At 62.9% G+C, this 57,671-nt stretch carries 51 protein-coding genes and 1 tRNA gene (1 of these 52 running past the window's edge); 45 read left to right on the top strand and 7 right to left on the bottom strand.

Features of this window, described 5'->3' with window-relative positions; translation table 11 throughout:
* The 7 genes from tssF to E4O92_RS14950 all read left to right on the top strand — a co-directional run.
* Window positions 1-1,599, top strand: partial view of a type VI secretion system baseplate subunit TssF gene (tssF, locus tag E4O92_RS14980; RefSeq protein ID WP_135190539.1) — the 3' portion only. 243 nt of this gene lie to the left of the window's left edge; the window shows 1,599 of its 1,842 coding nt (coding positions 244-1,842); the start codon falls outside the window, past its left edge; its stop codon occupies window positions 1,597-1,599.
* Window positions 1,563-2,648: a type VI secretion system baseplate subunit TssG gene (gene tssG / locus E4O92_RS14975; protein WP_135190538.1), complete on the top strand. Its 1,086-nt coding sequence runs from the start codon at window positions 1,563-1,565 to the stop codon at window positions 2,646-2,648. Before tssF ends, tssG begins: the two co-directional genes overlap by 37 nt.
* Window positions 2,649-2,850: 202 nt before the next feature.
* Window positions 2,851-5,601 (top strand): type VI secretion system Vgr family protein, encoded by a 2,751-nt coding sequence (locus E4O92_RS14970; RefSeq protein WP_135190537.1) that lies wholly within the window; start codon window positions 2,851-2,853, stop codon window positions 5,599-5,601.
* A gap of 37 nt (window positions 5,602-5,638) precedes the next feature.
* Window positions 5,639-7,390: an esterase/lipase family protein gene (locus tag E4O92_RS14965; RefSeq protein WP_135190536.1), complete on the top strand. Its 1,752-nt coding sequence runs from the start codon at window positions 5,639-5,641 to the stop codon at window positions 7,388-7,390.
* Window positions 7,378-8,844 carry a T6SS immunity protein Tli4 family protein gene (locus E4O92_RS14960; protein WP_135190535.1) on the top strand — a complete coding sequence of 489 codons (1,467 nt, stop codon included), beginning with the start codon at window positions 7,378-7,380 and terminating at the stop codon, window positions 8,842-8,844. Before E4O92_RS14965 ends, E4O92_RS14960 begins: the two co-directional genes overlap by 13 nt.
* 3 nt (window positions 8,845-8,847) lie before the next feature.
* The gene (locus E4O92_RS14955; RefSeq protein ID WP_135190534.1) at window positions 8,848-9,114 is read left to right on the top strand and encodes a PAAR domain-containing protein; all 267 of its coding nucleotides are present in this window, start codon (window positions 8,848-8,850) and stop codon (window positions 9,112-9,114) included.
* A gap of 112 nt (window positions 9,115-9,226) precedes the next feature.
* A tRNA-Leu gene (locus E4O92_RS14950) sits at window positions 9,227-9,313 on the top strand.
* 4 nt (window positions 9,314-9,317) lie between these two features.
* Here E4O92_RS14950 and E4O92_RS14945 read toward each other — a convergent pair.
* Window positions 9,318-10,094: a CPBP family intramembrane glutamic endopeptidase gene (locus tag E4O92_RS14945; RefSeq protein ID WP_135190533.1), complete on the bottom strand. Its 777-nt coding sequence runs from the start codon at window positions 10,092-10,094 to the stop codon at window positions 9,318-9,320.
* Window positions 10,095-10,238: 144 nt separating this feature from the next.
* Here E4O92_RS14945 and E4O92_RS14940 point away from each other — a divergent pair, with 144 nt between their 5' ends.
* The 11 genes from E4O92_RS14940 to E4O92_RS14890 all read left to right on the top strand — a co-directional run bounded on the left by E4O92_RS14940 (window position 10,239) and on the right by E4O92_RS14890 (window position 22,073).
* The gene (locus E4O92_RS14940; RefSeq protein WP_135190532.1) at window positions 10,239-11,030 is read left to right on the top strand and encodes a hypothetical protein; all 792 of its coding nucleotides are present in this window, start codon (window positions 10,239-10,241) and stop codon (window positions 11,028-11,030) included.
* A 27-nt stretch (window positions 11,031-11,057) separates the two neighbouring features.
* The gene (locus tag E4O92_RS14935) at window positions 11,058-13,319 is read left to right on the top strand and encodes an acylase (RefSeq protein WP_135190531.1); all 2,262 of its coding nucleotides are present in this window, start codon (window positions 11,058-11,060) and stop codon (window positions 13,317-13,319) included.
* A gap of 168 nt (window positions 13,320-13,487) precedes the next feature.
* Window positions 13,488-14,144 carry a PEP-CTERM sorting domain-containing protein gene (locus E4O92_RS14930; protein WP_135190530.1) on the top strand — a complete coding sequence of 219 codons (657 nt, stop codon included), beginning with the start codon at window positions 13,488-13,490 and terminating at the stop codon, window positions 14,142-14,144.
* Between the two features lie 192 nt (window positions 14,145-14,336).
* The gene (locus tag E4O92_RS14925; protein WP_135190529.1) at window positions 14,337-14,966 is read left to right on the top strand and encodes a PEP-CTERM sorting domain-containing protein; all 630 of its coding nucleotides are present in this window, start codon (window positions 14,337-14,339) and stop codon (window positions 14,964-14,966) included.
* 114 nt (window positions 14,967-15,080) lie between these two features.
* On the top strand, window positions 15,081-15,632 hold the full coding sequence (locus tag E4O92_RS14920) for a thymidine kinase (protein WP_135190528.1): 552 nt from the start codon (window positions 15,081-15,083) through the stop codon (window positions 15,630-15,632).
* 15 nt (window positions 15,633-15,647) lie between these two features.
* Window positions 15,648-16,208: a hypothetical protein gene (locus E4O92_RS14915; RefSeq protein WP_135190527.1), complete on the top strand. Its 561-nt coding sequence runs from the start codon at window positions 15,648-15,650 to the stop codon at window positions 16,206-16,208.
* Between the two features lie 140 nt (window positions 16,209-16,348).
* The gene (locus E4O92_RS14910; RefSeq protein WP_135190526.1) at window positions 16,349-18,601 is read left to right on the top strand and encodes a carboxy terminal-processing peptidase; all 2,253 of its coding nucleotides are present in this window, start codon (window positions 16,349-16,351) and stop codon (window positions 18,599-18,601) included.
* A gap of 234 nt (window positions 18,602-18,835) precedes the next feature.
* Window positions 18,836-20,026 (top strand): acyl-CoA dehydrogenase family protein, encoded by a 1,191-nt coding sequence (locus E4O92_RS14905; protein WP_135190525.1) that lies wholly within the window; start codon window positions 18,836-18,838, stop codon window positions 20,024-20,026.
* Window positions 20,027-20,036: 10 nt separating this feature from the next.
* Window positions 20,037-21,164, top strand: a complete 1,128-nt coding sequence (locus tag E4O92_RS14900) for an acyl-CoA dehydrogenase family protein (RefSeq protein WP_135190524.1) — start codon at window positions 20,037-20,039, stop codon at window positions 21,162-21,164.
* On the top strand, window positions 21,161-21,628 hold the full coding sequence (locus E4O92_RS14895) for a MaoC family dehydratase (protein ID WP_135190523.1): 468 nt from the start codon (window positions 21,161-21,163) through the stop codon (window positions 21,626-21,628). The genes E4O92_RS14900 and E4O92_RS14895 overlap by 4 nt, the downstream gene beginning before the upstream one ends.
* Window positions 21,621-22,073 carry a MaoC family dehydratase gene (locus E4O92_RS14890; protein ID WP_135190522.1) on the top strand — a complete coding sequence of 151 codons (453 nt, stop codon included), beginning with the start codon at window positions 21,621-21,623 and terminating at the stop codon, window positions 22,071-22,073. Before E4O92_RS14895 ends, E4O92_RS14890 begins: the two co-directional genes overlap by 8 nt.
* 7 nt (window positions 22,074-22,080) lie before the next feature.
* Here E4O92_RS14890 and E4O92_RS14885 read toward each other — a convergent pair whose 3' ends face one another.
* Window positions 22,081-23,004, bottom strand: a complete 924-nt coding sequence (locus tag E4O92_RS14885) for a diguanylate cyclase domain-containing protein (protein WP_135190521.1) — start codon at window positions 23,002-23,004, stop codon at window positions 22,081-22,083.
* Window positions 23,001-27,059: a response regulator gene (locus E4O92_RS14880; protein WP_229483381.1), complete on the bottom strand. Its 4,059-nt coding sequence runs from the start codon at window positions 27,057-27,059 to the stop codon at window positions 23,001-23,003. The genes E4O92_RS14885 and E4O92_RS14880 overlap by 4 nt, the downstream gene beginning before the upstream one ends.
* A gap of 209 nt (window positions 27,060-27,268) precedes the next feature.
* Here E4O92_RS14880 and E4O92_RS14875 point away from each other — a divergent pair, with 209 nt between their 5' ends.
* The 20 genes from E4O92_RS14875 to E4O92_RS24870 all read left to right on the top strand — a co-directional run bounded on the left by E4O92_RS14875 (window position 27,269) and on the right by E4O92_RS24870 (window position 46,631).
* The gene (locus E4O92_RS14875; RefSeq protein ID WP_135190520.1) at window positions 27,269-28,972 is read left to right on the top strand and encodes a GspE/PulE family protein; all 1,704 of its coding nucleotides are present in this window, start codon (window positions 27,269-27,271) and stop codon (window positions 28,970-28,972) included.
* Window position 28,973: 1 nt separating this feature from the next.
* Window positions 28,974-30,203 carry a type II secretion system F family protein gene (locus E4O92_RS14870; RefSeq protein ID WP_135190519.1) on the top strand — a complete coding sequence of 410 codons (1,230 nt, stop codon included), beginning with the start codon at window positions 28,974-28,976 and terminating at the stop codon, window positions 30,201-30,203.
* On the top strand, window positions 30,200-30,718 hold the full coding sequence (locus E4O92_RS14865; RefSeq protein WP_135190518.1) for a hypothetical protein: 519 nt from the start codon (window positions 30,200-30,202) through the stop codon (window positions 30,716-30,718). The genes E4O92_RS14870 and E4O92_RS14865 overlap by 4 nt, the downstream gene beginning before the upstream one ends.
* Window positions 30,719-30,757: 39 nt before the next feature.
* A complete protein-coding gene (locus tag E4O92_RS25380) occupies window positions 30,758-31,252 on the top strand; it encodes a type II secretion system protein (protein ID WP_135190517.1) in 495 nt (164 codons plus the stop codon).
* 21 nt (window positions 31,253-31,273) lie between these two features.
* Window positions 31,274-31,840 carry a pilus assembly FimT family protein gene (locus E4O92_RS14855; protein WP_307721750.1) on the top strand — a complete coding sequence of 189 codons (567 nt, stop codon included), beginning with the start codon at window positions 31,274-31,276 and terminating at the stop codon, window positions 31,838-31,840.
* The gene (locus E4O92_RS14850; RefSeq protein ID WP_135190516.1) at window positions 31,830-32,420 is read left to right on the top strand and encodes a type IV pilus modification PilV family protein; all 591 of its coding nucleotides are present in this window, start codon (window positions 31,830-31,832) and stop codon (window positions 32,418-32,420) included. Before E4O92_RS14855 ends, E4O92_RS14850 begins: the two co-directional genes overlap by 11 nt.
* Entirely contained in the window at window positions 32,417-33,328 is a 912-nt protein-coding gene (locus E4O92_RS14845; protein WP_135190515.1) for a PulJ/GspJ family protein, read from the top strand. The genes E4O92_RS14850 and E4O92_RS14845 overlap by 4 nt, the downstream gene beginning before the upstream one ends.
* Window positions 33,325-33,762 (top strand): agglutinin biogenesis protein MshP, encoded by a 438-nt coding sequence (locus E4O92_RS14840; protein ID WP_135190514.1) that lies wholly within the window; start codon window positions 33,325-33,327, stop codon window positions 33,760-33,762. The genes E4O92_RS14845 and E4O92_RS14840 overlap by 4 nt, the downstream gene beginning before the upstream one ends.
* Window positions 33,762-37,106, top strand: a complete 3,345-nt coding sequence (locus E4O92_RS14835; RefSeq protein ID WP_135190513.1) for a DUF6701 domain-containing protein — start codon at window positions 33,762-33,764, stop codon at window positions 37,104-37,106. The genes E4O92_RS14840 and E4O92_RS14835 overlap by 1 nt, the downstream gene beginning before the upstream one ends.
* Before the next feature lie 190 nt (window positions 37,107-37,296).
* Window positions 37,297-38,238, top strand: a complete 942-nt coding sequence (gene pilM / locus E4O92_RS14830) for a type IV pilus biogenesis protein PilM (RefSeq protein ID WP_135190512.1) — start codon at window positions 37,297-37,299, stop codon at window positions 38,236-38,238.
* Window positions 38,235-38,870 carry a PilN family protein gene (locus E4O92_RS14825; protein WP_135190511.1) on the top strand — a complete coding sequence of 212 codons (636 nt, stop codon included), beginning with the start codon at window positions 38,235-38,237 and terminating at the stop codon, window positions 38,868-38,870. The genes pilM and E4O92_RS14825 overlap by 4 nt, the downstream gene beginning before the upstream one ends.
* The gene (locus E4O92_RS14820; protein WP_135190510.1) at window positions 38,867-39,559 is read left to right on the top strand and encodes a hypothetical protein; all 693 of its coding nucleotides are present in this window, start codon (window positions 38,867-38,869) and stop codon (window positions 39,557-39,559) included. Before E4O92_RS14825 ends, E4O92_RS14820 begins: the two co-directional genes overlap by 4 nt.
* The gene (locus E4O92_RS14815; RefSeq protein ID WP_135190509.1) at window positions 39,544-39,924 is read left to right on the top strand and encodes a hypothetical protein; all 381 of its coding nucleotides are present in this window, start codon (window positions 39,544-39,546) and stop codon (window positions 39,922-39,924) included. Before E4O92_RS14820 ends, E4O92_RS14815 begins: the two co-directional genes overlap by 16 nt.
* Window position 39,925: 1 nt before the next feature.
* Window positions 39,926-41,728, top strand: a complete 1,803-nt coding sequence (locus E4O92_RS14810) for a secretin GspD/PilQ domain-containing protein (protein WP_135190508.1) — start codon at window positions 39,926-39,928, stop codon at window positions 41,726-41,728.
* Window positions 41,728-42,651, top strand: coding sequence for an ExeA family protein (locus E4O92_RS14805; RefSeq protein ID WP_135190507.1), 924 nt, complete (start codon window positions 41,728-41,730; stop codon window positions 42,649-42,651). The genes E4O92_RS14810 and E4O92_RS14805 overlap by 1 nt, the downstream gene beginning before the upstream one ends.
* Window positions 42,648-43,814 (top strand): tetratricopeptide repeat protein, encoded by a 1,167-nt coding sequence (locus E4O92_RS14800; protein WP_135190506.1) that lies wholly within the window; start codon window positions 42,648-42,650, stop codon window positions 43,812-43,814. Before E4O92_RS14805 ends, E4O92_RS14800 begins: the two co-directional genes overlap by 4 nt.
* A 28-nt stretch (window positions 43,815-43,842) precedes the next feature.
* Window positions 43,843-45,108: a dicarboxylate/amino acid:cation symporter gene (locus tag E4O92_RS14795; RefSeq protein WP_206076885.1), complete on the top strand. Its 1,266-nt coding sequence runs from the start codon at window positions 43,843-43,845 to the stop codon at window positions 45,106-45,108.
* A gap of 11 nt (window positions 45,109-45,119) precedes the next feature.
* A complete protein-coding gene (locus tag E4O92_RS14790; RefSeq protein WP_135190505.1) occupies window positions 45,120-45,824 on the top strand; it encodes a YjjG family noncanonical pyrimidine nucleotidase in 705 nt (234 codons plus the stop codon).
* Window positions 45,821-46,183 carry a translation initiation factor Sui1 gene (locus tag E4O92_RS14785; protein WP_135190504.1) on the top strand — a complete coding sequence of 121 codons (363 nt, stop codon included), beginning with the start codon at window positions 45,821-45,823 and terminating at the stop codon, window positions 46,181-46,183. Before E4O92_RS14790 ends, E4O92_RS14785 begins: the two co-directional genes overlap by 4 nt.
* Window positions 46,184-46,346: 163 nt before the next feature.
* On the top strand, window positions 46,347-46,631 hold the full coding sequence (locus E4O92_RS24870) for an alpha/beta fold hydrolase (RefSeq protein WP_167759801.1): 285 nt from the start codon (window positions 46,347-46,349) through the stop codon (window positions 46,629-46,631).
* 14 nt (window positions 46,632-46,645) lie between these two features.
* Here the strand turns inward: E4O92_RS24870 and E4O92_RS14775 are convergent, their stop codons facing one another.
* A complete protein-coding gene (locus tag E4O92_RS14775) occupies window positions 46,646-47,803 on the bottom strand; it encodes a pyridoxal phosphate-dependent aminotransferase (RefSeq protein ID WP_135190502.1) in 1,158 nt (385 codons plus the stop codon).
* Window positions 47,804-47,823: 20 nt separating this feature from the next.
* On the bottom strand, window positions 47,824-48,285 hold the full coding sequence (locus E4O92_RS14770; protein WP_135190501.1) for a putative toxin-antitoxin system toxin component, PIN family: 462 nt from the start codon (window positions 48,283-48,285) through the stop codon (window positions 47,824-47,826).
* A 38-nt stretch (window positions 48,286-48,323) separates the two neighbouring features.
* Here E4O92_RS14770 and yaaA point away from each other — a divergent pair, with 38 nt between their 5' ends.
* On the top strand, window positions 48,324-49,094 hold the full coding sequence (yaaA, locus tag E4O92_RS14765) for a peroxide stress protein YaaA (protein WP_135190500.1): 771 nt from the start codon (window positions 48,324-48,326) through the stop codon (window positions 49,092-49,094).
* Window positions 49,095-49,235: 141 nt separating this feature from the next.
* Here yaaA and E4O92_RS14760 read toward each other — a convergent pair whose 3' ends face one another.
* Window positions 49,236-50,081, bottom strand: a complete 846-nt coding sequence (locus tag E4O92_RS14760; RefSeq protein ID WP_135190499.1) for an outer membrane protein assembly factor BamD — start codon at window positions 50,079-50,081, stop codon at window positions 49,236-49,238.
* 64 nt (window positions 50,082-50,145) lie between these two features.
* Between E4O92_RS14760 and E4O92_RS14755 the strand changes: the two genes are divergently transcribed.
* A complete protein-coding gene (locus E4O92_RS14755) occupies window positions 50,146-51,177 on the top strand; it encodes an RluA family pseudouridine synthase (protein WP_135190498.1) in 1,032 nt (343 codons plus the stop codon).
* Complete coding sequence (pgeF, locus tag E4O92_RS14750) at window positions 51,177-51,953, top strand: peptidoglycan editing factor PgeF (protein ID WP_135190497.1); 777 nt, start codon at window positions 51,177-51,179, stop codon at window positions 51,951-51,953. The genes E4O92_RS14755 and pgeF overlap by 1 nt, the downstream gene beginning before the upstream one ends.
* A 25-nt stretch (window positions 51,954-51,978) precedes the next feature.
* On the opposite strand, the gene E4O92_RS14745 is transcribed toward pgeF, so the two are convergent.
* Entirely contained in the window at window positions 51,979-52,221 is a 243-nt protein-coding gene (locus E4O92_RS14745; RefSeq protein WP_206076884.1) for a hypothetical protein, read from the bottom strand.
* A 43-nt stretch (window positions 52,222-52,264) separates the two neighbouring features.
* On the opposite strand from E4O92_RS14745, the gene phaC reads away from it, so the two are divergent.
* From phaC to E4O92_RS14725, 4 genes are all read left to right on the top strand, one after another.
* Entirely contained in the window at window positions 52,265-54,007 is a 1,743-nt protein-coding gene (gene phaC, locus E4O92_RS14740; protein ID WP_135190496.1) for a class I poly(R)-hydroxyalkanoic acid synthase, read from the top strand.
* A gap of 208 nt (window positions 54,008-54,215) precedes the next feature.
* Window positions 54,216-54,764 (top strand): polyhydroxyalkanoate synthesis repressor PhaR, encoded by a 549-nt coding sequence (gene phaR, locus E4O92_RS14735; protein ID WP_135190495.1) that lies wholly within the window; start codon window positions 54,216-54,218, stop codon window positions 54,762-54,764.
* 212 nt (window positions 54,765-54,976) lie between these two features.
* The gene (gene rimO, locus E4O92_RS14730; RefSeq protein WP_135190494.1) at window positions 54,977-56,401 is read left to right on the top strand and encodes a 30S ribosomal protein S12 methylthiotransferase RimO; all 1,425 of its coding nucleotides are present in this window, start codon (window positions 54,977-54,979) and stop codon (window positions 56,399-56,401) included.
* Window positions 56,402-56,419: 18 nt separating this feature from the next.
* Entirely contained in the window at window positions 56,420-57,583 is a 1,164-nt protein-coding gene (locus E4O92_RS14725) for a cystathionine beta-lyase (RefSeq protein WP_135190493.1), read from the top strand.
* The last annotated feature ends 88 nt before the right edge of the window (window positions 57,584-57,671 follow it).

Below are 57,671 nucleotides of genomic sequence, written 5' to 3'. Positions count from 1 at the left end.
TACCTGCGGCCATTTCCCTCATGTTCGATTGCGCGCCTGGAGACAAATAGCGAGGACGCCCAGAAGACCGGCGTGAGCGTCATCGCGCGTGGCACAAAACTGACTACGCGTCCGGTGCGCGGGACGGATTGCATTTTTCGTACAGCCTACCCGGTGACCGTGGCGCCACTGGCGCTTACCAGTGCGTCGTTCGCCGCAATCATGGATACTCCGGCGTCAATTCGGCCACCGGTGGGCGCGACGTCAAGCCTGGACCTGACGATCTCGAGCACCGCCGGGCAAGGCTCGGTAGGGCAACTGGGCTTGTCGAAACTGCGCGTCTTTATCGACGGCGAACCGTCATTCTGCGCCGCGTTGCGCGACGCGCTGTTCATGCGTACCGTGGCCGCCTATGTAGAGGCGGAAGGCAGCCGGCGTTGGCTCGAACTGTCCGCCAATCCGGTCAGCCCCGTGGGTTTCAATGAAGACGAATCGCTGATCGATTTTCCGGACCGTTCACATGCCGCCTACCGTCTGCTGACAGAATATTTCTGCTTTCCTGAGAAATTCAATTTCTTCGATATAGACCTTGCGGCGCTTTGCAGCGCGCTACCCGGCGCGAAGTCGGTGACACTGCACCTGGCAATGTCGGGAATGCGGACCGATTCGAACATCGCGCGCATGCTCGGCACGCTGTCGACCAATAATCTGCTGCTGGCATGTACGCCCGTTGTCAACTTGTTCCGCCAGCGTGGCGAGCCGATCCGGCTAACGTACACTACCGCCAGCTATCCTGTGCTGGCTGATGCACGCCGCGCCTTTGCCTACGAAGTCCACTCGATCGATTCGGTCACACTCGTACGGCAAACGCCGCAAGGTGAATCAGTCACCCAGTTCCGGCCATTCTATTCCCTCAAGCACGCCCAGACGCCGGAGCAGAGCGGGCACTACTGGGCCATGCGGCGCTACCAAAGCCTGGCCGAGAAGAGTCCTGGTTTCGAGACGCAGATTTCAATCGTTGATATCGATTTCGACCCGGCCGAGGTCGAGGCGTGCACGCTCAGCCTGGAGCTGACGTGCACGAATCGCGATTTGCCGACGGTGCTGCCCTACGGTCAGCGCGGCGGCGACCTGTTCCTCGCAGGAAGCTCCGGAGTGAGTTCGATCAGCTTTCTGCGCAAGCCGACCGCGGCGCATCGCTTTGAACAAGGGCACGGCGCGCATTGGCGCCTGATTTCCCAACTGTCGCTGAACCACCTGTCATTGACGGGCGGCGGGGTGGATGCCTTCCGCGAGATGCTGGCCTTATATGATTTGCCGCGCTCACCCGCGTCGCAGCGCCAAATCAGCGGCATTGCGGCCATCGCTCAAATCCCAGCCACCGCCTGGCTGCCCGGGAACCCGTTTGCCTGCCTGGTTCGTGGTGTCGAAGTGCGCCTGACCATCGAGGAGGAAGCCTTCGTGGGTAGCGGCATTCATGCTTTCGCCTACGTCATCGAACAGTTCCTGGCATTGTACGTGCACGCCAACAGCTTTACCCAACTGGTGCTCGTGTCGAGTAAAACCGGAGAAGAGATATTGAAATGCGCGCCAAAAAGCGGCAATTTGAGCCTGCTGTAATTGAGCGACTGTTCAGGGAACCGTACCGCTTCGAATTCTTTCAAGCCGTGCGTCTGCTCGAACTCTGGCTCAAGCGTCATGGCGTGCCCGAACAGGCCGTGGTGCATAATTTTTTGCGCTTCCGGAATTCGACGTCGCTCACTTTCCCGGCCAGCCAGATCGAGGCCATCCACACCGAGCCAGACGGCATTCACGTCGATCCAGGTTCGCTCGACGCGGCGATGAAATCGGCCACGTTCAAATACACTCGCATTACGCCTGCCTTCATGGGATTGTTGGGCGGCATCGGCGTACTGCCGGCACATTACACAGAGCGGATTGCTGAATACGAGCAGTACCAAAGGGACGAAGGTCCGCGGGCGTTTCTGGATACGTTTTCGAACCGTTCGCTGGCGCTGTTTTACGAAGCCTGGCGAAAGTACCGGCTGGCGTTCAAGTACCAGGTCGATGGCAAGGATGCCTTCCTGCCGCTGCTGCTCGCGCTCGGCGGTCTTGGCAACGAGTCGTTGCGCAAGCGTCTCGCGGACCCGCAGGAAGGCATGCTGCTGGACGAATCAATGGGCTACTTTGCTGCTTCGATCCGGCACCGGCCGGCATCCGCGGTACAGATCGCGCGAATGCTGTCCGACTATTTTGGCCAGCCGGTGAAGGCCGAGCAATTCATCGGTTGCTGGTACGACGTGCCGCCCGAGCAGCAGACGATACTCGGCGGCACAAATGCCACGCTGGGCGGCGCGGCGCTGGCAGGCGCGCGCGTATGGCAGCGTGACCTTCGCTTGCGCCTGGTGATCGGGCCGCTCGACTACGCCAGCTTCGATGCCTTCCTGCCAGTCGGGCTGGCTGCGCGCGCATTAAAGAGCATGCTGACGATGTTTACCGGCGTGTCGCTTGAATATGAGGTGGAACTGGTGCTGCGCGCGGCAGATGTGCATGGAGTGTCGTTTACGGACGATGGCACAGTCGGCCGTTTGGGATGGGATACCTACCTGGTCACAGGGCCACAGACGCAGGACCGCAATGATGTGCGGTATGACATTCATGCGATGTAAATATGGATGAAATCAAGATGTACGCACGGTGAAAGACTTGATCGGTATCAAACAGAGTGATGCTTTAGGTTCGTACCATTGATCTTTGGAAAGCGCCACCAGAACAGGTATCTCCAGACATGCTATCGGAGGGCCGAATGCTCACAAATGCCGTGCAGCGTAATGCAACAAAATCGCTTGCCGACCAGAAAGGCAAGTTTGCATGAACCTGCATGATTTGACAGGGAGATTCGCCGGTTTGTCCGAGGCAAACCGGCCGATTCGTTTGCGGCTGTCGCAAGAACAGCGGGTGCTGGACGATGTTTTGCTCGTCAAACGTGTTACGGGAAGTGAAGCGATATGCGGCGGGCTGGAATACCGGATTCTCTGCGTATCGACACAGGCCGATCTTTCCTTGAAGGAATTCATCGCACTGCCGGCTGAACTCCAGTTCGTAACGGATTGCGGCGACATACGCGCGGTTTGCGGCATTGTGGCGCAAGTGGCCGCCGGCCAGAGCGATGGCGGCCTGGCGACTTACGAACTGGTGGTGCGCGATGCGTTAGCCCTGATGGAGCACCGCATCAACACTCGAGTCTTCCGCAAGCTGAATGAACTGGATATCACCCAGGTCATTCTGGATGAGTGGCGCCAAAACAACCCGGTGTTGGCGAAAGCCCTCGACGTGGACTGGTCGCATGTAACCGGCACCTATCCCGCGCGTGAATTCACCATGCAACATAATGAGTCCGACGCCGACTTTCTGCGCCGTTTATGGAAACGGCGCGGCGTCGCATGGTTCATGCGGCCCGGGCAAGCCAGCCAGAGACAAAGCCAGGACACGCCGGCCCACGCCCTGGTACTGTTCGACGACGCATTCACGCTCCCGCGAAATGCCGCGGGCACCGTGCGGTATCACCAGGATGGCAGCACGGAGGAACAGGACACCATTATGACGTGGAGTCCAGTCCGCACGCTCAAACCGGGCAGTGTTGGCCGCCAAAGCTGGGATTACATGCAAACTCGTCCAATGACCAGCACGAGCTCGTCCTGCGTTGATCAGGGGACAATGGGCAACCAGTTCGCAGTGAGTCTCGATGACTACTTGATCGACATGCCGCATGCGGGCGAGGACGGCGACGATTACCGGAAACTTGGCGAATTGCGCATGAAGCGCCATGAATACGAATCCAAGTGTTTTTACGGCGAAGGCAGCGTGCGCACTTTGTGTGTCGGGCAGTGGATAGCCTTGAGTGGTCATAGTGAAATCGACACCCATCCCGCGAACGAACGAGAATTCATCGTCACCCGCCTGGAGGTTGATGCAGAAAACAACCTGCCCAAGGCCATTAACGACCAGGTACTACGTCTGTTTGCACTTAACCGGTGGGATGACCGGCAGTCGACTAACGGTCTACAGCAAGCCAGCGAGGAGCGCGGCATGCGCTACACCAATCGCTTTTGTTGCGTGCGTCGCGGCATTCCGATTGTTCCCGCTTTCGATCCCCGCACCGATTTGCCGCGCCCACAACTGCAAAGCGCGCTTGTGGTCGGCCCCGCCGGTGAAGAAGTGCATTGCGACAAACTTGGCCGGGTCAAGGTACGTTTTCCCGGCACCAGGACGGAAGACCACAGCCATGCGCAAGATGCGGGCGCCAGCGACAGCGACCGGGACTCCGCATGGGTACGTGTAGCCAGTACATGGGCCAGCAATCAGTGGGGGACGATTACTCTTCCCCGTGTCGGTGATGAAGTGATCGTCGATTTCTTGGGCGGGGACCCGGACAAGCCGATTATTGTGTCGCGGGTCTATGGTGGAACAGCCCAGCCTCCTTCGTTCAGCCATACCGGAGCGCTGCCAGGGAACAAGTACCTGGCCGGTATCAAGAGCAAAGAAGTGCACGGCACTCGCTACAACCAGCTGCGCCTGGACGACACGCCGGGGCAGATTAATGCGCAATTGTCTTCCCAGCACGGCCATAGCGAATTGAACTTGGGATGGCTTACCCATCCCCGCAGGAATGGCAGAGGGGAGGCGCGCGGTGAAGGGGCGGAATTGCGCAGTGACCATGCCGTTGCGGTACGCGGCGCGAAAGGCGTGCTGATCAGCGCCGTTGCGCGCCAGCAAGCCAGCGGCAAACAGCTGGATCGCAACGAACTGATTGGTTTGATCGAGGCGCTCCAGGGCGTCCAGCAACACCTATCCGAGCTGTCAACGACGCATCATGCAGACGACACCGACGATAAGGAACTCAAACAACTGATCGGCTACCTGAAACAGTGGGAATCCGGTAGCAATACCGAAAACGACAGCACGGGCTCCGGTGGCGCACCCGTCGTGGCGCTGTCGGCGCCTGCAGGCGTGGCAATGACAAGCCAGGACAACATTGCAATAGGCGCGCAAACCCATGTCGATATGGTCAGTATCGGCAATACCCAGCTTTCGGTTGGCAAAAAACTACTTGTGCGCGTATCGGACAGTATCAGCCTGTTCGCCCATCGGCTCGGCATCAAACTGATCGCCGCCAGTGGAAAGCTCGAAATGCAAACACATGGTGGCGACATCGAGGCCACCTCCGCCAAGCGCATCGTACTGACCGCCGCCGACGAAATCGTGCTGCAGGCGCCCAAGGTGCGCTTCGTCACGCAAGGCGCACAAGTGGATATTGGTGGTGGCACCATCATCCAGCAAAGTAGCGGCGCGCACACCATCAAATCGTCGGACTTTGCTCATATTCGACCAGGGAGCGCCACCCCGCCAGGTCTGGTGCTGCCTACAAGCGGGGCACCGCACAATCAGCAAACCATCCTGCGTTGGCTGGGAACCGACGAACCGATGAAGAATCAGCGGTATCGCATCACCACTGAAGATGGGCGCACATTCGAGGGACGTACCGACGCTACTGGATTAACTGAGCGTTTTACCAGCACCATCCCTTTCGGGCGCTATACGGTTGAAGCGCTTGACGACTGATACCGGGCGTCGAACTCAAAACAGAAAGAACTGTCGGATGGCAAAAATTGAATACCCGTTACCGGCGCAACAAAACTACGGTGCCGCTCTCAAGGCCGAAGGTTTTGCGACACCGCTGCAGGACATAGGCGTGCAAGCCGCCAGATTTCTACCCAAAACGGTCTTGCCGGTCATTTTTCTGCCCGGCATTATGGGATCGAATCTGCGCATGAGCGCGCAACGGCAACAGGAACTGGGTCGAAGCGATAACATCGCGTGGCGCCCGGATGATCTCAGCGCACTCAACGTAGACATCCATGCCAACAGTCCGTCACGTGAACGTCAACTGCGGCTGGATCCGTTACAAACAACAGTGGACATTTACGATCCCTCGGGACCACCCGACGTTAGCGGTGATAAAAGGCATGCCAATGTCGAACTCGACAGCAGCCTCCGGTTTCCAATGTTGTCGGACGATCCTCCTACCGCAACGAGCCCGCGTACGGCCGTACAAAAGGTGCGAGCGCGAGGGTGGGGTGAAGTCTATTTCAAAAGCTATGGGAAGTTGTTACAGCATCTTGAATCGCGGCTTAACAACACCTTTTTCGTGGGTGTACTCCGGGAGGAGTGGCGCGATGTCGTAGGCGTTGACCCGCAAAGCTGGGGAGCGCATCCAACCCCACTGCAAAAGGCATTGACCGAGGACGAACTTAAAGAGGCCGTCACTGGCGTTTGGTTTCCCGTTTATGCATTTGGCTACAATTGGCTGCAGTCGAATGGTGACAGTGCAATAGTTATTGCCAAGCGAATTAACAAGCTCATGGACGAGTTTATCAAGCTCGGCTATAAGTGCCCCAGAGTGATCATCGTCACTCATTCCATGGGTGGACTGGTCGGACGGGCGCTGGTTCACCCGGATTACGGCAACATGCAGGGGAAGGTGCTGGGTATCGTGCATGGCGTGATGCCCGCCATCGGTGCCCCGGCCGCCTACAAGCGGATGAGAGCGGGATTCGAGGATTCCGGCATTTTGCATGGTCCGGAAGCGAGCATTGGCGCCAAGGTGGCTGGCAACTTCGGCGACGAGGTAACAGCGGTACTGGCGAATGCACCCGGGGCGCTGGAGTTATTGCCTAGCGAGGCGTATGGCAATGGCTGGCTCCGAGTGATGTACAAGGGATGTGAGCTGGATTCCTGGCCGAAAAAGGGTGACCCATACAACGAAATCTACAAATTGCGAGGTAAGTGGTATGCGTTGCTCCGCGAGGAATGGATTAATCCGTCTGGGTTAGCTCGGAAACGCGGGGGAGGGACATTTAAACGAACGTGCGATTATCTCGATGGGGCCCAGAACTTTCACCGCAAGATTGCCAACACGTTTGACCTCAACAGTTATGCTCATTACGGCGCCGACCTGGCGCGCCGCAGCTTCGGTGAAGTCGTATGGAAAATCGACGAGCACTGTGTCGATCCCACCGGCTGGCAGGACTGGCCAATCCTCGATGAAAACCGGCAAGGTACGCTGGAACTTGTTCGTTGGGTCCCCCGTGGTGAAAACAGGGCGTTCAGGTACATCGCTGGGGTTCCCAAGCCGATACATGCCACCATCCTCCCGGCTGCAGAGCCAGGCGATCAAACCGTGCCTATGAAATCCGCAGATCACCAATTGAATAGTGGCATTTTCAAGGGGGTGTTCCGGCAGGTTGGGTACGAACACCAGGACAGTTACAAAGACCCTCGGGCTATTGCATCAACATTGTACAGCATCGTGCGCATTGCACAGGAAGCGAGGTTCAAATGTTTCATATGACAACAATACCGCGCTTTTGCCTTGTTTGCCTCGCCGCTGCCACGCTGATGCTTGTCGCATGCGACCGGAATCCAAAAGAATGGAAGACGCCGAACATGACTGAACTTACGCCACGCCTGAAACCCTTATTCGATAAAACAAAAACCGTTTGCTTCGGGCGGTTTTTAGTCGATGTGCCGGAATCCGCAACAGTCGTGTGGGGAAATGCTGACGTTTCACTTGGCGTACGCATCTATCCTAAAGGTGTGGATCAAGTGAAAGAGTTTGCGCAAAAGTTCATTGATGAACTAAAGGGCGAGAAGGCGATATACCACAATTATATTCCTCTGTTTATCTCAGAGGATAATGTGGTGCAGCCGCAAGGAAAAATCGTTACTGGATACGAAGGTTTTACTGCTGTTAATGGGCTCAAAATAAATGGATACTTTCGATTGAACGATGATGGTGTTGTCATCGAATCCCGTCCTTTGAGTGACGAAAAAGATGAAACTATAGCTGAAATTATTAGCATCGCTCGGCGTCTTCGGCAACACAGTGAAACTGAAATACCCACGGAACCAGGAAATTGCGTTGAATACGCTTTCCTGTCCGACAAGTCGGAGCCCGATAAGGAGCTTCCTATGGAACACATTCGCATCGGCTTCCGTTTGAAGGAATTTCCTGACACGCATCTTTCGATTTATGTCGCCCCCGCAAACCCCTACAACCCAGAAGACGACTCTCTTGAGAGACAGTTCAATCGTGTGAGAGCCGGTGCGAAAAGTCCAGAATCGAAGAAGGCGCTTGCCGATACCAAATTCTTGCGCGAAAGCCCGCGCCAGATACATGATTGGCAGACTGGATACGAGGTGCTTATGCGTTCACCGGATGAAGAGCGCTCACGTGCCCATCACGACTTCCGCATGAAATTTGTCGGTGTCCCGCGAGACCTGTACAAGCCCTACGCAGATATCCAGTTTCAGACTGGCGTAGCCGACAACGCAGCTGGCGCGGCCAAAGCCAGCCTTACCGACGAAGAGGCTATCGCGGTATGGGACAAAATCACCAGCTCCATCCGCGTGCGCCCAACAGTTGCCACCCCGGCAAAGACCAGCCAAGCTGACTCGCCGCCGCATCGCCCACTTGGGGAACTTGCTGCAACCGGACGCATTTGCCCACAGACAGGCTGGTGGCAGGCCAGTGAATCGGAAGGTGACCAGCGCCAGCATTTCAAGGCCGGCGAGCGGATGCCGCATGTGATATCGCATGGCGAACCGTCCGTGTGGCAAAAGCTCAAGGGGGAACGGCCCTCTTACCGGACGGCGACGGTGTGGAAGCTGGTTGAATACGGTGATCCGCCCGCTGCTGACGCGGTGACACAGACATCAAAAATCGCACAAGCTTCTCAAGGTGTCTCAGGCGGCGCGACCGAAGGCAAACCCGGCGAAGATACCTCGTCAGGAACAAAAGGATGACCGATGCGCAATGTGATTCGTCTCGGCGACTCCACGTCGCATGGTGGCCAGGTCGTGAGCGTGAGTGCAAAACACTTTACGATCGACGGTATCCCTGTCGCTCGCGTCGGGGACCCATGCAGTTGTCCCATCAAGGGACATGACAACTGCAAGATTGCCGAAGGCGATCGACACCATACCATCGACGGCATTGCCGTTGCTTATGAAGGGCATAAGACGACTTGCGGCGCCGTTTTGATCGCTACTTCGGAAAACTTTGGCGGGCAATAGTTATGGCTGCCTTTGTGGCTTACCTGTCTGCCTCATCCGCTGGAATCCGTTCAGGCGCAATATTGCAAGGCTGACCCTACAGTACCCCGCTCTGTGCTAGAATCTCGCGGCTGCCCGGATGGTGAAACTGGTAGACACCCGGGACTTAAAATCCCGTGCCAGCAATGGCGTGCCGGTTCGATTCCGGCTCCGGGCACCAGCGTTTATGCGCGGCGCGCGCGTGCCACGAGCACGACTACACCCAGCATCAACAGGTGCGCCGCAATCGACACGAGCGGCCCCTGCGTCGGTGCGATGAGATCGTTCGAGATCACGCTGTCGCTGAACTGCCCCGCGAAGTTCCAGCCCCAGTGCAGTCCGATCGCGGCCCACAATGAGCGGCTGTAGTAAATCCCGGCGCCATATGCCAGGCCGAACGCGAACAGCCTGGCCAATTCGAGCGGCCCGTCCGCATACCGATAGATATGGTTCGCCACATACAACGCGCTTGATGCCAAGACGAACAGCCAGCGCTGTCCCAGCCGTGGAAACGCGCGTAGCAGGAACCCCCGCGTGACGATGTCCTCAGCCACCGATGGAATGAACGTATATGGCAGCATCATAAGAGCCGCCATCAACACCTGCTCCGCACCGAGCCCGCTTGATGCGACGCGATAAATCCCCAGTCCCGATCCCAGCCCGAGCGCCACTGCCTTGGCTGCGCACGCAAGCGCGAACGTAGCCGCGAGCAGCCCGACCCAGCCGGGCCTGAGGCCCATGTACCAGGCATCGAATCCGCGAAACCCGAGCGCGCGTCCGCAGAGCCAGGCGACCGGAAAGAACGCCAGCATCAGCGCTGCATTGACCGGGGCGCTGTGCAGCAGCCGCAGGCCCAGCCCTTCGGGCAATTGGTACGCGATGAACAATACCGCGAACACGAGGGCAAGGCGCAGGGGCGGTATGGCGGCAGGCGGTACGGTGACAGTTTTTGCTGCGTTCATGGGCACGGCGCGAGATTCAAAGATTCCCAGCCTAATTTAATGTGGTTAAATCGTCAACTTACTGCTTTGGCTGGGGCCGTGAATGGTGTAGCATTCGGTGCGATGCGCCGGAGCCTGGCGCAACAGGAAGTGCAAGGACAAGAATTGAACATCACGATTAACGAGGAACTGCGGGACTTCATCGATGCGCTGACGCCTGCCGAACATGAGGCGCTCGAGCGCAGTTTGCTGGCCGAAGGCTGCCGCGAAGCGCTGATTCTCTGGGGCGACGTGCTGATCGACGGTCATAACCGATACGCGATTTGCAAACAGCACGGCATCGAATTCCGAACGGTGCAGAACAACAGCTTTAATTCGATTGAAGACGTGAAGCTGTGGATGATCGATAACCAGCTGGCGCGGCGCAGCGTGACGGATTTCCAGCGCGGGATGATGGCCCTGCGTAAGAAGGAAATCATGTCGGCGCGCGTCGTCCAGAAAAAAGACGCCGAATTGCAGACCGAGGACGATCAGTCGGCCCCCTTCGCGCCGCCGTGGAATACGCGCGAAGACGTGGCGCGCGCCGCGCGGGTTTCGACCAATACGATCAGCCAGATCGAGCGCATCCAGAAGGCAGCCACGCCGCAGCTGGTCGATGCCGTGCGCGCCGGGACCATTTCCATCAACGCCGCCGCCAACGTGGCGCAGTTGCCGGAATCGGTGCAGATTGCGGCGGTGGCGGGTGGACGCAAGGAGCTGCAGCAGGCCGCGCGCCAGGTGCGCGAACAGAAGGCCGCGGCCCGTCCGCGCAAGGAGACCCCGCCAGCCGATCCGGCCGACGAAGCGGCGCGGTTGCGCGCCGAGATCGCGGCATTGAAGGATCGCGTTGCGACCCTGCTCACCGAAAACGAAGTGCTCAAGCAGCGCCTGGCCGCGATCGGCGGCGGGCAGCTATAACAACAATCCCCACGAAGGAGACTCCCGATGTTCACATCCCGCCTGATTGCCTCGACTGTCCTGGGCTGCGCCACGCTTGGCGCCATGCTGCCACCACAGGCCGCGCAAGCTGCCGCGCCGGCCAAGGCAAGCGCCGTCAACGCGACTGAACTGGCGCGCTGGCAGAAGACCGCGCAGCGCGTGACGATCATGCGCGACAAGTGGGGCATCCCGCACATATTCGGTAAATCGGATGCCGACGCCGTGTTCGGCATGCTGTATGCGCAGGCGGAGGACGACTTCAACCGCGTCGAGCTCAATTACATCAACGCGATGGGACGCCTGGCCGAAGTGGAGGGCGAGAAGGAGATCTGGCGCGACCTGCGCATGAAGATGTACATCCAGCCGGAGGCGATGAAAGCCAAATACGCGGCCAGCCCCGAATGGCTTCAAGCGCTGATGGTGGCCTTCGCCGATGGCTTGAACTTTTACCTGCATACGCACCCAGAGGTCAAACCGAAGCTGATCACGCATTTCGAGCCGTGGATGGCATTGGCTTTCAGCGAGGGTAGCATTGGCGGCGATATCGAGTCGATCGACCTCAAGCAGCTCCAGGCCTTCTACGGCAAGCGCAACGAGGTGGCGCTGCTGGAGTCTGTCGGTAACCGCTTCGACCTGGCTTTGGCCGACAACAGCAAGGGCTTCGACGCCGAGCCGACCGGCTCGAACGGCTTTGCGATCGCGCCCAAGCTGTCGGCGTCCGGGCATCCGCTCCTGCTCATTAATCCGCACACCTCCTTCTATTTCCGTCCCGAGATCCATGTGGTCAGCGACGAGGGCCTGAACGCCTACGGCGCGGTGACCTGGGGCCAGTTCTTCGTTTACCAGGGCTTCAATGAACGGGCAGGGTGGATGCATACCTCGGGCGGGGGCGATGTGATCGACGAATACCTCGAGACCGTTTTTGAAAAGAACGGCAAGTACTTCTACAAGTACGGCAATGAGGAACGCCCGATGCGTGCGGTGCCGATCACGCTGCCGTACAAGACCGCGGACGGCGGCATGGCCAGCAAGACGGTCACCGCCTACTTCACGCATCACGGGCCGGTAGTGCGCGAGGCGGACGGCAAGTGGGTGTCGGTGAAAATGATGGACGAGCCGATGAAGGCGCTGACGCAGTCCTACACCCGCACCAAGGCGAAGAACTATGCGGCGTTCTACAAGGCGATGGAGCTGCGTACCAACTCGTCGAACAATACGGTCTACGCGGACGCTGACGGCAACATCGCCTACTTTCACGGGAACTTCATTCCCAAACGCGATGCGCGCTTCGATTGGGCCCGACCTGTCGACGGCAGCAACCCGGCCACCGAGTGGAAGGGCCTGCACGATATCAAGGAGACGATCACCCTGTTCAATCCGGCCAGCGGCTACATCTCCAATACCAACAATTGGCCGTTCAGCGCCTCGGGCGCGAGCAGCCCGAAGCTGAAGGACTATCCGGCTTACATGTGGTCGCTGCCCGAGAACGCGCGCGGCATCCACGCGATGCGCGTGCTGAAGGACGCAAAGGATCTGACGCTCGACAGCCTGATCGCCACCGCCTACGACAGCTACCTGACCGCGTTCGAGCCGCTGGTGCCGGCGCTGGTCAAGGACTGGGAGGCGCTGCCGGAGAGCGATCCGCTCAAGGCCCGACTGGCCGAGCAGGTGGCGGCGCTACGTGGCTGGGACCTGCGCTTTGCCACCAGCTCGGTGCCGACATCGCTGGCGGTCTACTGGGGGCAGGACATGGTCGCGCATGCCGCCGCACGCGCACGCGCGGCGGGGCGGCCGGCGGTGGATTTCGTCACCGAGAGCTTGAGTGCGCAGGAGCGTCTCGATTCGCTGGCGCGGGCGTCGGACAAGCTCAAGGCCGATTTCGGGACATGGCAGACGCCATGGGGAGAGATCAACCGCTTCCAGCGCATCAGCGGCGCCGTCGACCAGAAATACGACGATGCCAAGCCGAGCTATCCGGTGGCCTTCACCTCGGCCGTCTGGGGCTCGCTGGCTTCATTCGGCATGGTCGCCAAGCAGACCACCAAGCGGATTTACGGGGATCGCGGTAACAGCTTCGTGGCCGTGGTCGAGTTCGGCCCGCGCGTGCGCGCCAAGAGCATCCTTGCCGGTGGCGAGAGCGGTGATCCGAAGTCTGCGCATTTTAACGACCAGGGCGAGATGTACAGCCGGGGCGAGTTCAAGGACGTGTTGTTCTACAAGGAAGACATCGAAAAGCAGCTCGAGCGCAAGTACCATCCGGGGGCTTGAAGAGGGGGCCAGGGCGCGCGGCGGCAAATTGCTGGCAATTTGCCGATAGCTTTATCCAACCGGAAGCAGCAAGCACAAAAGATTATTTCGATTGCAACTATTGTGAAAATGTTATTAACTAGACAGGTAACTAACCTTTCTAACTAACATCATAACAGGAGTTGTCTAATGAATAATAAATTGCTTTCGCTTAAGCCACTCGTCCTGGCCGCGATGCTGCTGCTGAGCGCCACGGCCGCGCAGGCTGGCATCACGTTCTATACCAGTCAGAGCGCATTCAACGCGGCCATCTCGGCCCCGGGCGTGGATACCTTCGACGACCTCTCCGTCATGCGCTACACTTCGCCCATGAGCCGCACTGCGGGCGCCTACTCGTACACAGTCAGCTCGGTTAATGACCTGTACGGCGCCGGGTTGCCCGGCGACCACTGGCTGTCGAACAACAATCTCCTTGACCCGATCGTGTTTTCCGGGTTCTCGGGCGGCGTGACCGCTTTCGGTGGCAATTTCTTCGGCTCGGACATCAATGGTATGTACATGCCCAATACCAGCGTGACGCTGCTCGCGTTGGATGGCTATGGCAATTCGATCAGCTACACAATCAACAACACGACCATGAACAGCTTCCTTGGCTTCGTGTTCGATTCGCCGCTGGCGAGCGTCACCCTCACCAGCGGGGGCACCTATTGGCCCACCGCCAACAACCTGACGCTTGGCGTGACCGAGGTGCCCGCGAACGTGCCCGAGCCCGGAACCTTTAGCCTGCTGCTGGGGGGCGTGGCGGCGCTTGGCTATGCAGCGCGCCGCCGCCGAATGGTCCGCTAAGCTGCATCGGCCGCGGCACCCGCCGCGGCAATTCCCTCTCGCTGGCGAAATAATGCGGGCAACTTGACGATTGATTTATTCAGCGCAAAGTATCAAGTATTCAAGATTATTCGGATTGCAACTGTTGTGGAACTGATATCTACTGGTCCGGCAAGCCCCCCGTTCCAGTCGAAATCATCACAGGAGTGCATCATGAATACCCAATTGCTTTCGCTCAAATCGCTCGCCCTGGCGGCCATGCTGCTGGCCGCCACCGCCGCCCAGGCTGACATAACGATCTACACCAGCCAGAGCGCGTTCAACTCGGCCGTGACGGCCCCGGGTGTCGACACTTACAACGACTTGTCCATCATGTACTACGACTCGCCCATGAGCCGTATGGCGGGCGCGTATTCGTACACCGTCAGCTCGGAGAACGGCCTGTACGGAGCCGGGGTGCCGGGCGACCGCTGGCTGTCGAACAACAGTCTCTTCGATCCCATCGTATTTTCCGGGTTCTCGGGCGGCGTTACCGCTTTCGGCGGCAATTTCTTCGGCACCGACGTCAATGGACAGTTCACGCCGAACACCAGCGTGACGCTGACCGCAATGGATGGGACGACGGCAACCTACACGCTGGACAATACGACCACGGGCAGCTTCCTTGGTTTCACCTCCGATGCGCCGCTGCAAAGCGTCACCCTGACGAGCCTGGGGACCTACTGGCCTACCGCCAATAACGTGACGCTTGCGATGGCCGCCCCGGTGCCCGAGCCGGGAACCTATAGCCTGATGCTTGCAGGAATAACGCTGCTTGGCTTTGCGGCGCGCCGTCGCCGCTAAGTTATCCGATAAGCTGCCTGGGCCGCGCTGCCCCGCGGTGCATTTTCTGGCGCGAAAAGAATCCCGGTTGCTATAATCCGTTGATTTCCAACCGGGATTCTTCAGGGCACGGCAGTGGCTAAACTTTATTTCAGATACTCGGCAATGAATGCCGGTAAATCGACCGCACTGCTGCAGGTGGCGCACAATTACGAGGAGCAGGGTCAGGCGGTCCAGCTGTACACGGCGGCGATCGACGACCGCTATGGCGTCGGCCTGATCACGTCACGCCTGGGGCCGAATCGCCAGGTCGACCTGTTCGATGGCGATACCGATTTCCTTGAAAGCGCGCCGGATGTGTCCTGCGTGCTGGTCGACGAGGCTCAGTTCCTGTCCACCGTCCAGGTCCAGCAACTGCACCAACTGGCGCAGGTGCGCGGGGTGCCCGTCATCTGCTACGGGTTGCGCAGCGACTTTCGCGGTGCACCCTTCCCGGGCTCGGCCTACTTGCTGGCGCTGGCCGACGATATCGAGGAAATCAAGAACATCTGCACCTGTGGCAAGAAGGCGACAATGAACATCCGCGTCGACGAAGAGGGTCGACGCATCCGTGAAGGCGAGCAGGTCAGCATCGGCGGCAACGAGAGTTACCGCCAGGCTTGCGGCCGCTGCTTTTATACCGGCTGAACACGGGAAACCCCGATGTCGCTGCTTCATGGCTGCAGCAGCGTGGCCCCCGCCTGGTTGTGCGCGCACGCCGACATCCTGCTGTACCTGGCCCCGTCGGCCGCGCTGGCCTTCCTGATCTGGATGGTATCGAACGCCCATCCGTTCTTTTTCGTGTTCACCGTGGCCGGCACGCTGTGCCATGAGCTGGCGCACTTTTCGGTCGGGCTGCTGACCAACGCCGAGCCGACCGGGCTGACCATCATCCCGCGCCGCCGCGGCAAGCTCTGGGAACTGGGCTCGGTCACCTTCGCCAATTTGCGCTGGTACAACGCTGCGCCGGCCGCGCTGGCCCCGGTCCTGGTCCTGCTGGTGCCGCTGGCGTTCGCCTGGTGGCGCACCCGCGGCGGCTTGCAGTTCGGCCCGGTCGATCTTGCCCTGACATTTGTGCTGGCACCACAGTTCCTCTCGTTCTGGCCGTCGCCGGTCGATTGGCGGCTGGCGCTGCGTTCGTGGCCTTACTTGATCGTCATCATAATCGCCCTGGGGATTCTGTTCTGGTTACAACCAAGCTTGTTTCGATTTGTAAAAACGTGAGGCGGCTTCCTTAGGGGCACCTTAAGCTCGCTCGGCGAAACCGTACAACTTGACTCTGCGGTGCTCAGCTATCCTGTAGAATTGGTCGCGGACGCCGGATTACCGGCAGAGAGTTACCGAATGGCTCGGAGAAACGACGTATGAAGAAGCAAATATTGATAGCCGTCCTGGCAGCCGCCATGTCGGCCCACGTGGTGATCGCGCAGCCCGAAAAGGCGGCCGTCGCTGTCACCCAGATGAAGCCGGCCCCTGCGCAGACGCAGGCCGCGCTGTGGGCATCCCGGGTGCTGTCGCGCTATCACTACAAGGCGGTTCCGCTCGACGACGCGTTGTCGGAAAAAATCTTCGATAACTATTTCAAGGGGCTCGACAGCGAAAAGCTGTACTTCACCCAAGCCGATATCGATCAGTTCGCGCCAATGCGCGCCAAGATTGGCTACGCGATCAACAACGAGAACCTGACCTTGCCGTTCCAGGTCTTCAACCTGTACCAGCAACGCTTCGGCGAGCGCATGGCGTACGCCCGCGAACTGCTCAAGGGCAAGTTCGACTTCACCAGCGACGAGACCTTGCAGCTCGATCGCGAGAAGGCCGCGTGGGCAAAGAACGAGGACGAAATACGCGACCTGTGGCGCAAACGCGTCAAGAATGACTGGCTGCGCCTCAAGCTCGCCGGCAAGGACGAAAAAGCGATCCGCGAGACGCTCGACAAGCGTTACGAGAACTACCAGAACCGCCTCAAGAAGCTCAACAACGAGGATGTGTTCCAGATGTTCATGAACGCCTATGCAACCTCGATCGAGCCGCATACCAACTACCTGGGCCCGCGCTCGGCCGAGAACTTCGACATTGCCATGCGCCTGTCGCTGGAAGGCATCGGCGCGGTGTTGCAGACGCGCGACGACTACACGCTGATCCGCGAGATCGTGCCCGGCGGTCCGGCCGACAAGTCCGGCAAGCTGAAGGTCGGCGACAAGATCGTCGGCGTGGGGCAGGGGGCGAGCGGCGCGATGACCGATGTGCTCGGCTGGCGCATCGACGACGTGGTGCAACTGGTGCGCGGCGAAAAGGACTCGACCGTGCGGCTGGACGTGATTCCGGCCGACGCCGGTCCAGACGGCAAGCACGTCACGGTCCAGCTGGTGCGCAAGAAGATCGCCATGGAAGAGCAGTCGGCCAAGAAATCGATCATCGAGGTCAAGGATGGCGGCGCCAAGCGCCGCATCGGCGTGATCTCGCTGCCGACCTTCTACCTGGACTTCGAGGCGCGCCGCAGGGGTGACAAGGACTTCAAGAGCGCCACCCGCGACGTGCAGCGCATCCTGGGCGAACTGAAGAAGGAGAAGGTCGACAACGTGCTGATCGACCTGCGCAACAACGGCGGCGGGTCGCTGATCGAAGCGGTGGAACTGACGGGCCTGTTCATCGACAAGGGTCCGGTGGTGCAGCAGCGCACCGCGGAAGGGCGGGTCGAGGTCGAGAGCGACACCAACCCGGGCCTGGCCTGGGACGGCCCGATGGGCGTGCTGATCAATCGCGGCTCGGCCTCGGCCTCCGAGATCTTCGCCGCCGCGATCCAGGACTATGGCCGCGGCATCGTGATCGGCGAGCCGAGCTTCGGCAAGGGCACGGTGCAGACCCTGATCAACCTGGACCGTTTCTCGCCGAACGAAAAGGTGCGCTACGGCGAGCTGAAGATGACGATCGCCCAGTTCTTCCGGATCAATGGCGGCACCACCCAGCTGCGCGGCGTGACGCCGGACATCAAGCTGCCAGTGACCTCCGATGTCGACAGCTTCGGCGAGTCGTCCTACGAGAACGCCTTGCCGTGGACCACGATCAAGCCGGCCAACTACGTGGCGCTGGGCGACCTGAAGGAGCTGGTGGGTCCGCTGCAGAAGCGCCATGAGGCGCGCATCGCCAAGGACAAGGACTTCCAGTACCTGCAGGAGGACATCGCCGAGGTCATCAAACTGCGCAAGGACAACGCGATCTCGCTGAACGAGGCCGTGCGCCGCAAGGAGCGCGACGCCCAGGACGCAAAGTCGCGCCTGCGCGAGGCGCGCCTGGCGGACGGCAAGGCCAGCGTCAAGGACGAGCCGGCGGCCGGCCCGGGCGCGAAAGAGGCGCGCAGCAAGGCGCCGGTGCCTACCGCGCCCGCCAAGTCGGTGCTGGCTTCCAGGTCGCTCAGGCAGGATGACGGCCTGCAGGCCGACGAGCGCAACCTGCAGGCGGAACTGGCGGCCGAAAAGGCGGCCAAGAATGCCAAGGACGTGCTCTTGCAGGAAGCCGCCCACATCCTGGCGGACGAGGTCGCGATGCTCAAGACCGACACCAGGATGGCGTCGCGGACGATGCCCTACATGGCTTCGACCAAGGTCGGCGGCAACTAAACCGCACTAACGCTGTGAATGACGGGAGGCTCTCGCAAGGGAGCCTCCCGTTTGTGTTTTCCGGGGTGGGCAAACACCACACTGCCACTCACGCCCCCGGCCGCATGCGGCGAATTGTTGATATTCGCTCACTCTTTTCGGGTACAATCCTTGTGAACGGTCGTGCTTTTTTGCATGACCGGCGCGCCGGTTCGAGGGTCCTGCTCTTGAACCGAACGATTCCAAGGAGACAGAATGGACCTGTATTACAGCGAGGCCGAACTCGCGTTCCGTGACCAGGTGCGGGCCTTCCTCGACGCCAGCCTGCCCGCCGACCTGCGGCACAAGGTGCGCAGTCACCTGCGTTTGTCGAAAGAGGACTGGGTTCGCTGGCACAAGATCCTGGCCGCGCAAGGCTGGGTCGCGCCGGGCTGGCCGGTCGAATACGGCGGACCGGGCTGGACGCAGATACAGCGCCACATCTTCGAAGAGGAATGCGCGCTTGCCGGCGCGCCGCAGATCATGCCGTTCGGCGTGAACATGGTGGCCCCCGTCATCATGGCCTTTGGCACGCAGGCACAGAAAGACCACTACCTGCCGCGCATCCTGTCCAGCGAACACTGGTGGTGCCAGGGCTATTCCGAGCCCGGTTCCGGTTCCGACCTGGCCTCGCTCAAGACCAGCGCCGTGCGCGAGGGGGAGTACTACATCGTCAATGGCCAGAAGACCTGGACCACCCTGGCGCAGTACGCCGACATGATCTTCTGCCTGGTGCGCACCGATCCCACGGTGCGCAAGCAGGAGGGCATTTCGTTCCTGCTGATCGACATGCATGCGCCCGGCGTCACGGTGCGCCCGATCATCATGCTCGACGAAGAACACGAGGTGAACGAGGTCTTCTTCGACAACGTGCGGGTGCCGGTCGCCAACCTGGTCGGCCAGGAGAACAAGGGCTGGACCTATGCCAAGTACCTGCTCGGCCACGAACGCACCGGCATTGCCGCGGTGGGACGCTCCAAGCGCGAGCTGGCCTTCCTCAAGCGTCTGGCGGGCAGCGAGAAAAAGAACGGCAAGCCGCTACTGAAAGATCCGCTGTTCGCCGCCAAGGTCGCCGCGCTGGAGATCGAACTGATGGCGCTGGAGGTGACCGTGCTGCGCGCGCTCACCCGCGCCGACAAGGCTCCGGGGCCGGAAGCGTCGGTGCTCAAGGTGCGCGGCACCGAGATCCAGCAGATGCTGACCGAGCTGATGCTCGAGGCGGCGGGCCCGCTGGCGCTGCCGTTCGACCCGGCCTACCTGGAAGGCGAGATTGAACACAGCGTGTCCGGTATTGATGAGGCCACGCCGCTCGCGCCGTACTACTTCAACTTCCGCAAAACGTCGATCTACGGCGGCACGAACGAGATCCAACGCAACATCATCGCCCAGGCGATCCTGGGCCTGTAAGGGAAAGCACATGGACTTCAATTTCACGGAAGAGCAGGTCCAGTTCGCCGACGCGATCAAGCGCTGGATCGCGCGCGACTACAGTTTCGAGGCGCGCCGCGCCATCATCCAGTCGCCAGCCGGCGTGTCCGAGGCTGCATGGGCGACGCTGGCCGAGCTGGGCATGACCGCGCTGCCGATACCACAAGCGCAGGGCGGTTTTGACGGCAGCGCGCTCGACATGTTTGTGGTGATGCGCGAGCTCGGACGCGGCCTGGTGGTCGAACCGTACTTCGCGACCGTGCTGGGCGCCGAGTTCCTCAAGCTGGGCGGTGGCCATGGCCTACTACTCCAGCGCGTGGCCGCCGGCGAACTCAAGCTGGCCTGCGCCCTGGGCGAGCGGCAGTCGCGCCACGACATGACCAGCATCGAAACCCGCGCTGAACGGGTGGACGGCGGCTATCTTATCCGCGGCGAAAAAAAGGTCGTCCTGCACGGGGCCCAGGCCGGCGCGCTGATCGTCACGGCGCACGCGCCCGAAGGCATCACGGTGTTCGTGGTCGCGGCCGATGCGCCTGGCGTGCACATCGTTCAATACCGCACGCTGGATGGCCGGCGCGCGGCAAACATCCGCTTTGACGGCGTGCAGGTGGCGGCGAATGCCGTGGTCGGCGCGCCAGGCGCCGGCGGGGACGTGCTGGACGCCGCGCTCGACTACGGCGCCGGCCTCTTGTGCTTTGACGCGCTCGGCGCAATGGAGGCGCTGTTCGAGGACACCCTCGGGTACCTCAAGACGCGCCAGCAGTTCGGCGTGCCGATCGGGACCTTCCAGGCGCTGCAGCACCGCATGGCCGACATGTACATCCACCTTGAGCAGGCGCGCTCGATGGTGCTGCTGGCCGCGGCCAGGCTCGGTTCGCCCGACCCGCAGGAGCGCCGGCGCGCCATCTCGGCCGCCAAGTTCCGCATCGGCCAGGCGGCCCGGTTCGTCGGGCAGCAGGCGGTGCAGCTGTATGGCGGCATGGGCGTGACCGATGAATTGCCCGCGGCCCACTACTTCAAGCGGCTCACCTTCTTCGAGCTCACCCTGGGCGACTCCGACCACCACCTGGCGCGCTTCATCGCACAGCCCGGGTTTGCCCAAGCGGAGGTGGCATGAGCAGGCAATGGTACTTCGAAGACTTCTATCCAGGCCAGGAGATCGACCTGGGCAAGCGCACCGTGACCGAGGACGAGATCATCGCCTTCGCCAGACAGTTCGACCCGCAGCCGTTCCATGTCGACCCTGATGCGGCCCGGGATTCGATCTACGGCGGCGTGATCGCCAGCGGCTGGCACACCTGCAGCATGATGATGCGGATGGTGGTGGACGGCCTGATGTGCGCGGCCTCCAGCATGGGCTCGCCCGGCCTGGACGGCGTGCGCTGGCTGCAGCCGGTGCGCGCCGGCGACACCCTGCACGTGCGCTACTTGACCCGCGAGGTCAAGGCTTCAAACTCCAAGCCGGACCGCGGGGTCGTGTGGTCGCGCTGGACCGCCACCAACCAGCACGGCGAGCCGGTGTGTACCGTCGATGGAATGGGAATGTTCGGGCGCCGCCCGATGGGAGAAAACGATGCGTGAGATATTGAGTCTGGACGATTTGCGCGCCCTTGCCGGGCAGGAGCTTGGCGTCTCGCGCTTTTTCGCGATTACGCAAGAGCGCATTTCCACCTTTGCCGACGCCACCGACGACCATCAGTGGATCCACGTCGACCAGGAGCGCTGCCGCGACGCGCCGTTTGGCACCACGATCGCGCACGGCTTTTTGACGCTGTCGATGCTGCCGGCGATGTTGGCCGACGTGATCAACATGCCGAACGCGAAAATGGTCCTGAACTACGGCGTGAACAAGGTGCGCTTCCCGGCGCCGCTGCCGTCCGGCAGCAGGGTGTGCGGACGCATCGCGCTGCGCGAGGTATCCGAGCGCAAGGGTGGCGGCCTGATGCTGCTCGATGTCGATGTCGAGCGCGAGGACGACGGCAAGCCGGTCTGCGTGGCCGAATTCCTGCTGCTTTACTTGCCGTAAGCTGCGCTCACGAGGCGCTGCCGATGCGAAAGCAATTGCGCCCGGCGCGCTTGGCCAGGTACAGGCGGGCATCCGCCGCTTCGACCAGCGCCGCCGGTTCGGCCGCCCCGGCCGGCGCCATTTGCGCGATGCCCATGCTCACCGTGAGCCAGGGCGAAGTGGGGGAAGTGGCATGCTCGATCTCGAGCAGCGCCAGTTCCGCCTGCAGGCGCATGGCCAGCCCCTCGGCGCCCCCGGCATCGAGCTGGGGCAGCAGGATCGCGAATTCCTCGCCGCCGTAGCGCGCGACCAGGTCTTGCGGGCGTCCTGCCACCCGGCGCAGCGCCATGCCCACCCGCACCAGGCAGGCGTCCCCGGCCTGGTGGCCGTAATGGTCGTTGTAGGCCTTGAAGTGGTCGACGTCGACCAGGATCAGCGATATCGGCAGCGCGGCCCGTTCGCAGCGCCGCCATTCGGCTTCCAAACGCTGGTCGAACGCGCGCCGGTTGGCCACCTGGGTCAGGCCGTCGGTCAGGGTCAGCGCGCGCAGCGCGTCGCTCTGGCGCTTGATGGTCAGGTGGGTGCGCACGCGCGCCCGCACCACCGCCGCGTTCACCGGTTTGCTGATGAAGTCGGCGGCGCCGGCCGCCAGCGCCCGCGTTTCGTCTTCCGGGGTCTTGAGCGCGGTGACGAAGATGACCGGGATGTCGCGCGTGTCGGGGCCGGCGCGCAGGGCGTCGCACACCGCGTAGCCATCCATGCCGGGCATGATCGCATCGAGCAGGATCAGGTCCGGGCGCTGGCCGCGCGCGAGCTCGAGCGCCTTTTCGCCACTCATCGCGAACAGCACCTCATGCTCGCCTTCCAAAGCCCCGTTCAGGACCTGGATGTTTTCCATTGCGTCGTCGACGACAAGGATGCGGCCGTTGACGGCCAGGTCAGTCCAGCTCATGCGTCAGTCTTCCGGTCCAAAATCTGCTGCACCAGGCTGGCAGCCGTATCGAAACGCAGGGTCTCGACCGCTTCCGCCAGCGCCACGTTTTCCTGCGCTGCCAAGGATAGTTCAAGCGCCGGGCGCAGGGCGTCGAACTGCGCCATCGCCTTCAGGTTGTTAGTACGAAGCAATTCTAACAGCCGCACCAGATCGGTGTGCGGCGCAGGCGAAGCGGCGCCTGGCGCCACCGCCAGCGTCGCCGCGGGTGCATTCGCCTGCAATTCACGCGCCGCGTCCAGCACCACCTGCAGTGCGCTGTCCAGCCGCGCCAGGCGCACCGCGAGCGCTGCATCGTCGGCGCTGCGCAGTGCCTGCTCCAGTTCGAGCGCCAGCGCCGCCACGTCGGTCGCGCCGAGGTTGGCGGCGACGCCGCGCAGCCGGTGCACCAGCTGCGCGGCTCCCTGGCGATCGGAGCGGCGCAGCATGGCGCGCACTTCGTCCAGGGTGCCGCCCTGCGAGCTCTCCAGCCGCTTGAGCAGCGCCGCGAAGCTGGCAAAGCTGCCGCCAAAGCGCGGCAGGGTCGCCTTCAGGTCGATCCCCGGAATGCTGGCCGGCGCCGGATCGGCAAGCGCTGTCTGCGGCGCGCAAGCGGGCGAGGGCAGGGCGCACAGGCGCGCCAGCGTGTCCACCAGCTCGTCGACATCGAGCGGCTTGGCCAGGTGCGCGTTCATGCCGGCGGCCAGTGTGCGCTGCCGGTCCTCGTCGGACGCGTTGGCCGTCATCGCCACGATCGGCAGATCAAAGAGGCCCATCGCGCGGATCGCCGCCGCCGCGTCAAAGCCGCTCATGACCGGCATCTGCAGGTCCATCAGCACCGCGTCGTAGCGCTCGCCCTCGGCCAGCATCGACAGGGCGGCCTGGCCGTTGGCAGCGATGTCGACCGCCGCCCCGGCATGGATCAGGATGTAGTTGGCCACTTCCTGGTTGATCAGGTTGTCCTCCACCAGCAGCACGGAGATGCCGGCGAGCCTGCGTGCGAGCGGCTTCACCGCCGGCTGCGCCGCGCGCGGCTGCTCGCCGCGCAGATGAAAGATGGCCTGGAGCAGCGCGCCGGGCGTAACCGGCTTGCCGAGGATCGCATCAAGGTGCAGGTCCGGCGCCAGCGCCGTCAAGCGCTCGCGTTCCGGGTCCGCCGCCAGCAGCGCGCAGCGCGGCATGTCGATTGCCTGGTCGGCGCGCGCGTACGACAGCACGGTCACGCCGTCCAGGTCCGGCATGGCGCTGTCGATGAACGCCAGGTCGTAGCGGCGTTCGCCGCGCAGCAGCGCAAGCGCTTCGCTGCCGCTGCCGGCACGGTCCACCTGCCAGCCGAAGCCGGCGCAGGCCTCGGCCAGGGCGGCGCAGGCGCTGTCGTTGTCGTCCGCCACCAGCACGGTGAGACCGGACGCGGGCAGCGCCTGCTCCAATGGCACGCTGTCGAGCACGATCGAAAAGCTGAACTGAGAACCTCGCCCCGGCGCGCTGGACACTTCCAGGCTGCCGCCCATCATCTCCACCAGCCGGCGCGCAATCGCGAGCCCCAGGCCGGCGCCGCCATACTTGCGGCTGGTCGAGCTGTCGCCCTGGGTGAAGGCCTCGAACATGCGCTGCTGCTGGTCGCTGGGGATGCCCACGCCGGTATCGCGCACCGCGAACGCCAGCTCCACCTGTCCGTGCGCCAGCGGCTGGGCGCGCACCGAGAGCACCACCTCGCCCTGTTCGGTGAATTTGATCGCATTACCCACCAGGTTGAGCAGCACCTGCTCGAGCCGCGTGGGGTCGCCCACCAGTTGCGGCGGCACGCCGGGGGCAATCGCGAACACCGGTTCCACCCCCTTGTCCCAGGCATTGGACGCGGTCAGCACAGCGATATTGTGGAGCACGTCCTCAAGCCGGAAGCAGGTGTGTTCGAGCGTGAGCTGCCCCGCTTCGACGCGCGAAAAATCGAGCACGTCGTTGAGCATGGCAAGCAGCGAGCGCGCCGCGGTCTTCATGCGCGCCACGTAGCCGCTCTCGCGCCGCGGCAGCCCCGACTCTTCCAGCAGGCGCGCCAGGCCCAGGATCGCGTTCATCGGGGTGCGGATCTCGTGGCTCATATTGGCCAAAAATTCGCCCTTGACGCGGCTGGCCTGCGCCAGCCGTTCGCCGGCCGCGCGCAGCGCTGCCTCGGCCGCCACGCGCTCGCTGATGTCGCGTACCGTCACCTGCATCATGACCTTGCCGCCGATGTCCACGCTGGTCATCATCACGTCGGCGTGGAAGGTGCTGCCATCGCGCCGCTGGTGCACCCATTCGAAGTGCGCGCTGCCCGTGGCCAGGGCGCGGCGCATGTACTGCATGCACAGCTCGTCGGAGGGCACGCCGCCGCTCTGGAATTCGGGGGAGGTGGACAATGGCGTGAGCGTCAGGAACTCATCGATGCTGTCGTAGCCGAACAGGACCAGGGTGGCCGGGTTCGCGCTCACGTAACCGCCCCCGTAGGCCACCATCATGTGGGCGTCGCCGGAACGCTCGTACAGCGCGCGGAACATCTCTTCGTTGTCCCGGTTACGCTGCTCCTCCCGCTTGCGCTCGGTGATGTCGAGCACCACGGCGTTGATGCCGGCCAGTTCGCCGTTCTTGCTGTAGGCTGGATAGTAGCTGGCGATCCAGTGCCTGACCATGCCCGGTGCGCGCGGCACTTCTCCGGTGCTTTCGAAGTCCAGCAGCGGCCGTCCGGTTTCGAGGACGCGCCGGTAGGGCTCCTCGAACTGGATGCCGAGTTCGCCCAGCAGTTCGGGCAGGGTGTGGCCGATGTGTTCGCTCGTGGGCAGCGCGTTGAGCGTGGCCAGGTAGTCGTTGACCATCACGAAGCGCAGGTTGTGATCCATGAAGCACAGCCCGACCGGCGCCGATCCGTAGACGGTCTCCAGCAGCAGGTTCGAATGCGCCAGTTCGGCCGTGCGCGCGGCCACCAGCGACTCCAGCCTGGTCCGGTATCCGACCAGTTCGCCCTCGACCTTGCGCAGCGCGTTTGCGACCGCCGCCGCCTCGCGTATCGGCAGCGGCGGAATAACCAGCGGCTCGCCGCGCCCGAGCGCCGCCGCCGGGCTGGTCAGGGCGCGCACCGCGCGCGCGATCGACCCGCCGATCCGCCATGCGCCACCCAGCGTAATGAGCAAAAGCGCGCCCACCCACAACAGGATCGCGCCCGGCGAGCGCCCCAGCAGTTCGCTGGCGGCGCCGGGCGGAAAGTCGACCGTGACGGTCCAGCCGTCGGCTGTGTGCGCGAAAGCGGCAAAGTTGATGTCCTCGCCGCTGGCCGGTGGCGGCACGACCCCCGTTCGGTTGTGCTTGCCGAGCGCGGTCAGGTCACGCCGCATGCGTTCGCCGATATGCCGCGTCAGGTCGATGTTGCGAGCGACCATCAGCTGCCGGCTGTCGAACAGTTCGGCGTTCCAGTCCTCCGGCAGGTGCTGCGCGGCCAGCAGGTCGCCCAGTCGCTTGGGACGGAGCAGCACCGAGAGCGCATACTCGACCTTGCCGTCCTTCCAGACTGGCACCACGACCGAAAACACGAATGGCTGCGACGGGTCGGCGCGGTGCAGGCCGGAGGTCACCGTGTCGCCGCTGGCGAACACGCGCCGGATCTCGGCCTCGTTGCCGTCGGACGGCGTGCTCGGTCCGTAGGCGTAGCGGGTGTGCAGCAGCGTGCGTCCGTCGGCGCCGGAGAGCACGAACGCGTACACCGGAAACTCGGGCCGCAGCAGCATGCGCGCGTTGGCGTGGAATGCCGCCAGGTCGCCGTTGGCCAGCAGCGGCGAGTTGGCCATCACCTTGGCGGCGGTCTGGCCGTTCTCCAGCTCGCGGTCGACCGCCGCCGCCAGCGCCTCGGCCAAGGTCGCCGCGTCGCGCTCGATGTGCGCGTGCTCCTGGCGGGCGGCATCGCGGGCGAACACCAGGTAGCCGACCAGGATCGGCAGGGCGCAGGCCAGCACCAGGGTGACAAGCTTCGAACGGATCGAAGGAAGGGCGTGACGACGAAACAACTGCAAGACAAACTCCGGCTGGTGCGGGCACCGCGTGCCGCTGTTGCTCTATGTTAACCCAGCCTTGACGCGTGCGATAGCGCGGCCCGTTGCCCGCCCGGCGGGCGTCGGCGGCACGCAACGCGGCGAATCGGCCACAGAAAAGTACCACGCGCCGCGAAATATCCCATGTTTCTGGAATAAAATGTGCCGCAAATAACGATTCAAGGGATGTCATGGCAAGGCCAGAAAAAGTTCGCCTGGGCGAAATCTTGGTCCAGCAGAAGCTGCTGTCGGAGGACCAGCTCAATTCGGCGCTGGCGGAACAAAAGCGCAGCGGACGCAAGCTGGGACGGGTGTTCGTCGACAACGGCTTCGTGACCGAAGAACAGATTTCGGGCGCGCTGGCGCGCCAGCTCAACATCCCCTACATCAACCTCAAGTTCTACAACATCAACGCCGAGGTCGTGCGATTGCTGCCGGAGACGGCGGCGCGGCGCTTCCGCGCGCTGGTGCTGGAAGACCGTCGCGAGACCGTGCTGGTCGGCGTGTCCGACCCGACTGACCTGTTCGCCTACGACGAAATCGCGCGCTTGTTGAGAAAAGGCGTCGAGCTGGCGGTCGTCAACGAGACCGAGGTGCTGGCCGCGATCGACCGCATCTACCGCCGTACCGGCGAGATCACCGGCCTTGCGCGCGAGCTCGAGCAGGACATGGGCGACGCGTTTGTCGACTTTGGCGCGCTGGCCGCCAATCCGGGGCTGGAAGAAGCGCCGATCGTCAAGCTGCTGCAGTCGGTGTTCGACGATGCCACCCAGGTGCGCGCCTCGGACATCCACATCGAGCCGCAGGACAGCCGCCTGCAGATCCGCTTTCGCATCGACGGCGTGCTGCACCTGCAGACCGAGGCCGACGCCAAGATCGCCACCCCGCTGGCCCTGCGCTTGAAGCTCATGGCCGACCTGGACATCTCGGAAAAGCGCCTGCCGCAGGACGGCCGCTTTGCCGTCAAGGTGCGCAACCAGCGGGTCGACGTGCGTATCTCCACCATGCCCACCCAGTACGGCGAGTCGGTCGTGATGCGTCTCTTGAACCAGGCCGGCACCACGCTGCGGCTGGACGCGATCGGCATGCCGCCGTGGCTGGTCGAGCGCTTTCGCGCGATCGTCCAGCGGCCCAACGGCCTGGTGCTGGTGACCGGCCCCACCGGCAGCGGCAAGACCACCACCCTCTACAGCGCGCTGGCGGAGCTGAACTCCGTCGAGAAAAAGCTGATCACGGTCGAGGACCCGGTCGAGTACCGGCTCTCGGGCATCAACCAGGTGCAGGTCAACGACAAGATCGAGCTGTCGTTCGCGCGCGTGCTGCGTTCGGCGCTGCGCCAGGACCCGGACATCGTGCTGGTCGGCGAGATGCGTGACCAGGAGACCGCCCAGATCGGCCTGCGCGCGGCGATGACCGGCCACCTGGTGCTCTCGACCCTGCACACCAACGACGCCGCCAGCACCCCGCTGCGCCTGATGGACATGGGCGTGCCGCGCTACATGGTGGGCGGCTCGCTGCAGGCGGTGCTGGCGCAGCGCCTGGTGCGCGTGATCTGCGAGAGCTGCAGCACCGAATACCAGCCGGCGCCCCCCGAATACGGCTGGCTGCGCGCGGAGCTGGGCGAACACGCGCAAACCACCCGCTTCTTCCACGGGAAGGGCTGCTCGCACTGTAACGGCACCGGCTACCGCGGCCGGACCGGGGTATACGAACTGCTGGAGATGACGCGCAAGGTGCTCGACGCGGTCAACCATCCGGACCCGTCGCACTTCCTCGCGGCGGCCCAGGCCGAAATGGGGGGCAACACGCTGCGCCGCCATGCGGTTCAACTGGCGGTCCAGGGGCGCACCACCATCGCCGAGGCGATGCGGGTGTCGAACCAGTTAGAGGATTGACGTGCCGTTTTTTGCCTACAAGGGCCGCGACGGGCGCGGCGAACTGATGCAGGGGGTGCTGGAAGGGGCCGACAGCGGCGCGGTCGCGGACCAGCTGTTCGGCAGCGGCATCACGCCGATCGAGATCACGGCGACAACCAAATCGGCCGCCGGGCAGCGCGACTGGTGGCGCAAGCTCAGCGAACGAAAGGTCACGTCGATGGACGTGCAGCTGTTCTCGCGCCAGATCTATACCTTGCTCAAGTCCGGGGTGCCGATCATGCGTGGCCTGGCCGGACTGCAGGAGTCGGCGATCAACAAGTCGTTCGCGCGGGTGATCAAGGACCTGCGCGAGTCGCTCGATTCGGGCCGCGAACTATCGAGCGCCATGCGCCGCCATCCGGAGTGCTTCTCGAGCTTCTACCTGTCGATGGTGCGCGTGGGCGAGATGACAGGGCGCCTGGACGAAGTGTTCCTGCGCCTGTTCAATCATCTCGAATTCGACCGCGAGATGCGCGAGCGGGTCAAGACCGCGTTGCGCTACCCGTCATTCGTCGTGATCGCGATGATCATGGCGATGGCGGTGGTGAACATCTGGGTGATCCCGCAATTCGTGAAGGTGTTCGCGAGCTTCCATGCCGAGCTGCCTTTGATGACGCGCATGCTGATCGGTGCCTCGAACTTCTCGGTGTCGTACTGGCCGCTGTTCCTGGGCGGCGCGGTCGGCGCGGTGTTCGGCTTTCGCGCCTGGACCAGCTCCCCCGCGGGGCGCCTGACCTGGGACCGGATCAAGCTGCGCATTCCGATCGCCGGCAAGATCATCCACAAGGCGACGATGGCGCGCTTTGCGCGCAGCTTCGCGCTGTCGATGAAGAGCGGAGTGCCGATCGTGCAGGCACTGACCGTGGTCGGCCAGACCGTCGACAACGCCTGGCTGACCTCGCGCATCGAGCATATGCGTGACGGCGTCGAGCGCGGCGAAAGCATCCTGCGCACCTCGACCAATGCCGGCGTGTTCACGCCGATCGTGCTGCAGATGATCGCCGTGGGCGAGGAATCCGGCTCGCTGGACGACCTGATGGACGAGATCGCCCAGATGTACGAGCGCGAGGTCGATTACGAACTGAAGACGCTGTCGAGCCAGATCGAGCCGATCCTGATCGTCTTTTTGGGCGTGCTGGTGCTGGTGCTGGCGCTTGGCATCTTCGTTCCGATCTGGGACCTGGGCAGGGCGGCGCTGCACAACAAATGACCAATCGGCCAACGCGCAAGCCGGGCGGATTTTCGCGCTTCGAGTTCGCAGTCGCGGCGGCGCTGTTCGGCGTGCTGGTCGCGGTCTTTGCCGGCAGGGTTTGGTATTACCAGGCGGAGGCCGAACGTGTTGCGGTAAAACAACTGGTTGGCACCGTGCGCATCGCGCTGCAGGTGCGTGCGGCGCAGTTGCTGGCGGCCGGGGGCGAGCAGGCGCTGCGCCAGCTTGCGGATGAGAATCCGATCGCGTGGCTCAGTCATAAGCCCACGAATTATGCAGGCGAATATGACGGGCTGCCGCCCGCCGGCCTGCCTTCCGGCAGCTGGTTTTTCGACCGCGCTGATCGCAGTCTGGTGTATTTGCCCCACAGGGACGAAAGTTTTTCCGACGAGACATCAAGATTTCTTAAATTCAAGGTAAAATTCCTATCATCGCCTAGTGCGTCCCGGGGCAATGCCGCGCAAGGCGTTGTCTTTGATCAGGTCAGCGGTCAGGCGATCATGAATATCGATTAGGCGCGGGCCAGATCGCGCCCCACTTTAACGGAGAGTCTGATGATGAAGAAGAGCATGAATACCGCCCAGTCGGGCTTTACCCTGATCGAACTGATCGTGGTTATCGTTATCCTGGGCATCCTGGCCGCGACCGCGCTGCCCAAGTTTGCCAACCTGGGCGGCGACGCGCGCGTGTCCAGCCTGCAGGCAGCCAAGGGCGCATTGAGCGCGACGGCAGCCATGGCACACGGCAAATATCTGCTCAAGCCGGAGGAACTGAATCCTGTCTTCGAAGGCAAGACCATCAACCTGCGGTCCACCGGCTATCCGGCAGCCAACCAGGCTCTGGTTGATGCCGCAGGCCTGGAGGGCTTCACCGTTGCCACCGAGACGGGAACCAATACCCCGACCATCAACACCGGCGAGATCGCGATCATCCCGAAAGGTATTGCCAATACCGCTACCGGCAAGACCTGCTTCATCAAGTACACCGAGGCGGCAGCGGGCGGTGCCCCGACGATCTCCAACGCCCCTGACGCGTCGCAATGCGAATAACCCCTCTAGTCCTCGCCTAGCGTGGCCGGCCCCGACATTCGATTGGTGAACGTCGTGACCGGCCACAGTCACGTCTGGCGTCCGGGTCGCGGTTTCACGATGGTGGAACTGATTGTGGTGATGGTCCTGGCCGGCATCATCGGCGCCGTCGGCATTGCCCGCTTTTTCGACCGCGCCGGCTTTGATGCCGACGCCTTTGCCGACCAGACCCGTAGCATGCTGCGCTACGCACAAAAGCTGGCGATCGCCGGCAACCGGCCGGTTTACGTACGGCTGAACGCCAATGGCATTTCGCTCTGCTACGACCCGGCCAAGGACTGCCCGCCCGCCAAACAGGTGCTCGCGCCTTCTGGCACCAACAGCGGCGTGCGCGCCACCCGCGACTACTGCAATTCAAGCGCCTGGTACTGCGAGGGGCGGCCATCGACCGTCACCCTGAATGTGGGCGGCAATGGCCTGCTCGTTTTCGACGCGCTGGGCCGGCCGTCCGACGGCTCGCCGCAGTTTAGCGGCATACAGCTGGCCATCGGCGGCGATGGCAGCACGCGCACCGTGAGCGTGGCGCCCGAGACCGGCTATGTATTCTGAGCCGCTGCCACGCCGCCCGCGTGGCGTGACCCTGGTCGAGATGATCCTGTTCATCATCATCGTCGGCATTGCGCTGGCCGGCATCATTCAGGTGCTCGGATTCACGGGCAAGAACAGTGCCGACCCGGTGCGGCGCAAGCAGGCGTTGATGATCGCCGAAGGGCTGCTCGAGGAAGTCCAGCAGGCCAAGTTCACTTTCTGTGACGTCGACTCCGCCAATGCCGACAGTGCCACCAGCGCCGCCGAATGCGCGATTCCCGCGCACTTCGGCCATGCTGCAGGCGCCGCGCGGCCGTTTGAGAGCATCACCAGTTACGTGACCGCCGCCGGCACGTCAGCCGCCGCGTTCGACGTGAACGGCAGGCTGTCGGATGCCAACGGCAACCCGATTGACGTCAACGGCTACACCGCCAGCCTCACGATCACGGCAGTGGGGCTCGGGCCGGCGAACGCCGCGATCGGCGCCACTGGCACGTCGCCGGATGCCGACGTGCTGCGCATTCGCGTCGAAGTCAGCTACGACGGTCAGACGCTTGTCCTCGACGGCTACCGGGCGCGCTACGCGCCGACGATCCAATGAAGCCGCAGCCAAAGCGCCGCGCACTTGGCGGCTTTACCTTGGCCGAGATGATCATCGCGATCATCCTGCTCGGCGTGCTGGGCACCATCGTGGCGGTGTTCATCCGCGCACCGGTCAAGAATTATGCCGACGCCGTCGGCCGCGCGGAATTGACCGATCAGGCCGACCTTGCGCTGCGCCGCATGGCGCGCGAGCTGCGCCTGGCGCTCCCGAACAGCATCCGGGTCAACGCCGACGGATCCGCCGTCGAATTCCTGATCACGCGCTCCGGCGGCCGCTACCTGGCTGCGGAGGACGGCATACCGGACGCACCGGCTCTCGATTTCCTTGATCCCGGCAAGAGGGAGTTCACCGTGCTCGGCGCCCTGGGCAGCTTTTCAGGCACCTCGGTGGGCGATTACGTCGTCGTGTACAACCTTGGCTCCGGAATGGCGCCAGCCGATGCCTGGCAGGGCCTGCAGGGCGACACCAACATCGCGAAGATCAAGGCCATCAGCCAGCGTGCGGTGCCGGAGATCGATCCTGACACCAGCCATACCTTCCCGGTCCTGACGCTCGAGCGCAATCCGTTCGCCCAGCAGTCCACGCCGATGCCGTCGCCCACCCAGCGCTTCCAGGTCGTGACAGGCCCGGTCAGCTACTACTGCGCGCAGCAACCGGACGGCACCCTGACCCTGTGGCGCTCGTCAGGCTATGACATCTCGCCGACCCAGAACGTGCCACCCGCCGGTGCGGTGCCGGCGCCGCTGGCCACGCGCCTGGCCAGCTGCGGACATCTTTTCGACTACGGCAGTGCGGCGACGCAGCGCAGCAGCCTGGTCATCCTGTCGCTGGAGCTGAAGGCCCGTAACGAGCACGAACCGTCGATCCGGCTGGTACACCAGGTCCACGTGGATAACACGCCATGACACGAGCCATCTTTTCCGCTCCCAGATTGCGCAAGTGCGCCGGCGTCGGCCTGATCACCGCGATTTTCCTGCTCGTGGTGCTGGCGGGGCTCGGCGTGGCGATGGTCACGATTTTCAACGCCCAACAGCAAAGTTCCAGCCTGGACGTGCAGGGCGCACGCGCCTACCAAGCCGCACGCGCTGGCATCGAGTGGGGACTGTTCCAGCAGTTGCGCAACAACAGTTGTGCCGACAGCGTCACCTTCGCGTTTCCTGATTCCCCCAGCCTGTCCGGGTTTGTTGTGACCGTCACGTGCCGGGCCACGGGCGGCGCGCTCACTCGCTGGGTGATCGAGGCCACCGCCTGCAACCAGCCGGGCGCCGACGGAACCTGCCCGAACCCGGCCACCAACAGCCCTGACTACGTAGCGCGTAAGGTGGAGGTGGAAATCTGATGCGCAAATTCCTGCAATGGTGGGTCTTCGGACTTGGATTGGCGATCGCTGTTGTGACGGGCGCCGCGCGCGCCGACACGGCGGTGGCATTGACCAAGAGCTATGCAGGCAACCTGAACTTTACTGGTACCCAAGTAACGATCCGCACCGCGTCCAACGGAAACTGTAACTGCAACGGGAACTGTAACGGGAACGGCAATTGCAACGGGAACGGCAACTGTAACGGGAACGGCAACTGCAACGCCAATTGCGGGAACGGCAATTGCAATGGCAATTGCGGGAACGGCAACTGCAATGGCAATTGCGGGAACGGCAACTGCAACGGTAATTGCGGGAACGGCAACTGCAACGGCAATTGCAATGGGAACGGCAACTGCAACGGTAACTGCAATGGCAATGGAAACTGCAACCACGGAAATGCCTGTTCGGTCTACTCACCTGACACAGCGCGCCAGGCGGCTCTGACCGGTATTCCGGCCGGCGCGACTGTGGTCAGCGCACAGTTGTACTGGGCGGGTTCCGGCCATCAGGCCAATGCTGTCTATTCCATTACCTTTGACGGTAAAAAGCTGACCGCTCCCGCCGCACGCCAGTACTTTTCAACGACAGTGGGCGGCGGACTCGATTATTTCGCAGGCGCGGTCGACGTGACTGCCCAGGTTGCTGAAAAGGGGAACGGGACGTATTCGTTCTCCGGTCTCACCGTCAACACTGGCAATCCATACTGCAGCTCGCAGGGTATGGTTGGCGGTTTTTCGCTGCTCGTCATCTATTCGAGCAATACCGAACCATATCGTCTGCTGAACCTGTACGAGGGCTTTCAATATTTCCGCAACAATGGACTCACGCTCAACCTGAATAACTTCCAGGTACCCACGCCACTTCCGGAGACGAGCACCGCGCGCCTTGGTCACATTACCTGGGATGGTGACCCTATGATCCAGGGCGGCGAAGATTTGCTGTTTAACGGTACCGCTTTGACCGATTCCACGAACCCGTCCGGCAATCAGTTCAATTCAGCGAGCAGCGTCAATGGCGACCCGAATTCCTATGGCATCGATTTTGATGCCTACACGATCAAGCCATCCTCCGCGCTGTTCCAAGCGGGCCAGCGCACGGCAACGACCACCTACCGAACGGGGCAGGACGTGGTGTTGCTCAATGCCCAAGTCATCGCCATCCCCACCGACCCGATGGTGGACCTGGCGATCAGGATGGCCCGCTCCGGCGGACTGCAGGCTGGGGAGACTACCGATTACGTGATCACGGTCCAGAACAACGGTCCGAACAGCGAGTCGGGGCCGGTCACGGTGACCGATACCGTGCCGCCAGGGCTTGCCATCGTCCAAGTGAGCGGTAACGGCTGGAACTGCAGCACGGCGGGCCAGAACGTGACTTGCACTTCATCAACGCCATTGAATTTGGGCGCCACGTTGCCGGCCTTGATACTGACCGTGCGCCCGGCTGCCGCCGGCACCTATACCAACACAGCCGTGGTCGCCGGCAGGATGTTTGACAACCAATTGGCCAATAACACGGCCAGTAACACTGGCAATGCGGCGCCGGCGGGCGGCAATGCCTATGAACTCACCACCGTTGCATGCCCGGACGGGGCGCTGATCGGCAGCGCCCAGTGCCCACGGTTCCGCGGGCCGGTGGTTGCCGGCAAGCCGCAGCCATTCTACGTGACGGCGGTCGCGGCTTCGCCTGGCGGCAAGGCCGCAACACCGGTCAGTAGCAGTGCCGATACGTCACTCGCTTTCACCTTCTCGCTCAGTTGCGTCGACCCCATCAGGCATCAGGGTGTGCAGGCGGCCTTGCAGGGCAATTTGGCCTCGCTCACTTTGCCGCTATGCACCGAGAGCGGCACGGTCCCTGCGGTCGGCGGGGCGGGCTGGTCTGGCAGCGTGACCTTGCGATTTGTGCGCGGGAATCCCTCGGCGGTGGCACTTCCTTTCGTGTACGAAGACGTGGGCCGGGTCACCCTCAGCCTGGCCGATTCCGACAAACGGACCGGCTCGGCGACTTTCGTCGTCACCCCGGATCACCTTGAATTTTCTGCCATCAAACGCAGCGCGGATGGCGCCAGCAACCCGTCCAGTCCTTCCGGCATTCCGGCACCACCGGCTTTTGTCAGGGCGGGCGAGGACTTTACAATCAGCGTTGGCGCCAGGACCTTCAGCGGTAAATGGGCGCCGAATTTCGCCAACGAGCTGCGCGGGCAGGTAATCGACGCGTTGGGCCTGAAGCAGGTGCTGCCGGTACTGGCGCCGACCCAGGCGGTACCCGAGCCGCCGCCACTGCCAGGGCTGCAGGGCGGGTTCGAGGGCACAGGCCAAGGTGCCGTCACTGGCACGCACTTTTCGTGGGATGCGGCCGGCGTGCTGAAGCTGGCTCCGGACTTGAAAGATTATCTGGGCGAGCAGATCGGTACCACCGAAGTCGTCGCGGTCGGCCGCTTCTACCCCGACCATTTCGAAACCACGACGTCTGCCGTTTTTGCGTGCCTTAAGGGCATGGCCTGCCCTTATCCGGCCATTCTCGGCGCGGCGTACTCGAATCAGCCGTTCGACGTAACGGTCCGGGCGATCGGCGCAACCGGCAAACCGGTCGCCAACTACGGCGGGGTCAATCTCACGATCTCCGCGTTCGATAGCCCGGGCGGCAATGCCGTAAATCCCGGCGGCGGCGCCCTTGTGATCGATCCCGTGACCACCACCGGGCTTGACCCGCTTGTCACCTTTAGCGCGCACTACGATTTGCCAATCCGCTTCTCAAACAGTCAGCCGCGTGCGCTCAACTGGACTGCACCCGTTGCGGTTTGGGTGCGGGCCCAGACAACGGAGTCCGTGATCGATGCGAGCGGCACAACGAAGGCGACGGTGATCACGTCCAACCACGGCCCCAACCCGATTGAAGGCGGCATCATGATCGTCAACGGTCGGTTGCAGTTGGCCAACGCGTTTGGATCGGAGCTGCTCAAGTTGCCAGTGCAGATGAACGCACAGTACTGGACCGGCAGCACCTGGGAGAACAACATCAACGACAGCGTCAGCGCAGTGCAATACGCGGCCAAGCTCCTGTTTTCCGATTGCACGGGCAGGCTGGCCAGCGGCACGGGCGGCAGCAACTGCAATGCCACGCTGCTCAAGGTGCCGCCCGGCGGGGTGTTGCGGCTGCAGTCCGGAGGCGGGAAATTCTGGCTCACCCCGCCTGGGGCCGGCAACACGGGCAGCGCCTACCTGCGGATCAACGACGATCCAGTGTGGCTGCCGAGCACTCGCGCCCGCGTCGTATTCGGCCTCTACAAGAGTCCGCTGATCTACATCCGCGAAGTCCACTGAACCCGACGGGCTGCGCCGATTTCATGCGGTTTGCCGGGTATTGACAACAGAATGGCGTGCCAGTGGCCGTGAAAACGGAAATTTTTGTTTTCACGGCGCAAATGTAGTGTAGGCTATGGCGCTAAATTGAATATAATCAAGCATCTACCGCCTAAACTTCACGAACTCGCCTAACTGTATCGTCGCTTGCATGCGTTTTTTTACAAAGAACCGGAAAACCGATGGCTGGCTGGCGATCGCGTTCGAGCGCGAGGGCATTGCTGCTGTCGCCGTCGGTGGCAAGCGGGACGGTAAGTTTGCTGTGGGGCAGGCGGCCTTCTTTGCCGGTGCACCCGGCGCCGAAGAACTTGAAAAGGCGGGCAAGGAACTGCGCGCGGGCAGCCATCGCTGCACCACGCTCTTGGGCGGAGGCGACTACCAGATGCTGGCGGTCGACGCGCCCAATGTTCCGGCGAACGAGCTCAAGACGGCCGTGCGCTGGCGCCTGAAGGACATGCTCGACTTTCCCCTGGACGACGCGGCGGTCGACGTGGCCGAGATCCCGGTTGACCCGAATGCTTCGGTGCGCCCGCAGCACACGCTGTTTGCGGTCGCCGCGAGCAATAGCGTGATCAAGGCGCGCCAGCAACTGTTTTGCAAGGCCAAGGTCGGCTTGTCGGTGATCGACATTCCCGAGATGGCGCAGCGCAACGTATCGGCCTTGTTGGAGCCGGAGGGCCGCGGCGTGGCGATGCTCTCGTTCGGCCCCGACGGCGGCTTGCTGACGGTTTCCTACAAGGCAGAGCTGTACCTGAGCCGGCGCATCGACGTCACGCTCGAACAACTGCTCGAGCCGGATCACGAGCGCAAGCACGCCAGCTTCGAGAAAATCACGCTCGAGCTGCAGCGTTCGCTCGATCACTTCGAGCGACAGTTCTCGTTCATCAGCGTATCGAAGCTGGTACTGGGCCCGTCGCTTGTCGAAGACCTCGAGGAATACCTGTCCAGCAACCTGTACATGCCGGTCGAAACCCTGGACTTGGCCGCGCTGTTTGACATCTCGCGCACCCCCGAACTGGCGGACAAGGCCGTGCAGCGGCGCTTCTTTCTTCCGCTGGGCGCCGCCCTGCGCAGCGACGAGGGGCAGGCATGAGCCAGCAGATCAACCTGTTCAACCCGGAGTTCCAGCAAAAGCGCCGCATGTTCTCGACGGCGATGATGGCACAGGGCGTGGGCGCGCTGGTGGTGCTCATGGCGGCGCTGGCCTGGATGGCCAACGCGCAGCTCAAGGGACTGCAGCAGCAGGCCAACACGCTGGCCCGCCAATTGACGCAAAAGCAGGAGCGCCTGGCCCGCGTCAGCGCGGAGTTCGCGCCGCACAAGAAGAGCTCCGAGCTCGAGGCCGAACTGCAAGAGGCCGAGGCGCAACTGGCTTCGCTGCACCAGGTCTTTGCGCTGATCGAGCGCGGCGACTTGGGGAACACCCAGGGGTATGCCGAATACTTCCGGGCGCTCGCGCGCCAGAACGTGGATGGCCTGTGGCTGACCGGCGTGTCGATTGGCGCCGCTGGCGCGGAGATCGGCGTGCGCGGACGCGCCCTTGACCCGGCGCTGCTGCCGGATTACCTCGGCCGGCTCACGCGTGAAAAGACAATGCAGGGCAAGGCCTTCGGCAGCCTGCAGATCAGCCAGGCCGCGCCAGCAAAGGTGGCTGGCAAGGACGAGGCGCAGCCGCCATACGTGGAATTCAGCCTGCAGGCACGTCCTGAAGGAGGCCAGCCATGAGAGCGCGCTTGCTGCAGCTGGCGGCCCGGATCGACGCGCTGACCCAGCGCGAACGCATCCTTTTGTTCGCGACGGTCGTCGCGGTGCTGTACATGGCATTCAAGGGCGCCGTGCTCGGGCCCATCGAGCGCAAGCAGGCTGCGCTGCGTACGCAGATCAGCCAGCAGCACGACGCCATCGTCGGCATCGATGCCGAGATCACGCAAAAGATACAGGCTTACCAGCTCGATCCGAACGCCCCGGCACGCGAACGCCTGTCCGCTGTTAAGGAAGAATCGAACCGGCTCGACGAAAACCTGCGTGCGATGCAAAAGGGCCTGGTGGCGCCGGAGCGCATGGGTACGCTGGTGGGCACGATCTTGCGCGCCAACGGTAAACTGCGGCTGGTCTCGATGAAGACCCTGCCGACCGGATCGCTGGCCGATCTTGCGGCCGACAAGACCGCCGCACCATCCGTGGAGGACCGCAATGCCGCGCGCAAGGGCGCGGACCTGCTGTACCGCCATGGGGTCGAGGTGGCCGTGCGCGGCAACTACCTCGATATGGTCGACTACATGAATGCGCTGGAGTCGATGCCGACCCAGCTTTTTTGGGGCAAGGCGCAACTGGATGTCGAGGAGTACCCGACGTCGCGCCTGACCCTGACGCTTTACACCCTCAGCCTTGACCCGAAATGGATGAAGCTGTGAACATCGCGCGCCATGTGCTGGCGGGCGTCGCCCTGCTGGCAGTCCAGCTTGCGGCGCAGGCCCAGGCCCTGCAGGATCCGACGCGTCCGCCGGCGAACCTGGCGGCATACGCCGGCGCGCAAGCCGTGTCCAGCGGCCCGCAGCTGCAGTCGGTGCTGATTTCGCGCGAGCCGGGCGGACGCCATATCGCCGTGATCGATGGCGAGACGGTGCGCCTGGGCGAACAGTTCCAGGGCGCGCGCCTGGTGCGCGTTACGCAGACCGAAGTCGAGCTGCTGCGCGGCCGCCAGCGCCAGGTGCTCAAGCTGAATTCATCGGTCGCCGGCAATGGTCGACGCTCTGGCTTGGAGGAGGAACAAAAATAGTATGCGAAACCACTTTCTGAAAGCAGGCATCATCGGCTGTGTGCTGCTGCTGGCCGGTTGCCAGAGCGCTCCTCCGCGCGACACCTACGACACCATCAAACAGGAGATGGCCGGCGCCGCAACGCGCCCGGCATCGAACCAGCCGCCGCTCGACGACGCGGTGACCAACGCGCTGCTGCCGCCTGCCGCCACGCTCGCCAAGGAGCTGCCGAAGGCGCGCCCGGCGCTGGACGAGCGTTTCAACGTCGCCTTCAACAACGTGCCCGCGCAGCAGTTCTTCCGCTCGATCGTGGCCGGCACCCGCTATAACATTCTGGTGCACCCGGAAGTGACGGGCACGATCAGCGCCAACCTCAAGGACGTGACCCTGCCCGAAACGCTCGACGCAATTCGCGAGATGTACGGTTACGACTACAAGATCGATGGCACCCGCATTACGATCAAGCCGCTGACGATGCAGACCAAGATGTTCCAGGTGAACTACCTGGTCGGCAGCCGGCGCGGCGCCTCCAACCTGCGCGTGAGCTCGACCTCGGTATCGAACGCTGGGAACAACCAGAACAATCCGAACAATTCGAACTACGGCAACGGGCAGGGCATGATGCCGAACCAGCCGCCCAATCCGAATAATCCGAACAACCCGAACAACCCCGCGCAGAACCAGTACGGCCAACTGACCAGCGCCGACGTCAACACGACGTCGGAAAGCGATTTTTGGCGCGAGCTGAAAAGCGCGATCGAAGCGATCGTCGGCTCCAAGGAGGGCGGACGCAGCGTGGTCGTGAGCCCGCAGTCGGGCGTGGTCGTCGTGCGCGCGATGCCCGAAGAGCTGCGCAATGTCGACACCTACCTGAAAGCGACCCAGTTGTCGGTCGACCGCCAGGTGATTTTGGAAGCGAAGATCCTCGAGGTGGAGCTGAACGACAGCTTCCAGAGCGGGATCAACTGGGCCTCGTTTGCTTCGTTCCGCGGCCCGCACGATAACCGCGCGTCGGGCGGTTTCCTGTCGCCGGGGACCAAGCTCACGCCGCTGCCATTCTCCGGTGGCCAGCCGCCCGAAATGGCCAACGGGGCGGGTCTGTCGGCCAGCACGGGCTTTTCGCTGTCGAACGCGGCATCGACTGCCGGATCGATGTTTGGCCTGGCCTTCCAGACCAATAACTTCGCGGCGCTGATTTCGTTCCTCGAGTCGCAGGGCACAGTCCATGTTCTCTCCAGCCCGCGCGTGGCGACCCTGAACAACCAGAAGGCCGTGCTCAAGATCGGCACCGACGAATTTTTCGTGACCGGCGTGACCACCACCACCAATTCGACCACGGCCGGTAACACGACCAGCCCGAGCGTGACGCTGCAGCCGTTCTTCTCCGGCGTGGTGCTGGACGTGACGCCGCAGATCGACGACAAGGGCAACATCCTGTTGCACGTGCACCCGTCGGTGAGCCAGGTCTCGACCGTGAACAAGAAGGTCGATCTGGGCGCGGCGGGTAGCTTGAGCCTGCCGCTGGCGACGTCCTCGACTTCCGAGATCGACAGCATGGTGCGCGGCCAGGACGGACGCGTCGTCGCGATCGGCGGCCTGATGCGCCAGGCCTCCACCGGCGACACATCCCAAGTGCCGGGCGCGGGCCGCCTGCCGCTGGTCGGCGCGCTGTTCCGTAACAAGTCGAACGTGAACCAGAAACGCGAGCTGGTCGTGCTGATCAAGCCGACCATCGTCGAAGGCGAGAACAACTGGAACCAGGACCTGCTGGACTCGAGCCGCCGCATCGAGCAACTTGATCCGCGCAGGACGGGGCGCAACTGATGTACGCTGACCACTTCGGCCTGCGCGAGCTGCCATTCGGGATCACCCCGGACACCAGTTTTTTCTTCAGCAGCCCGCGCGCCCAGGAGGCGCTCAACACGCTGCTGGTCGCGGCACGCAACGGCGAAGGCTTCATCAAGATCACCGGCGAAGTCGGCACCGGCAAGACCCTGTTGTGCCGCAAGTTCATGGCCACCCTCGGCGACGAATTCGTCACCGCGTACATTCCGAATCCCTACCTCGAACCGCGCACGCTGATGCTCGCGCTGGCCGACGAGCTTGAGATCACGCTGGAAAAGGACGCCGACCAGCACCAGGTGCTCAAGTCGATCACGCACCAGCTGCTGGAACTGGCCGGGCAGGGCAAGCGCGTGCTGCTGTGCCTGGACGAAGCGCAGGCTATACCCGTGGAGACCCTGGAAGCGCTGCGCCTGCTCACCAACCTCGAAACCGAAAAGCGCAAGCTGCTGCAGATTGTCCTCTTCGGTCAACCGGAGCTGGACCGCAAGCTGGAGCTCGACTCGATCCGCCAGCTCGCGCAGCGCATCACTTTTCATTACCACCTCGGCCCGCTGAGCCGCGATGACCTCGACTACTACATCGCGCACCGCCTGCGGGTGGCAGGCTTTGACGGCGCACGCCTGTTCACGAATGGCGCGATTACGAAGCTGTACGCGGCGAGCGGAGGCGTGCCGCGACTGGTCAACATCCTGGCGCACAAGGCGCTGATGCTCAGTTTCGGACAAGGCAAGCAGCAGGTCGGACCAGGCCACGTAAAAGCGGCGGCGCGCGACACGATCGCGACCACCAGCAGCCGGCGCTGGCTGTGGCTGGCCGGGGTTGCCGGATTTGCAGTAGCTGCCGTCGCCGGTGGATTGGCCGTGGCCACCGCGGCCGGCTTTACCTGGACGTTTGTAAGATGAGCCTGATTAACCAGATGCTGCAGGACCTGGACGCGCGCGGGACCCCCGTCGGCGAGTCGGTCCAGGGGCATGTCAAACCCGTTGCGCCCGAAGAGCGGGGCCTGTCCAAATGGGGCATCAAGGCCGCCGCAGTCGTTGGCGTTGCCGCTATCGCCGCAGGAGGATGGGTGGCTTGGCGCTACATGCACAAGCCTGCGCCATTGCCGCCTCCGGTCATGGTGGTGGCGCCAAAGCCCGCCCCTGCGCCCGTGGTGGAGTTGCCAGTGCCCGCGCCCGCGCCCCAAGTGCAGCAGGCCGCACCAAGTGACGAGCCGGCACCGGACGCCGCCAAGGACGAAAGCGCGGCCGAGGTCCGCACGTCCGCACGCGAAGAAGAGGGCGAGGTTGCGCCAAAACGCAAGGCGAAGGTGGCTGAACGGAAGGGCAAGCATGCCGCTGCTTCCGACGCCAAGGCCGTGGCCAAAAAGGGCAAGCATGCGGCAGCTAGCGACGCCAAGCCGGAGCCGTCATCGAAAAAGACGAAGCATGAAGCTGTCGCCCAGGCCGCACCCAGGAAGGACATGCGGACCGCCGCCGTGCAGGGGCGCCACGAAACCACGACGCAGCGGGCCGAAAACGCCTACCGCCGTGCGCTGGCCGACCTGCAGGAAGGCCGCCTGACGGACGCCATCGCCGGGCTCCAGCGTGCGTTGCAGGCCGAGCCCAGGCACGAGGCGGCGCGCCAGACCCTGGTTGGCCTGCTGGTCGAGAACAAGCGTAATGACGAGGCGATTCGCCAGCTGCAGCAGGCGCTCGCGCTCGATGCGCGCCAGCCCTCGCTTGCGATGCTGCTCGCCCGCCTGCAGATCGAAGGCGGCGGGACCGGCATCGAAACCTTGACGAAGACCTTGCCGTACGCGGCGGGGAACGGCGAATACTACGCGCTCCTGGCAGGTGCGCTGCAACGTCAGCAGCGCCACCACGAGGCAGTGGAGCAGTACCAGACGGCGCTGCGCACGCAACCGAAGAACGGCGTGTGGTGGATGGGCCTTGGCATCGCGCTGCAGGCCGACAAGCGCAACCCTGATGCGGTCAACGCGTTCCAGAAGGCGAAGGAGTCCGGCACGTTATCAAGCGAACTGCAGGCGTTCGTGGAGCGGCGGTTGACCCAGTTGAGCCGCTAAAGCCGTGCCAACCCCTGTGCCTCCCGTCTTGTCAGCACAGCGCAAACACTTCCTGCGCAACTGGGTCGCAATCCCCCTCTGGAAGCGGGTCGTCTTCGGCCTTGTGCTGGGCCTCCTGGTCGGCCTCGCCTGGCCGGATGCCGCCCCGAAGGTCGCGTTCCTCGGCGAAGTATTCGTACGCCTGATAAAAATGCTCGTGGCGCCGATCGTATTCGTGACGATCACCGCCGGCGTCACCTCGCTGGGCGACCCCAAACGCCTGGGCTCGCTGGGCGTGCGCACCATCGTCCTGTTCCTGTGCACCACGGTGCTTGCGGTGTCCATCGGTATCGCAGTAGCAATGCTGCTGCACCCTGGCGTGGGAGCGAACCTCGGCAGCGCCAGCCCCACCGCGCTGGGCGCAACCAAGACGGTCGGCGAGCAGCTGATCGGCATTGTCCCGCTCAACGTCGTCGAGGCGCTTGCGAAGGGCGACATGTTGGCCATCATCTTCGTCGCCATCCTGCTCGGAGTCGGCGCGATCGCCGCCGGCGAGGCCGGACGCCCGCTGGTCGCTTTGTTCCAGTCGGCGTCGGCGACGATGCTGCGGGTGGTCGCGATCGTGATGGAGGTCACCCCGTTTGGCGTGTTCGCACTGATTGCCAATTCGGTTGCCACGAATGGCACCGCCGTCTTCGTCAATGTCGGCTGGTTGGCGCTGTGCGTCGTGCTCGGGTCGGCCTTGCAGGTGCTGCTGGTGCACGGTTTGCTGATCCGCGTGGCCGCGCGCTTGCCGGTGCGGCCATTCTTTCGCGGCATTGTGGATGCCTTGATGGTGGCTTTCTCCACCGCGTCCAGTTCGGCGACGCTGCCGGTGGCGATGCGTGTGGCGGGCGAAAACCTGGGCATCAACAAGCCGGTATTCATGACCGTGCTGCCGCTGGGCGCGGCGATCGGCAAGGATGGCACGGCGATGTATGTGGGCCTGCTTAGCCTCTTCAGCGTGCAGGCGCTCGGCGTGGACCTGGCGCCAGCGGGCTACCTGCTGGTGCTGCTCACCGCGACCCTGGCCGCATTCGGCACCGCGCCGGTGCCGTCGGCCTCGCTGTTCATGCTGGCCGCCGTGCTCGCCGCGGTGGGCGTCCCGGCCGAGCAGACCGCGCTGGTGGTCGGCTTCGTGCTGCCGTTCGACCGCCTGCTCGACATGACGAGGACCGTCGCCAGCGCCAGCGCCAATCTCGCTGTCACCACCACCGTGGCGCGCATGGAAGGCGAATTGGAAGAGGCGACCTACCGCGCCCGTACCGAACTTTAAGCTTGAGATTTATGAAACACAAACTTTTCCTTTTTGACCTGGACGACACGCTGCTCGACTTCAAGGCTTCCGAAAAACTCTCGTTCGTGCGGACGATGAAGGAGCTGGGAATCGACGACGGCATGGATGGGCTGTTCCTCCAGTACCAGGCGATTAACGTGGAACTCTGGAGGAGCTTCGAGGCGGGAACCGTTTCGAAAGACTTCCTGAAAGTTGAACGATTCCGCAGGACGTTTTTGTCCAATGGCCTGGACGCGAACCCCGAGGCTGCGAGCAGCTTCTATCTCGAGTCCTTGTCGGAGACCGTCGTCCTTATCGATGGCGCCAAGCAGCTGTGCGAGACGCTCGCTGCGGTCGGCGAAGTGGGCATCATCACCAACGGCGTGGAATCCATCCAGAATCGCCGCATTGCCAGCTCCGGGCTGCGCGAACACATTTCATTCGTAGCGACTTCCGAGTCGTGCGGATTCGCCAAGCCGGACAGCCGGTTTTTTGAATACACCACGCGCATGGCACGCGTCTTTGCCAGGAACGAGACCATCATCATCGGCGACAGGCTGGACGCGGATATCCTTGGCGCGAACAGGTTCGGGATAGAAAGCTGCTGGTTCAATCCCGGCCGGCTGGGCAATGATTCGCAGGCGATCCCCGATTACGAAGTCGCCAGCCTGCATGAGATCGTCCCGACGTTGGGGAACAACCTGAGTAGAACATGAAGAGTAGTTCAAACGGCGGCCTTGTATATTCCACTGATGGCGGACGCATGTGTCCTGAATGCAGGCGGCCCATCTTGGAATGTACCTGCAAGGCCAAGGCCAAGGCCGTGGCTGTAGGCGACGGCGTTGTGCGCGTGTCGCGCCAGACCAAGGGGCGAGGCGGTAAAAGCGTGACGCTCATTAAGGGGTTAGCGCTTGATTCTATTGCACTGGCTTTGCTCGGCAAGCAGTTACGTACGGCATGCGGTTCCGGCGGTACTGTGAAGGATGGTGTGATTGAAGTACAGGGCGACCACTGCGAGCTCGTTGTGGAAGAGCTCAGAAAGCACGGCCATAACGCGAAGCGTCTTGGTGGCTAGACCGTCGAAACGCCGAATGCCTGCAATTGGCTGCGGATTCAACCGGTGAATGCAACAACTGTACACTGACTGCCTGAGCAGGAGGAGATGCAGATGGCGCAAAAACCTCGAATCTATTACACGGATACCCAGAAAGCGTTGATGTGGGAGCGCTGGCGGCAAGGTGAATCACTCCAGAAGATCGCCCAGCTGTCGGAAGAGCTTCGGCGATCTGCCTTTGGTAGTGTTGACGCGCGGCGTAAGTCCGTATGCGCAGCTCGGCAAACCGCAGAGTGCTTTGAACAAGGCGTTTGAGGACGAGAACCTCGCCATTCACAAAGAAATCGCAGGGTTGTCGACACAGTCAAGCCACCGCGTTGTGCAAGGTGCCGGCCACGTCATTCAGGCAGATCAGCCTGATGCTGTGGTGCAGGCCGTGTTCGAAGCGCTTGGGCGAGCCGGCTATTGAGAACCTGAGTCGGCCTACAAGCTCGCCAGTCGCTCCAGCGCAAGCCGCAGCGTTTCGTCCCGTTTGGCAAAGCAAAAGCGCACGATACCCGACTCCCTTGGCTGGCTATAAAACGCCGACACGGGAATCGCCGCGACCTTGATTTCACTGGTCAGCCACTGTGCGAATTCCGCTTCCGGCATCGCCGAAATGCCGTCGTAGCGCACGCACTGGAAATACGTTCCATCCGCAGGCAGCAGGGTAAAGCGCGTTCCGGCCAGCCCGGTGCGGAACAGGTCGCGTTTCGTCTGATAGAACGCCGACAGGTCGAGATAGGGCCGCGGATCTACAATGTAGCTCGCAATCCCATGCTGCATCGGCGTATTCACCGAGAACACGTTGTACTGGTGGACCTTGCGAAATTCTGCCGTCAACGCCACCGGTGCGGCCACGTAGCCAACCTTCCAACCCGTGACGTGGTAAGTCTTGCCGAAGCTCGATACGACAAACGCGCGCTCGGCCAGCACCGGATGGCGCGACACGGATTCGTGCCGTTCGCCGTCGTAGACCATGTGTTCGTAGACTTCGTCTGACAGGATCAGGATGTCAGTGTCTTCGACGATGGCGGCCAGCGCTTCCAGGTCGGCACGGCGCAAGATCGTTCCGGTCGGGTTGTGCGGCGTGTTGACCATGATAAGGCGCGTACGCGGCGTGACTGCGGCTGCGACCCGATCCCACGGCACGCTGTAGCCCCGGTCGTCCACTTGCATCGGAACGGTCACAGGTACGCCGCCTGCGAGCGTGATCGCGGGCAGGTAGCTGTCGTAAGCCGGCTCGATGACGATCACCTCGTCGCCTGGATGCACGGCGCACAAAATGGCCGTGGTCAGTGCCTGTGTCGCCCCGGCGGTCACGGTGATTTCGGTCAGCGGATCATAGTCGTGGCCGTACAGCTGGCTGATCTTGGATGCGATCGCAGCACGCAGCGCCGGCACGCCAGCCATGGCCGGGTACTGGTTATGGCCGGAGCGCATGGCATCGTTGACGAGGTCGAGCAGTTTGGGGTCGCACTCGAAGTCCGGAAAGCCCTGGCCGAGATTGACGGCGCCATGTTCGGCGGCCAATGCCGACATCACGGTGAACACGGTGGTGCCGACGGCCGGCAGGCGGGAATCTAAAACTGGGGTAGTCATGGTCTGGTGCGAATTGATGGTTATAGCATTGTCGTGGTGTCTGCGGCCTGCGCTTTGATCCAGGCCTCCGGCAGCATGATGCGGAACAGGCCGGCTTGCGCGGTCTTGCGCGCCAGCTTCAGAAGTGCCTTGTCCTTGGTGATCAGGATTTCGGCGCCGGCGTCGCGCGCCAGTTCGAGGAATTTCTGGTCGTCCTTGTCGGTACAGACCGGCAGCCGGATCGCCCGCGAATTGGGGGCAATCACCTTGATCAATTGGTCGAAACGTTGCGCCGCCTGGGGCCGGGTGTCATCGGCCAGCGGCAGGTGCGGGTAGTGCAGCACGACGAGGTACTCGTCACGGCAATCGGCGCGGGTCACCGCTTCAAGTTCGCCGCGTTCGATCGCGGCCAGCAAGGCTGACCAGCGCGGGTCGTTGAAGACGAACAGGTCGAGGCAGACATTGGTGTCGAGGACGATGCGTTTGGCTGGAGCGGGTATCATGTCGGCAATTTTACTTGTTGGATGCTGTTTCAGACTTTATGTTGATTGTTTTATCGCCCGCAAAATCCCTCGACCTCGACAGCCCGCCCACCACTGAACTCCACACCATCCCGGATTTCATCGACCGCGCCGCCGAGTTGATCGCGGTGCTGCGCGACTATTCGCCGGGCCAGATTGCTGAACTGATGAGCCTGTCGGACCAGCTCGCGATGCTCAACGTGTCGCGCTATGCGCACTGGCATCCTGACCATTCGGACGGCCGCCAGGCGATCATGGCGTTCAACGGCGACGTTTATACCGGCCTGGACGCACGCTCGATGAACTTGACGTCGCTCGACTACGTGCAGGCGCACGTGCGTATCCTGTCCGGCCTGTACGGACTGCTGCGCCCGCTCGACCTGATCCATCCGTATCGGCTGGAGATGGGCACACGCCTGCCTAACCCGCGCGGCAAGGACCTGTACACATTCTGGGGTACGGTCGTGACCGATGCGTTGAACCAGCAGGTCAAGGCGAACGGGGCGCAGGCGCTGGTGAACCTGGCGTCGGAGGAGTACTTCAAGTCGGTCAAGCCGAAGCTGTTGAACGTGCCGGTGATCACGCCGGTGTTCGAGGACTGGAAGAACGGCAAGTACAAAATCATTTCGTTCTTCGCCAAGCGGGCGCGCGGGATGATGGCGCGTTATGCCGCGGTGAACGGAATCACTGATCCCGAGTCGCTCAAGGGCTTTGACGTGGACGGCTACGCATTCGAGGAGCAGGGATCGGATGAGCGCACGTGGCTGTTCCGCCGAAAGGTCGAAGCTTAACCGTCGTTCCCGCGAAGGCGGGAACCCATGCTGAACGTCATTTCACGCTGCCTATGGGGGGAATAGCGCCAGTGGCGCTATTCCCGCCTTCGCGGGAACGACGTGTTTTAGGTAGCAGGTCCCGTCGCTCCTGCCGTCGGCTTACGGCTTCGGCGCTTCCGCTGGTGCGGGCACCGCCTCATCCTTCGACCAGAACTTCCACCACGACTTGTCGCTGGCCCCGCTCGGGTTCTTCAGGAACCGGCTGTTCGGGTAGTTGCGCAGGAACACGCGCTGGGTGTCGTCGCGCAGTTCGGGCATGCCCAGCTTGTCGTACGCGCGCACCATCAGGAACAGCGCTTCCTCACGCGCCGGCGCGTCGGAGTAGTCGGCCACAGCCGACTGCGCACGGTTCAGCGCTGCCAGGTAGGCGCCGCGGCGGTAGTAGTAGTTCGCCACGTGCACTTCGTACTGGGCCATTGCGTTGACCAGGTACTTCATGCGTGCGATCGAGTCCGGCGCGTATTTGCTGTTCGGGAACTTGTCGACCAGCGCCTTGAACGCGGCAAAGGCCTCGCGCGTTGCCTTTGGATCACGTTCGGTCGGATCCTGGGCGTAGATGAAGCTGAGGAAGCCGAGCTGGTCGTTAAAGTTGATCAGGCCACGCAGGTAATACATATAGTCCACTTGCGGGTGGTTGGGGTGCAGCTTGATGAAGCGCTCGACCGCAGCCAGCGCCTCGTCATTCTCCTGTGCCTTGTAGTGGGCGTAGGCGATCTCCATCTGCGCCTGTGCGGCGTAGGTACCGAAAGGATAGTTCGACTCGAGGCGTTCGAACAGTTTGATGGCGCTTTCATAGTGGCCGCCGTCCATCTCTCCGCGCGCCTCAGCGTATAATTTCTCCGCCGACCACTTTTTGGTCTCGTCGGTTTTCTCCGGAAACAGACTGCAGGCCGAGAGGCCGAGCAGGGCAACAGTAGCAACCAACACCGACAATTTTTTTTGCATAGCTTTTTGCAAGAAAGTTTTACCGAGATTCAACGAACGGCTGATTATAGCCGATGGGACTGACGTGATTTTAAATTCTGCGCCGGATTCGGCGGAACTCCTTTTTGAACCCGACCTTGATGATGAGATTGAGGGCGACTTCGCCAACGAAGGTGTCGATTATTCGCCAATAACGCTCGAGTTGTCACCTGACGCTTGCGGCAAGCGCCTGGACAAGGTCGTGGCGGCGCTGGTGCCGCAGTTCTCGCGCAGCCGTCTGCAGCAGTGGTTCGAAGGCGGCCACGTTCGAGTCGATGGCAAGCCGGCGCGTGGCAAGGACACCGCCTACGGCGACGAAACCGTGGTGATCGAGCCGCAGCCGGCGCCGGAGGATACCGCCTACGCGCCGGAGAACATGCTACTTGCCATCGTCCATGAGGACGACCAGATCATCGTCATCAACAAGCCGGCGGGCCTGGTCGTGCATCCTGGCGCCGGCAACTGGTCGGGCACCTTGCTCAACGGCTTGCTGCACCACTGCCCGCAACTGGTGTCGGTGCCGCGCGCCGGCATTGTGCACCGGTTGGACAAGGACACGAGCGGCCTGATGGTCGTCGGCAAGACGCTGGCGGCGCAGACCGACCTGGTGCGCCAGCTGCAGGCACGCAGCGTCAAGCGCGAATACCTGGCGCTGGTGTGGGGTACGCCCCACTTGTCGGGCACGATTGACGCGGCCATGGGCCGCCATCCCAAAGACCGGGTCAAGATGGCGGTGTCCACGCACATGAGCGCCAAACCGGCGATCACGCATTACGAGCGCCTGGCCACCGGCACGCTCGACCGCCGTCCGGTGAGCCTGGTGCAGTGCCGCCTCGAGACCGGCCGCACGCACCAGATCCGCGTGCACATGCAGCACCTGGGCTATTCGCTGGTGGGCGAAGCGATGTATGGCAAGCAGCACCTGGTGTCGGCCTTCCATCGCCAGGCCCTGCACGCGCGCCGTCTTGGCCTCGATCATCCGGGCACCGGCGAGCCGTGCGAATGGGTGGTGCCGCTGCCGGCGGACTTTGCCGAACTGTTGGGCGCGGCCGGCATCCCCGAGCCGCAAGCGCAGTGATGGACAGGGACGCGCTGATCATCCCCGACTGGCCGGACCTGCCTGCGGGCGTGGGCGCATTCGCGACCACACGCAAGGGTGGTGTGAGCAGCGGGCCGTACGACGACGGGCAGGGCGGCGGTGGCCTGAACCTTGGCCTGCATTGCGGCGACGATCCGGAGGCCGTGTTAGAGAACCGGGCGCGGGTGCAGGCGCTCCTGCCCGGCCGCCCGGCATGGATTTCGCAAGTGCATGGCATCGACGTGGTCGACGCTGCCACCGTTGGCCCCGGCCAACCGGTGCGAGTGGGCGATGCGAGCATTGCCGCTGAGCCAGGGCTGGTCTGCGCCATCCTCACCGCGGATTGCCTGCCGGTGCTGTTCGCGGACCTTGGCGGCAAGGTCGTCGGCGCGGCGCACGCCGGTTGGCGCGGCCTGTCCGGCGGCGTGCTCGGTTCGACCGTGGACGCCATGCGCCGGGCCGGCGCGGGCGAGATCACCGCATGGATGGGGCCGGCAATCGGCCCATCCGCATTCGAAGTCGGCCCGGATGTGCGCGACAGTTTTGTCGCCGCCGTGGCGGGCGAGGACGTCCTTCCTTTCTTTGCGCCTTACCCCGGCCGTCCCGGCAAATACCTCGCAGACATGTATGGCCTGGCGCGCCTCATCCTCGCGCGCGCTGGCGTGACCCGCGTCGCGGGCGGCACCCGCTGCACCGCGCTTGATCGCGAATGGTTTTATTCTTACCGCCGCGATCATACGACCGGCCGGCAGGCAAGTTTGATCTGGCTCAAGTGAACTTTCAGGCCATCCTGAATACTCACTAGTCTGCCGTGCCGGACCCGGCGCTGTCGTTGGCGTCGCCCTCGGCCGCTTTTGGCGGGGTGCTTGCGCGTGCTGCCATTTCGCCACGCGCGCGCCGCTGTCGCGCTCCGGACAGGTAGAAAACTATAGATAATGGCAACACGCAATAGCCGAAAAACGTGATAATCCCTGCAAACAGGGTTGGCTCGGTCGCGGCCATCAACACAACGACGTATATCCATCCAATAGCGATGATCCACATGGTCTTCCTTGGTTAACAACCCGATTTTAACAATGGACGCAAAATGAATATGCCTGATCCCCAAGCGATTGCCGCTTCCTGGATGTCGCAGTTCGCCGACCCGAGCGCCTGGCAATCGTGGATGAAGATGCCCGAGATGGACCAGTTCGGCATGGCGTCAAATCCCCTCGCGCTCGTCCTCAAGGATGTCGGCGCCGTTATCGATCCGGTGAAACTGGAGCAGATCCGCAACGACTACCTGCAAAAGGCCGGCAAGCTGTGGCAGGATTTTTTGGGGGCGAAGCCGCCCGAGTTCCACGACAAGCGCTTTGCGTCCGCGGCGTGGCGGGAAAATCCGATCGCCGCCTTCTCGGCCGCGACCTATCTGCTCAACTCGGAATTCATGATGGCATTGGCGGAGGCGGTCGACGCTCCGCCGCGCGAACACCAGAAGATCCGGTTTGCAGTGCAGCAGATGACCGACGCAATGTCGCCGGCCAATTTCTTCGCGACGAACCCCGAAGCGCAGAAGCACATGATCGAGACCAAGGGCGAAAGCCTGACCAAGGGTCTCGCCAACCTGCTCAATGACTTGCAGAAGGGCCGCATTTCGCAATCGGACGAGAGCGCTTTCGATGTCGGCCGCAACGTGGCGACCACGCCGGGCAATGTGGTGTACGAGAACGAGCTGTTCCAGCTGATCCAGTACACCCCGGCCACGGAAACGGTGTACGAGGTGCCGCTGCTGATGGTCCCGCCATGCATCAACAAGTACTACATTCTCGACCTGCAGCCGGAAAATTCGCTCGTCAAGTACTTGGTGGAGCAGGGCCAGACGGTGTTCATGGTGTCGTGGCGTAACCCGGACAAGTCGCTTGGCCACCTGACCTGGGACGACTATGTGGAGCAGGGCGCGATCAGGGCGCTGGACGTCACGCGCGAGATCACCGGGCAGGAAAAGGTGCACATGTTCGGCTTTTGCATCGGCGGAACCATCGCGGCCAGCGCGCTGGCGGTGCAGGCGGCGCGCGGCAAACAGCCAGCGGCAAGTCTGTCGTTGGTGACCACGCTGCTCGATTTTTCGGACCCCGGCGTGATTGACGTGTTCATCGACGAAGCCCAGGTGGCGATCCGCGAGCAGACGCTGGCGCATGGCGGAATCATGCCTGGGCGGGATTTGGCGACCACCTTCTCGTCCCTGCGTCCCAATGACCTGGTATGGAACTATGTGCAGCAAAACTACCTCAAGGGCAAGGAACCACCGGCATTCGACCTGCTGTACTGGAATGCCGACAGCACCAACCTGCCTGGGCCGATGTTCTGCTGGTACTTGCGCAACACCTATCTCGAGAACAAGCTGCGCGAACCGGGCCGGCTGACGCTGTGCGGCGTGCCGGTCGACCTGGGCAGTATCGACGCGCCGGTCTTCATCTACGGTTCGAAGGAAGACCACATCGTCCCGTGGGAAGCGGCGTTCCAGTCGATGAGCTTGCTTAATCCGAACAAGCCGAAGGCCAACCGCTTCGTGCTGGGCGCGTCGGGGCACATTGCCGGAGTGATCAACCCGGCATCGAAGAACAAGCGCAGCCACTGGGTCAACGACAAGAACGGCAAGGCGCGCCCAATGAACCCGCATGACTGGTTCGCCGGCGCGACCGAGAAGAAGGGCAGCTGGTGGCCGGAATGGTCCGCTTTCCTGTCCCAGCACGGCGGCAAGCAGGTGCCGGCCCCGGGCACGCCGGGCAACGGCAAATACCGGCCGACCGAAGCGGCCCCGGGCGGATATGTCCAGGTGCGTGCCGACTGAGCACTGGAAAAGGCCGTTGCTTGAAAATAAATTGAATGATTATCTTAATAATTGCTGCACCTGCGCGCGCAACGTGGTATTTTTAAGACTGTCCTCCCGACGAGCAACATCCCGCTCCCCGGGCACGGGCCGTCGCCGGCTTTTTTGGTAATCATTCAAAAGCGCGCGGCCGGCAAGGCTGCCGCGCAAAACATGGACCTTGAGAGAGATGAGTAGTACAAAGAAGAGTACCGAACGCCTGATCAAGAAGTACCCGAACCGTCGTCTGTACGATACCCAGACCAGCTCGTACATTACTTTGACAGACGTAAAACAGTTGGTACTCGACGCCGACGAGTTCACGGTGGTCGACGCCAAGACGAACGAAGACCTGACCCGCAGCATTCTGCTCCAGATTATCCTGGAGGAGGAAGCGAACGGCATCCCGATGTTTTCGAGCTCGGTGCTGGCACAGATCATCCGCTACTACGGCCATGCGATGCAGGGCATGATGGGGTCTTACCTGGAAAAGAACGTGCAGGCGTTCACCGACATCCAGAACAAGTTCACCAACGCCGCGGGCGCCAAGCCGTTCAGCCCGGAGATGTGGACCCAGTTCATGAACGTCCAGGGTCCGATGATGCAGGGCATGATGAACAACTACATCGACCAGAGCAAGAACCTGTTCCTGCAGATGCAAGAGCAGATGCACAACCAGAGCAAGGCGATGTTCGGCGCATTCCCGTTTGTCGCGCCGACGACGACGGAGAAGAAGTAGGCCCGAGCCGAATCGTAGGGTGCGCACCCGTGCGCACGCGGTTCGCAAACTGTGCGTCGTGGTGGTGGCGCCGCGAGCCTGCGACCGGTGACCGCGTGCGCACAGGGTGCGCACCCTACGCCTCCTGCAAGCGGTACGGCACGTTCGCCCCCCTCGCAGCCTCGCGTTCAGGTACAATCGCGGATTGCCCAGATTTTTCGTTGTCCTGCCCCATGCCTGAACTTCGTCGCAATCCCGTCCCCGCCGCCAACGTCCAAGAAGCCGGCGCTTCCGCAGCCGCTCCTGCCGCCGCACCCAAGGTCGGTTTCGTTTCTCTCGGCTGCCCCAAGGCGCTGGTCGACTCCGAACAGATCCTGACCCAGCTGCGCGCCGAGGGCTACCAGACCGCCAAGTCCTACGACGGCGCGGACCTCGTGATCGTCAACACCTGCGGCTTCATCGACGCCGCGGTCCAGGAATCGCTCGATGCGATCGGCGAGGCGCTGGCCGAAAACGGCAAGGTCATCGTCACCGGCTGCCTGGGGGCCAAGAAGGACGCATCGGGCGAAGACATCATCACCAAGGTGCACCCCAAGGTGCTGGCCGTGACCGGCCCGCACGCCGTGGCCGAGGTGATGAACTCGGTGCACACCCACCTGCCCAAGCCGCACGACCCGTTCCTCGACCTGGTGCCGGATCACGGCATCAAGCTCACGCCCAAGCACTACGCCTACCTGAAGATTTCTGAAGGCTGCAACCACCGCTGCAGCTTCTGCATTATCCCATCGATGCGCGGCGACCTCGTGTCGCGTCCGATCGGCGACCTGATGGTCGAAGCGGAAAACCTGTTCAAGGCCGGCGTCAAGGAACTGCTGGTCATCTCGCAGGACACCAGCGCCTACGGCGTGGACGTCAAGTTCCGCACGGGTTTCTGGAACGGCCGCCCGGTCAAGACCCACATGACGCAGCTGGTGGAATGCCTCGGCCAGCTCGCCAAGCAGTACGGCGCGTGGGTGCGCCTGCACTACGTGTACCCGTACCCTCACGTCGACCAGGTGATTCCCCTGATGGGCGATGGCCATGTGCTGCCATATCTGGACATCCCGCTGCAGCACGCGCATCCGGATGTCTTGAAGCGCATGAAGCGCCCGGCCAGCGGCGAAAAGAACCTCGACCGCATCCAGGCCTGGCGCAAGATGAACCCGATTCTTACGATCCGCTCCACCTTCATCGCCGGCTTCCCCGGCGAGACCGAAGCGGAATTCGAGTACCTGCTCGAGTTCCTGAAAGAGGCGCAGATCGATCGCCTCGGCTGCTTTGCCTACTCCCCGGTGGAAGGCGCAACTGCCAACGAGCTGCCCGATCCGGTGCCGCAAGAGGTGCGCGAAGAGCGCCGCGCGCGCGTGATGCTGCTGCAGGAAGAGATTTCGGCAAAGCGCCTGCAGGCCAAGGTCGGCAAGACCCTGCGCGTGCTGGTCGACGAAGTCGGCCCGCGCGAAGCGATCGGCCGCTCGGCCGCTGACGCGCCGGAGATCGACGGCGTGGTGCACATCAAGCGCGCGCTCGTGCCGGGCAAGGCCAAGCCGGCGGTCGGCGAGTTCATCGACGTGGTCGTGACCAAGGCCGATGCCCACGACCTGTGGGCGACTGTGGCCTGATCCGGCCGGGGGACGGGCATGAAGAAGAAGTCGATCCAGACCACCCTGATTCACAGCGACTACCAGGCGCCGGAAGGCTTTGCCGCATTCCCGGCGGCGATCCACCACGCCTCGACGGTACTGTTCGAGAACGTGGCGGCGATGCGTTCGGGCCAGTGGAAGGAAAAGAACGCCTATACCTACGGCCTGCACGGCACCCCGACCACCTTCACTCTGGAGGCGCGCCTCGCCGAGATCGAAGGCGGCAACCACTGCCTGCTGGCTCCGTCCGGCCTGGCGGCGATTTCGATGGTCGACTTCGCGTTGCTGAAAACCGGCGACGACGTGCTGTTGCCGGATAACGTCTACAACCCGAACCGCGAACTTGGGCGCTGGCTGTCGAACGACTTCGGCGTGACTGCCCGCTTTTACGACCCGCTGATCGGCGCCGGCATTGCCGAGCTGATCCAGCCGAACACAAAGCTCATCTGGACCGAGGCGCCGGGATCGGTGTCGATGGAAGTGCCGGACCTGCCGGCGATCTGCCAGGCCGCGCACGCGAAGGGCGTGCTGGTCGCGCTGGACAACACCTGGTCTGCGGGCCTGGCGCTGCGCGGCTTCGACCTTGGCGTGGACATCGTCATGCAGGCGCTGACCAAGTACCAATCCGGCGGATCGGACGTGCTGATGGGCGCCGTGATCACGCGCGACCGTGCGCTCAACGACCGCATCGCGCTGGCGCATATGCGGCTCGGGATGGGCGTGAGCGCGGATGACGCCTACCTCGTGATGCGCGGCCTGCCCAGCATGAAGCTGCGCTTCGACGCGCACGATGCATCCGCCCGCAAGGTGGCCGGCTGGCTCAAGGCCCGGCCCGAAATCAGCAGAGTGCTGCACCCCGCGCTGGAAGACTGCCCGGGACACGACATCTGGCGCCGCGACTTTAGCGGTGCCGGCGGCCTGTTCTCGGTGCTGTTCGATGCGCGCTATACCGAAGAGCAGACCGACCGGTTCGTCGATTCGCTCAAGCTGTTCGGCCTTGGCTACAGCTGGGGCGGGGCGAACAGCCTGGTGATGCCGTACCGGATCCAGGGCATGCGCCGCAACTGGCGCGATAGCGGTGTGCTGGTGCGATTTAACATCGGCCTCGAAGACCCCGACGACCTGGTCGCCGACCTCGCGCAGGCGCTGGCCAATTTCTGACGGGACACGGCGCGCTTGCCCGGGGCGTAGCGGCGTAGGGTGCGCACCTGTGCGCACGCGGTACGGTTGAATAACGTTGGCTCCATAC

Origin of the sequence: Massilia horti (assembly GCF_004614195.1) — a bacterium.
GTDB lineage: Bacteria > Pseudomonadota > Gammaproteobacteria > Burkholderiales > Burkholderiaceae_D > Telluria > Telluria horti.
The sequence above is the reverse complement of the archived record's forward strand: the minus strand, read 5'-3'. Positions and strand labels throughout refer to the sequence as shown.

Bases quoted from the DNA above. Each gene is read 5' to 3' on its own strand.
- E4O92_RS14910 (WP_135190526.1), top strand. From the start codon at position 16,349: ATGAAGAAGCAAATATTGATAGCCGTCCTGGCAGCCGCCATGTCGGCC.
- E4O92_RS14865 (WP_135190518.1), top strand. From the start codon at position 30,200: ATGACCAATCGGCCAACGCGCAAGCCGGGCGGATTTTCGCGCTTCGAG.
- E4O92_RS14915 (WP_135190527.1), top strand. From the start codon at position 15,648: ATGTCGCTGCTTCATGGCTGCAGCAGCGTGGCCCCCGCCTGGTTGTGC.
- rimO (WP_135190494.1), top strand. From the start codon at position 54,977: ATGCCTGAACTTCGTCGCAATCCCGTCCCCGCCGCCAACGTCCAAGAA.
- yaaA (WP_135190500.1), top strand. From the start codon at position 48,324: ATGTTGATTGTTTTATCGCCCGCAAAATCCCTCGACCTCGACAGCCCG.
- E4O92_RS14840 (WP_135190514.1), top strand. From the start codon at position 33,325: ATGACACGAGCCATCTTTTCCGCTCCCAGATTGCGCAAGTGCGCCGGC.
- E4O92_RS14800 (WP_135190506.1), top strand. From the start codon at position 42,648: ATGAGCCTGATTAACCAGATGCTGCAGGACCTGGACGCGCGCGGGACC.
- E4O92_RS14810 (WP_135190508.1), top strand. From the start codon at position 39,926: ATGCGAAACCACTTTCTGAAAGCAGGCATCATCGGCTGTGTGCTGCTG.
- E4O92_RS14760 (WP_135190499.1), bottom strand. From the start codon at position 50,081: ATGCAAAAAAAATTGTCGGTGTTGGTTGCTACTGTTGCCCTGCTCGGC.
- phaR (WP_135190495.1), top strand. From the start codon at position 54,216: ATGAGTAGTACAAAGAAGAGTACCGAACGCCTGATCAAGAAGTACCCG.
- E4O92_RS14885 (WP_135190521.1), bottom strand. From the start codon at position 23,004: ATGAGCTGGACTGACCTGGCCGTCAACGGCCGCATCCTTGTCGTCGAC.
- E4O92_RS14785 (WP_135190504.1), top strand. From the start codon at position 45,821: ATGAAGAGTAGTTCAAACGGCGGCCTTGTATATTCCACTGATGGCGGA.
- E4O92_RS14945 (WP_135190533.1), bottom strand. From the start codon at position 10,094: ATGAACGCAGCAAAAACTGTCACCGTACCGCCTGCCGCCATACCGCCC.
- E4O92_RS14935 (WP_135190531.1), top strand. From the start codon at position 11,058: ATGTTCACATCCCGCCTGATTGCCTCGACTGTCCTGGGCTGCGCCACG.
- E4O92_RS14815 (WP_135190509.1), top strand. From the start codon at position 39,544: ATGGATGAAGCTGTGAACATCGCGCGCCATGTGCTGGCGGGCGTCGCC.
- E4O92_RS14725 (WP_135190493.1), top strand. From the start codon at position 56,420: ATGAAGAAGAAGTCGATCCAGACCACCCTGATTCACAGCGACTACCAG.
- E4O92_RS14970 (WP_135190537.1), top strand. From the start codon at position 2,851: ATGAACCTGCATGATTTGACAGGGAGATTCGCCGGTTTGTCCGAGGCA.
- pgeF (WP_135190497.1), top strand. From the start codon at position 51,177: ATGGACAGGGACGCGCTGATCATCCCCGACTGGCCGGACCTGCCTGCG.
- E4O92_RS14875 (WP_135190520.1), top strand. From the start codon at position 27,269: ATGGCAAGGCCAGAAAAAGTTCGCCTGGGCGAAATCTTGGTCCAGCAG.
- E4O92_RS14820 (WP_135190510.1), top strand. From the start codon at position 38,867: ATGAGAGCGCGCTTGCTGCAGCTGGCGGCCCGGATCGACGCGCTGACC.
- E4O92_RS14805 (WP_135190507.1), top strand. From the start codon at position 41,728: ATGTACGCTGACCACTTCGGCCTGCGCGAGCTGCCATTCGGGATCACC.
- E4O92_RS14790 (WP_135190505.1), top strand. From the start codon at position 45,120: ATGAAACACAAACTTTTCCTTTTTGACCTGGACGACACGCTGCTCGAC.
- E4O92_RS14965 (WP_135190536.1), top strand. From the start codon at position 5,639: ATGGCAAAAATTGAATACCCGTTACCGGCGCAACAAAACTACGGTGCC.
- E4O92_RS14890 (WP_135190522.1), top strand. From the start codon at position 21,621: ATGCGTGAGATATTGAGTCTGGACGATTTGCGCGCCCTTGCCGGGCAG.
- E4O92_RS14930 (WP_135190530.1), top strand. From the start codon at position 13,488: ATGAATAATAAATTGCTTTCGCTTAAGCCACTCGTCCTGGCCGCGATG.
- E4O92_RS14825 (WP_135190511.1), top strand. From the start codon at position 38,235: ATGAGCCAGCAGATCAACCTGTTCAACCCGGAGTTCCAGCAAAAGCGC.
- E4O92_RS14770 (WP_135190501.1), bottom strand. From the start codon at position 48,285: ATGATACCCGCTCCAGCCAAACGCATCGTCCTCGACACCAATGTCTGC.
- phaC (WP_135190496.1), top strand. From the start codon at position 52,265: ATGAATATGCCTGATCCCCAAGCGATTGCCGCTTCCTGGATGTCGCAG.
- E4O92_RS14895 (WP_135190523.1), top strand. From the start codon at position 21,161: ATGAGCAGGCAATGGTACTTCGAAGACTTCTATCCAGGCCAGGAGATC.
- E4O92_RS14960 (WP_135190535.1), top strand. From the start codon at position 7,378: ATGTTTCATATGACAACAATACCGCGCTTTTGCCTTGTTTGCCTCGCC.
- tssG (WP_135190538.1), top strand. From the start codon at position 1,563: ATGCGCGCCAAAAAGCGGCAATTTGAGCCTGCTGTAATTGAGCGACTG.
- E4O92_RS14835 (WP_135190513.1), top strand. From the start codon at position 33,762: ATGCGCAAATTCCTGCAATGGTGGGTCTTCGGACTTGGATTGGCGATC.
- E4O92_RS14905 (WP_135190525.1), top strand. From the start codon at position 18,836: ATGGACCTGTATTACAGCGAGGCCGAACTCGCGTTCCGTGACCAGGTG.
- E4O92_RS14850 (WP_135190516.1), top strand. From the start codon at position 31,830: ATGTATTCTGAGCCGCTGCCACGCCGCCCGCGTGGCGTGACCCTGGTC.
- E4O92_RS25380 (WP_135190517.1), top strand. From the start codon at position 30,758: ATGATGAAGAAGAGCATGAATACCGCCCAGTCGGGCTTTACCCTGATC.
- E4O92_RS14775 (WP_135190502.1), bottom strand. From the start codon at position 47,803: ATGACTACCCCAGTTTTAGATTCCCGCCTGCCGGCCGTCGGCACCACC.
- E4O92_RS14745 (WP_206076884.1), bottom strand. From the start codon at position 52,221: ATGTGGATCATCGCTATTGGATGGATATACGTCGTTGTGTTGATGGCC.
- E4O92_RS14955 (WP_135190534.1), top strand. From the start codon at position 8,848: ATGCGCAATGTGATTCGTCTCGGCGACTCCACGTCGCATGGTGGCCAG.
- pilM (WP_135190512.1), top strand. From the start codon at position 37,297: ATGCGTTTTTTTACAAAGAACCGGAAAACCGATGGCTGGCTGGCGATC.
- E4O92_RS14925 (WP_135190529.1), top strand. From the start codon at position 14,337: ATGAATACCCAATTGCTTTCGCTCAAATCGCTCGCCCTGGCGGCCATG.
- E4O92_RS14900 (WP_135190524.1), top strand. From the start codon at position 20,037: ATGGACTTCAATTTCACGGAAGAGCAGGTCCAGTTCGCCGACGCGATC.
- E4O92_RS14845 (WP_135190515.1), top strand. From the start codon at position 32,417: ATGAAGCCGCAGCCAAAGCGCCGCGCACTTGGCGGCTTTACCTTGGCC.